General features: G+C 63.8%; 59 protein-coding genes, 1 tRNA gene and 1 riboswitch (1 of these 61 cut by a window edge). Of the genes, 39 read left to right on the forward strand and 21 right to left on the reverse strand.

Annotated features, from left to right (window positions below; translation table 11 throughout):
* Positions 1-85: 85 nt before the first annotated feature.
* From dgoD to HHA01_RS05110, 3 genes are read left to right on the forward strand one after another with little or no spacing between them, the layout of a single operon-like run.
* A complete protein-coding gene (gene dgoD / locus HHA01_RS05100) occupies positions 86-1,234 on the forward strand; it encodes a galactonate dehydratase (protein ID WP_141318398.1) in 1,149 nt (382 codons plus the stop codon).
* 18 nt (positions 1,235-1,252) lie between these two features.
* Positions 1,253-1,927 (forward strand): 2-dehydro-3-deoxy-6-phosphogalactonate aldolase, encoded by a 675-nt coding sequence (locus tag HHA01_RS05105; RefSeq protein ID WP_141318400.1) that lies wholly within the window; start codon positions 1,253-1,255, stop codon positions 1,925-1,927.
* Positions 1,924-2,829, forward strand: coding sequence for a 2-dehydro-3-deoxygalactonokinase (locus HHA01_RS05110; protein WP_141318402.1), 906 nt, complete (start codon positions 1,924-1,926; stop codon positions 2,827-2,829). Before HHA01_RS05105 ends, HHA01_RS05110 begins: the two co-directional genes overlap by 4 nt.
* 103 nt (positions 2,830-2,932) lie before the next feature.
* Here HHA01_RS05110 and HHA01_RS05115 read toward each other — a convergent pair whose 3' ends face one another.
* From HHA01_RS05115 to HHA01_RS05140, 6 genes are all read right to left on the reverse strand, one after another.
* Entirely contained in the window at positions 2,933-3,451 is a 519-nt protein-coding gene (locus tag HHA01_RS05115; protein ID WP_141318404.1) for a gluconokinase, read from the reverse strand.
* A gap of 104 nt (positions 3,452-3,555) precedes the next feature.
* The gene (locus HHA01_RS05120) at positions 3,556-4,398 is read right to left on the reverse strand and encodes a nitrilase-related carbon-nitrogen hydrolase (protein ID WP_141318406.1); all 843 of its coding nucleotides are present in this window, start codon (positions 4,396-4,398) and stop codon (positions 3,556-3,558) included.
* A gap of 106 nt (positions 4,399-4,504) precedes the next feature.
* Positions 4,505-5,386, reverse strand: coding sequence for a glycine betaine ABC transporter substrate-binding protein (locus HHA01_RS05125; RefSeq protein WP_141318408.1), 882 nt, complete (start codon positions 5,384-5,386; stop codon positions 4,505-4,507).
* Between the two features lie 73 nt (positions 5,387-5,459).
* Positions 5,460-6,191, reverse strand: a complete 732-nt coding sequence (locus HHA01_RS05130; protein WP_141318410.1) for an ABC transporter permease — start codon at positions 6,189-6,191, stop codon at positions 5,460-5,462.
* Between the two features lie 4 nt (positions 6,192-6,195).
* Positions 6,196-7,356 carry an ABC transporter ATP-binding protein gene (locus HHA01_RS05135; RefSeq protein WP_141318412.1) on the reverse strand — a complete coding sequence of 387 codons (1,161 nt, stop codon included), beginning with the start codon at positions 7,354-7,356 and terminating at the stop codon, positions 6,196-6,198.
* A 42-nt stretch (positions 7,357-7,398) separates the two neighbouring features.
* Positions 7,399-8,064 (reverse strand): ABC transporter permease, encoded by a 666-nt coding sequence (locus HHA01_RS05140; protein ID WP_141318414.1) that lies wholly within the window; start codon positions 8,062-8,064, stop codon positions 7,399-7,401.
* A gap of 345 nt (positions 8,065-8,409) precedes the next feature.
* Here HHA01_RS05140 and HHA01_RS05145 point away from each other — a divergent pair, with 345 nt between their 5' ends.
* From HHA01_RS05145 to HHA01_RS05175, 7 genes are all read left to right on the forward strand, one after another.
* Positions 8,410-8,871 carry an SUF system Fe-S cluster assembly regulator gene (locus tag HHA01_RS05145; RefSeq protein ID WP_141318416.1) on the forward strand — a complete coding sequence of 154 codons (462 nt, stop codon included), beginning with the start codon at positions 8,410-8,412 and terminating at the stop codon, positions 8,869-8,871.
* Positions 8,872-8,941: 70 nt separating this feature from the next.
* Positions 8,942-10,384, forward strand: a complete 1,443-nt coding sequence (sufB, locus tag HHA01_RS05150) for a Fe-S cluster assembly protein SufB (RefSeq protein WP_141318418.1) — start codon at positions 8,942-8,944, stop codon at positions 10,382-10,384.
* 239 nt (positions 10,385-10,623) lie between these two features.
* Positions 10,624-11,376 (forward strand): Fe-S cluster assembly ATPase SufC, encoded by a 753-nt coding sequence (gene sufC, locus HHA01_RS05155; RefSeq protein WP_141318420.1) that lies wholly within the window; start codon positions 10,624-10,626, stop codon positions 11,374-11,376.
* Entirely contained in the window at positions 11,373-12,719 is a 1,347-nt protein-coding gene (gene sufD, locus HHA01_RS05160) for a Fe-S cluster assembly protein SufD (protein WP_141318422.1), read from the forward strand. The genes sufC and sufD overlap by 4 nt, the downstream gene beginning before the upstream one ends.
* Before the next feature lie 2 nt (positions 12,720-12,721).
* Positions 12,722-13,963 carry an aminotransferase class V-fold PLP-dependent enzyme gene (locus tag HHA01_RS05165; RefSeq protein ID WP_141318424.1) on the forward strand — a complete coding sequence of 414 codons (1,242 nt, stop codon included), beginning with the start codon at positions 12,722-12,724 and terminating at the stop codon, positions 13,961-13,963.
* Positions 13,964-13,982: 19 nt separating this feature from the next.
* On the forward strand, positions 13,983-14,555 hold the full coding sequence (gene sufT, locus HHA01_RS05170) for a putative Fe-S cluster assembly protein SufT (protein ID WP_141318426.1): 573 nt from the start codon (positions 13,983-13,985) through the stop codon (positions 14,553-14,555).
* Positions 14,556-14,641: 86 nt separating this feature from the next.
* The gene (locus HHA01_RS05175) at positions 14,642-15,397 is read left to right on the forward strand and encodes a SanA/YdcF family protein (protein ID WP_141318428.1); all 756 of its coding nucleotides are present in this window, start codon (positions 14,642-14,644) and stop codon (positions 15,395-15,397) included.
* Here the strand turns inward: HHA01_RS05175 and HHA01_RS05180 are convergent.
* From HHA01_RS05180 to HHA01_RS05195, 4 genes are all read right to left on the reverse strand, one after another.
* Positions 15,318-15,764, reverse strand: a complete 447-nt coding sequence (locus HHA01_RS05180) for a hypothetical protein (protein WP_141318430.1) — start codon at positions 15,762-15,764, stop codon at positions 15,318-15,320. The genes HHA01_RS05175 and HHA01_RS05180 overlap by 80 nt on opposite strands.
* Before the next feature lie 88 nt (positions 15,765-15,852).
* Positions 15,853-16,761: a 30S ribosomal protein S6--L-glutamate ligase gene (gene rimK, locus HHA01_RS05185; RefSeq protein WP_141318432.1), complete on the reverse strand. Its 909-nt coding sequence runs from the start codon at positions 16,759-16,761 to the stop codon at positions 15,853-15,855.
* A gap of 42 nt (positions 16,762-16,803) precedes the next feature.
* Positions 16,804-17,241 (reverse strand): ATP-dependent zinc protease family protein, encoded by a 438-nt coding sequence (locus HHA01_RS05190; RefSeq protein ID WP_141318434.1) that lies wholly within the window; start codon positions 17,239-17,241, stop codon positions 16,804-16,806.
* 36 nt (positions 17,242-17,277) lie between these two features.
* Positions 17,278-18,303, reverse strand: coding sequence for a DUF3549 family protein (locus HHA01_RS05195; RefSeq protein ID WP_141318436.1), 1,026 nt, complete (start codon positions 18,301-18,303; stop codon positions 17,278-17,280).
* Between the two features lie 324 nt (positions 18,304-18,627).
* Here HHA01_RS05195 and HHA01_RS05200 point away from each other — a divergent pair, with 324 nt between their 5' ends.
* From HHA01_RS05200 to HHA01_RS05220, 5 genes are all read left to right on the forward strand, one after another.
* On the forward strand, positions 18,628-19,407 hold the full coding sequence (locus tag HHA01_RS05200; RefSeq protein WP_141318438.1) for an amino acid ABC transporter substrate-binding protein: 780 nt from the start codon (positions 18,628-18,630) through the stop codon (positions 19,405-19,407).
* Between the two features lie 18 nt (positions 19,408-19,425).
* Positions 19,426-20,100 carry an amino acid ABC transporter permease gene (locus HHA01_RS05205; RefSeq protein WP_141318440.1) on the forward strand — a complete coding sequence of 225 codons (675 nt, stop codon included), beginning with the start codon at positions 19,426-19,428 and terminating at the stop codon, positions 20,098-20,100.
* Positions 20,097-20,855 carry an amino acid ABC transporter ATP-binding protein gene (locus tag HHA01_RS05210; protein ID WP_141318442.1) on the forward strand — a complete coding sequence of 253 codons (759 nt, stop codon included), beginning with the start codon at positions 20,097-20,099 and terminating at the stop codon, positions 20,853-20,855. Before HHA01_RS05205 ends, HHA01_RS05210 begins: the two co-directional genes overlap by 4 nt.
* Before the next feature lie 66 nt (positions 20,856-20,921).
* Positions 20,922-21,254 (forward strand): YqcC family protein, encoded by a 333-nt coding sequence (locus tag HHA01_RS05215; protein ID WP_141318444.1) that lies wholly within the window; start codon positions 20,922-20,924, stop codon positions 21,252-21,254.
* Positions 21,251-21,760: a gamma-glutamylcyclotransferase family protein gene (locus tag HHA01_RS05220; protein WP_246053820.1), complete on the forward strand. Its 510-nt coding sequence runs from the start codon at positions 21,251-21,253 to the stop codon at positions 21,758-21,760. Before HHA01_RS05215 ends, HHA01_RS05220 begins: the two co-directional genes overlap by 4 nt.
* Positions 21,761-21,872: 112 nt before the next feature.
* Here HHA01_RS05220 and HHA01_RS05225 read toward each other — a convergent pair whose 3' ends face one another.
* Positions 21,873-22,466, reverse strand: coding sequence for an OmpW/AlkL family protein (locus HHA01_RS05225; RefSeq protein WP_141318446.1), 594 nt, complete (start codon positions 22,464-22,466; stop codon positions 21,873-21,875).
* A gap of 305 nt (positions 22,467-22,771) precedes the next feature.
* Between HHA01_RS05225 and HHA01_RS05230 the strand changes: the two genes are divergently transcribed.
* A complete protein-coding gene (locus HHA01_RS05230) occupies positions 22,772-23,032 on the forward strand; it encodes a hypothetical protein (protein ID WP_141318448.1) in 261 nt (86 codons plus the stop codon).
* A 74-nt stretch (positions 23,033-23,106) separates the two neighbouring features.
* Here the strand turns inward: HHA01_RS05230 and putP are convergent, their stop codons facing one another.
* The 8 genes from putP to HHA01_RS05265 form a co-directional block, all read right to left on the reverse strand.
* Positions 23,107-24,597 (reverse strand): sodium/proline symporter PutP, encoded by a 1,491-nt coding sequence (putP, locus tag HHA01_RS05235; RefSeq protein WP_141318450.1) that lies wholly within the window; start codon positions 24,595-24,597, stop codon positions 23,107-23,109.
* Between the two features lie 288 nt (positions 24,598-24,885).
* A complete protein-coding gene (nhaC, locus tag HHA01_RS05240; protein WP_307725342.1) occupies positions 24,886-26,253 on the reverse strand; it encodes a Na+/H+ antiporter NhaC in 1,368 nt (455 codons plus the stop codon).
* Positions 26,238-26,390, reverse strand: coding sequence for a hypothetical protein (locus tag HHA01_RS15040; protein ID WP_307725341.1), 153 nt, complete (start codon positions 26,388-26,390; stop codon positions 26,238-26,240). The genes nhaC and HHA01_RS15040 overlap by 16 nt, the downstream gene beginning before the upstream one ends.
* A 176-nt stretch (positions 26,391-26,566) precedes the next feature.
* Positions 26,567-29,758 carry a bifunctional proline dehydrogenase/L-glutamate gamma-semialdehyde dehydrogenase PutA gene (putA, locus tag HHA01_RS05245; protein WP_141318452.1) on the reverse strand — a complete coding sequence of 1,064 codons (3,192 nt, stop codon included), beginning with the start codon at positions 29,756-29,758 and terminating at the stop codon, positions 26,567-26,569.
* Positions 29,759-29,987: 229 nt separating this feature from the next.
* The gene (locus tag HHA01_RS05250; protein ID WP_141318454.1) at positions 29,988-30,785 is read right to left on the reverse strand and encodes an AraC family transcriptional regulator; all 798 of its coding nucleotides are present in this window, start codon (positions 30,783-30,785) and stop codon (positions 29,988-29,990) included.
* A gap of 71 nt (positions 30,786-30,856) precedes the next feature.
* A complete protein-coding gene (locus tag HHA01_RS05255) occupies positions 30,857-31,222 on the reverse strand; it encodes a hypothetical protein (RefSeq protein WP_141318456.1) in 366 nt (121 codons plus the stop codon).
* A 42-nt stretch (positions 31,223-31,264) separates the two neighbouring features.
* Positions 31,265-31,338: transfer RNA gene (locus HHA01_RS05260), tRNA-Gly, on the reverse strand.
* 351 nt (positions 31,339-31,689) lie between these two features.
* On the reverse strand, positions 31,690-32,097 hold the full coding sequence (locus tag HHA01_RS05265) for a CBS domain-containing protein (RefSeq protein ID WP_141318458.1): 408 nt from the start codon (positions 32,095-32,097) through the stop codon (positions 31,690-31,692).
* 248 nt (positions 32,098-32,345) lie between these two features.
* On the opposite strand from HHA01_RS05265, the gene HHA01_RS05270 reads away from it, so the two are divergent.
* From HHA01_RS05270 to HHA01_RS05305, 8 genes are all read left to right on the forward strand, one after another.
* A complete protein-coding gene (locus HHA01_RS05270) occupies positions 32,346-32,945 on the forward strand; it encodes a YqaE/Pmp3 family membrane protein (RefSeq protein WP_141318461.1) in 600 nt (199 codons plus the stop codon).
* A 76-nt stretch (positions 32,946-33,021) separates the two neighbouring features.
* A complete protein-coding gene (locus HHA01_RS05275; protein WP_141318463.1) occupies positions 33,022-33,888 on the forward strand; it encodes an EamA family transporter in 867 nt (288 codons plus the stop codon).
* A 96-nt stretch (positions 33,889-33,984) separates the two neighbouring features.
* Entirely contained in the window at positions 33,985-34,866 is an 882-nt protein-coding gene (locus tag HHA01_RS05280) for an NAD(+) kinase (RefSeq protein WP_141318465.1), read from the forward strand.
* 1 nt (position 34,867) lies between these two features.
* Complete coding sequence (locus HHA01_RS05285) at positions 34,868-35,872, forward strand: metallophosphoesterase (protein ID WP_141318467.1); 1,005 nt, start codon at positions 34,868-34,870, stop codon at positions 35,870-35,872.
* Positions 35,873-36,060: 188 nt separating this feature from the next.
* Complete coding sequence (locus tag HHA01_RS05290) at positions 36,061-36,924, forward strand: rhomboid family intramembrane serine protease (RefSeq protein WP_141318469.1); 864 nt, start codon at positions 36,061-36,063, stop codon at positions 36,922-36,924.
* A 26-nt stretch (positions 36,925-36,950) separates the two neighbouring features.
* Positions 36,951-37,235, forward strand: coding sequence for a YeaC family protein (locus tag HHA01_RS05295; RefSeq protein ID WP_141318471.1), 285 nt, complete (start codon positions 36,951-36,953; stop codon positions 37,233-37,235).
* 28 nt (positions 37,236-37,263) lie between these two features.
* Positions 37,264-38,097: a DUF2797 domain-containing protein gene (locus HHA01_RS05300; protein ID WP_141318536.1), complete on the forward strand. Its 834-nt coding sequence runs from the start codon at positions 37,264-37,266 to the stop codon at positions 38,095-38,097.
* A gap of 47 nt (positions 38,098-38,144) precedes the next feature.
* Entirely contained in the window at positions 38,145-38,834 is a 690-nt protein-coding gene (locus tag HHA01_RS05305) for a glutathione S-transferase family protein (RefSeq protein WP_141318473.1), read from the forward strand.
* Between the two features lie 6 nt (positions 38,835-38,840).
* Here the strand turns inward: HHA01_RS05305 and HHA01_RS05310 are convergent, their stop codons facing one another.
* A complete protein-coding gene (locus tag HHA01_RS05310; protein ID WP_141318475.1) occupies positions 38,841-39,917 on the reverse strand; it encodes a PA0069 family radical SAM protein in 1,077 nt (358 codons plus the stop codon).
* A 177-nt stretch (positions 39,918-40,094) separates the two neighbouring features.
* Here HHA01_RS05310 and HHA01_RS05315 point away from each other — a divergent pair, with 177 nt between their 5' ends.
* The 15 genes from HHA01_RS05315 to HHA01_RS05385 all read left to right on the forward strand — a co-directional run bounded on the left by HHA01_RS05315 (position 40,095) and on the right by HHA01_RS05385 (position 54,955).
* Positions 40,095-41,711 carry an OpgD/OpgG family glucan biosynthesis protein gene (locus tag HHA01_RS05315; protein ID WP_141318477.1) on the forward strand — a complete coding sequence of 539 codons (1,617 nt, stop codon included), beginning with the start codon at positions 40,095-40,097 and terminating at the stop codon, positions 41,709-41,711.
* 82 nt (positions 41,712-41,793) lie between these two features.
* Entirely contained in the window at positions 41,794-42,852 is a 1,059-nt protein-coding gene (gene cobT / locus HHA01_RS05320; protein ID WP_141318479.1) for a nicotinate-nucleotide--dimethylbenzimidazole phosphoribosyltransferase, read from the forward strand.
* Entirely contained in the window at positions 42,849-43,547 is a 699-nt protein-coding gene (locus HHA01_RS05325; protein ID WP_141318481.1) for an adenosylcobinamide amidohydrolase, read from the forward strand. The genes cobT and HHA01_RS05325 overlap by 4 nt, the downstream gene beginning before the upstream one ends.
* Positions 43,544-44,521 (forward strand): adenosylcobinamide-phosphate synthase CbiB, encoded by a 978-nt coding sequence (cbiB, locus tag HHA01_RS05330; RefSeq protein ID WP_141318483.1) that lies wholly within the window; start codon positions 43,544-43,546, stop codon positions 44,519-44,521. The genes HHA01_RS05325 and cbiB overlap by 4 nt, the downstream gene beginning before the upstream one ends.
* Entirely contained in the window at positions 44,518-45,609 is a 1,092-nt protein-coding gene (cobD, locus tag HHA01_RS05335; protein ID WP_141318485.1) for a threonine-phosphate decarboxylase CobD, read from the forward strand. Before cbiB ends, cobD begins: the two co-directional genes overlap by 4 nt.
* Positions 45,606-46,142 carry a bifunctional adenosylcobinamide kinase/adenosylcobinamide-phosphate guanylyltransferase gene (locus HHA01_RS05340; protein ID WP_141318487.1) on the forward strand — a complete coding sequence of 179 codons (537 nt, stop codon included), beginning with the start codon at positions 45,606-45,608 and terminating at the stop codon, positions 46,140-46,142. The genes cobD and HHA01_RS05340 overlap by 4 nt, the downstream gene beginning before the upstream one ends.
* Positions 46,139-46,897 carry an adenosylcobinamide-GDP ribazoletransferase gene (cobS, locus tag HHA01_RS05345; protein ID WP_141318489.1) on the forward strand — a complete coding sequence of 253 codons (759 nt, stop codon included), beginning with the start codon at positions 46,139-46,141 and terminating at the stop codon, positions 46,895-46,897. The genes HHA01_RS05340 and cobS overlap by 4 nt, the downstream gene beginning before the upstream one ends.
* On the forward strand, positions 46,849-47,499 hold the full coding sequence (locus HHA01_RS05350; RefSeq protein WP_141318491.1) for a histidine phosphatase family protein: 651 nt from the start codon (positions 46,849-46,851) through the stop codon (positions 47,497-47,499). The genes cobS and HHA01_RS05350 overlap by 49 nt, the downstream gene beginning before the upstream one ends.
* Positions 47,451-47,873, forward strand: a complete 423-nt coding sequence (locus HHA01_RS05355) for a bifunctional adenosylcobinamide kinase/adenosylcobinamide-phosphate guanylyltransferase (RefSeq protein ID WP_141318493.1) — start codon at positions 47,451-47,453, stop codon at positions 47,871-47,873. The genes HHA01_RS05350 and HHA01_RS05355 overlap by 49 nt, the downstream gene beginning before the upstream one ends.
* A gap of 50 nt (positions 47,874-47,923) precedes the next feature.
* Positions 47,924-48,172, forward strand: a riboswitch (cobalamin riboswitch).
* 125 nt (positions 48,173-48,297) lie between these two features.
* The gene (locus HHA01_RS05360) at positions 48,298-50,127 is read left to right on the forward strand and encodes a TonB-dependent receptor domain-containing protein (RefSeq protein WP_141318495.1); all 1,830 of its coding nucleotides are present in this window, start codon (positions 48,298-48,300) and stop codon (positions 50,125-50,127) included.
* Between the two features lie 69 nt (positions 50,128-50,196).
* Entirely contained in the window at positions 50,197-51,078 is an 882-nt protein-coding gene (locus HHA01_RS05365; protein WP_246053821.1) for a cobalamin-binding protein, read from the forward strand.
* A 52-nt stretch (positions 51,079-51,130) separates the two neighbouring features.
* Positions 51,131-52,063 carry a FecCD family ABC transporter permease gene (locus HHA01_RS05370; RefSeq protein ID WP_141318538.1) on the forward strand — a complete coding sequence of 311 codons (933 nt, stop codon included), beginning with the start codon at positions 51,131-51,133 and terminating at the stop codon, positions 52,061-52,063.
* Complete coding sequence (locus HHA01_RS05375) at positions 52,063-52,830, forward strand: ABC transporter ATP-binding protein (protein WP_141318499.1); 768 nt, start codon at positions 52,063-52,065, stop codon at positions 52,828-52,830. Before HHA01_RS05370 ends, HHA01_RS05375 begins: the two co-directional genes overlap by 1 nt.
* Before the next feature lie 31 nt (positions 52,831-52,861).
* Complete coding sequence (gene cobO, locus HHA01_RS05380; protein WP_141318501.1) at positions 52,862-53,476, forward strand: cob(I)yrinic acid a,c-diamide adenosyltransferase; 615 nt, start codon at positions 52,862-52,864, stop codon at positions 53,474-53,476.
* A 3-nt stretch (positions 53,477-53,479) separates the two neighbouring features.
* On the forward strand, positions 53,480-54,955 hold the full coding sequence (locus HHA01_RS05385) for a cobyric acid synthase (RefSeq protein ID WP_141318503.1): 1,476 nt from the start codon (positions 53,480-53,482) through the stop codon (positions 54,953-54,955).
* A gap of 11 nt (positions 54,956-54,966) precedes the next feature.
* Here the strand turns inward: HHA01_RS05385 and HHA01_RS05390 are convergent, their stop codons facing one another.
* Positions 54,967-55,507, reverse strand: partial view of a glycerophosphoryl diester phosphodiesterase gene (locus HHA01_RS05390; RefSeq protein WP_141318505.1) — the 3' portion only. Its footprint extends 194 nt past the window's final position; only the last 541 of its 735 coding nucleotides appear in the window; its start codon lies beyond the right edge, outside the window; the stop codon is at positions 54,967-54,969.

Here is a 55,507-nt window from a genome sequence, read left to right on the forward strand (position 1 = left end):
CCCAACCTGTCGATGTGGCTGGTGGGGTAGAAACACTGCCTAAATGTCGACGTGACAGACGTGATAATGGAATGGATAGCACTCTATGAAGATTACCCGACTCAAGACCTGGCAGGTGCCGCCGCGCTGGTTGTTCCTCAAGATCGAGACCGATGCCGGTGTCTATGGCTGGGGCGAGCCGGTGGTGGAAGGGCGCGCCGCCACCGTCGAGGCGGCGGTGCATGAGCTTTCCGACTACCTGGTCGGTGAAGACCCGCATCGCATCGAGCATCTATGGAACATGCTGTATCGCGCCGGCTTCTATCGCGGCGGGCCGATCCTGATGAGCGCCATCGCCGGTATCGATCAGGCGCTCTGGGACCTCAAGGGGCGTGATCTCGGCGTGCCCGTGCACCAGCTGCTGGGCGGGCGCGTACGTGACAGGATGCGCATGTACGCCTGGACCGGCGGCGATCGTCCCCAGGACGTTGGCGAGGGCGCCAGGGCGCTGGTTGATCAGGGCTTCACGGCCTTCAAGATGAACGGCACACCGGAAATGGCCATCGTCGATTCCCATCGCAAGGTCGACGAGGCGGTCGCGCGCGTGGCCGAGGCGCGGGATGCCGTGGGGCCGGACGTGGGCATCGGCATCGACTTTCATGGCCGGGTGCATCGGCCCATGGCCAAGGCGCTGCTGCGTGAGCTGGAGCCCTATCATCCGATGTTCGTCGAGGAGCCCGTGGCACCCGAGCACCTACCGTGCCTGGCGAATATCGCCGACGGGCTGGGCTATCCGCTGGCCACCGGTGAGCGGCTGCACACCCGCTTCGAGTTCCGTGACCTGCTGGCGCAGGGCATGATCGATGTGGTGCAGCCGGACCTCTCGCACTGTGGTGGCATCAGCGAGGGCATGAAGATCGCCAGCCTGGCGTCCTGTCATGATGTGGCTCTGGCGCCGCATTGTCCGCTCGGCCCCCTGACCCTGGCGGCTTCTCTGCATGTGGATGCGGTGAATCACAACGCCTTCATCCAGGAGCAGAGCATGGGCATCCACTACAACAAGGACAATGACGTCCTCGACTATCTGGTCGACAAGTCGGCCCTGGCGATCGAGGATGGTTTCTGTGCGATTCCCGAGGGGCCCGGTCTGGGCGTCGAGATCGATGAAGCCTTCGTCGAGGAGCGGGCAAGAGTCGGCCATCGCTGGCGCAACCCCGTCTGGACCCATGAAGATGGTTCCATTGCCGAATGGTGACGCAGAGGGCATGACGCCATGAACGAGAGTCAACGCAAGACCCTGGATGAGGCGCTGGAAACGCTGCCGCTGGTGGCCATCCTGCGCGGCATCACCCCGGAAGAAGTGGAAAGTGTCTGCGACGCCCTGGTCGATGCCGGCTTTCGCCTGATCGAGATTCCGCTCAATTCACCGCAGCCCTGGGAAAGCATCGAGCGGGCCGTGGCGCATTGTCCGGATTCGGTCCTGATCGGCGCCGGCACGGTGCTGGATGCGGCCGATGCCGAGCATCTGGCGCGGCTCGGGGCACCGCTGATGGTCACCCCCAACAGCGATCCCGAGGTGGTTCGCGCCGGGGCCGGGCAGGGGCTGGCGCCGCTGATCGGCTGCATGACGCCCAGCGAAGCCCTGGCCGCTGCACGTGCCGGGGCCCGGGCGCTCAAGCTGTTCCCGGCGGCGCGGCTGGGTACCGGTTACTTCAAGGATATCAACGCCATTCTGCCGCCGGAGCTGCCGGTGCTGGCGGTGGGCGGCGTCGAGCGTGGCAACATGGCCGAGTGGTATGCCGTCGGCGTGCGCGGTTTCGGCTTCGGCAGCAACCTCTACAAGCCGGGGCGGTCTGCCGATGACGTGGCGGCCGTTGCCACCGAGCTGGTCGCGGAGTGGCGGCGTCTTGAAGGGGCGGGGCACGTGAGCCGGGAGCCGGCGCCATGAGCGAGCGCTTGATCGCCATCGACTGGGGTACCAGCAACTTTCGGGCCTTTCTGGTCGACCGCAATAGCGGGGCCTGTCTGGATAGCCATCGCTCCGACGCCGGCTTACGCTCCCTGAGCAGTGCGGAGTTTCCGCATTATTGCCAGGCTCAGGTGGGCGGCTGGCGCGAGGGTGGGCGAGTGCCCGTCTACCTCGCCGGCATGGTCGGTTCGGCGCGGGGCTGGTGTGAGGCGCCTCAATTGCCGGTACCGGCTTCGGCCGCTGAACTGGCAGAGCAGGTCGTACCCGCGCCCGGTCTCGATAATGCGTGGATCGTGCCTGGACTCAAGGTCGTGCGCGAGGATCATGTCGACGTCATGCGGGGCGAGGAAATTCAGGCCTTTGGCGCGTTGGCATTGCAGGGTCGCGATTCCGGGCTCTGCTGTCTGCCGGGCACGCACAGCAAGTGGGTCGAGGTGAACGGGCATCAGCTGGTGGACTTCACCACCCTGATGACCGGTGAGCTGTTTCATGCCGTGCGTTTTCATACGCTGCCCGGTGAGCCTTCCCGAGAGCGTGCCGACTTCGATGACGCGGGCTTTCGACAGGGGCTTAGCACCGCCACGCACCCGGATGGTGTGCTGCATGCGTTATTCGAGGCGCGCAGTCGAACCCTCTACGCGGACCTGGCCGCGGATGCCATCAGTGGCTTCCTTTCCGGTGTCCTGGTCGGGAGTGAGGTGCTCTCCCAACGGCATCGCTGGCAGGCAACGACGGTCACCCTGGTCGGTTCGACGGCCTTGAATTCCCTCTACCGCATGGCGCTCGAGTGGGCCGGTGCCGAGGTCAGCGAGGTGTCCAGCGATGATGCCACTCTGGCGGGGCTTTGTGCGCTGGCGTCGCGTCATGACGATGCCGGCTGAAATCGGCGCCAGTCGGTTTGATGAGTCCGTGAAAATGACGGCATGCAGGTGAGAAAAAAGGCGACGCTCGGGGGTCGCCTTTTTGTGGCATTACGTCCGGGTTTCAGGCCGGATTGTGGTCGAGGTCGGCCAGGAAGGCCGTCACGATATCGTGCGGTGTATCGCGAATATCACCGCGAAAGGCTTCGTTCTCGTCGGGGACTTCCAGTGTGGCCAGCTGGTTGTCCAGCATGTGAGAGCCGTGGAAAAAATGCCCCCCGCGCTTGTCGAGACGCTGCAGCAGGGTGGCACGCTCGCCGTGCAGATAGAGGATATCCAGTCGTGGCGTGGCGGCGCGCAGCTTGTCACGGTAACGGCGTTTGAGTGCTGAGCAACCGATGACAAGTGTTTCGCCCCGCCTGTGATAGTCGGCATAGAGGCCGGCCAGTGTGGTCAGCCAGGTTTCCCGATCCTCGTCGGTCAGGGGTTGGCCCTGCGACATCTTTTCGATACTGGACAGGCTGTGATAATCATCACCATCCAGAAAGGTGGCACCGAGTGCCGCGGCTAGCTGGCGGCCTAGATGAGACTTTCCCGAACCGGAGACGCCCATCACGAGAATGCTTTTTGCCGTGTCATTCATGCGTCAATCGCTGTCTTGGCCACAATTAATTGATGCAATTTTAACACTTTTCAAGGCATGAAGGGGAGTGTGGAAGGCGAGATGTTCCGCGGTCTTTCCGGGCTTCATCGATAGCCTGCCATCAGGTCGCGCACCAGAGGGGTGTCGGCATCCCGATGCGTCGGCAGCTCGAAGCGTGCCTTGGCGATGGCGGTACGCGACAGGTGTGCCGCGACCAGGGTTTCCCGATCGTCGGCCGTGGCGAGCAGTTCGCCGCCCGGGCCGAGGATACGCGAGCCGCCCCAGAAGTGGCTGGCGCCTTCCGGGCCATAGCGGTTGGCCATGATCACCGGGGTGCCGTAGGTCATGGCATAGAAACGCACGTTCAGGGCCCAGTTCTGCTCGTTGGAGAAATCTTCGCTGACGATGCCCGAGGCCGAGTTGATGGGTGCGCAAAGTACGGTGGGGCGCGGCAGTAAGGCGGCATGAACCAATCCCGGGTTCCACAGATCGGCACAGATCAACTGGGTGGCTGACCAACCCGGGCGGATGTCGGCGTGGGTGAGGTCCGAGCCATGCGTGAACCACTTGCCTTCCTCCAGGCCACCATAGGTGGGCAGGTTGAGCTTGCGGTGCACGGCGACCAGTTCGCCATGCTGCATGATGGCCAGCGCGTTGTAGTACTCCCCCGGGCTGGCCTCTTCGACGAAGCCGGCCACCACCTGCATGTCGCCCACGGCATGGGCCAGCCGCTGCAATCGCGGGTCTTCCAGGGGCATGGCCACGCGCATCACATCGGCGCCGAGCCCATAACCGGTCAAGGAGAGTTCGGGAAACACCAGCAATTCGACGCCGCTGTGGCGGGCATCGTCGATGACGCTCAGGTGAGTCTCCAGGTTGATATCCACCGCACCGAGCTCGGCGTTGATCTGAGCGGCGGCAACATGAAGGTCGTCCTGGTAATGCATGCGAAGCTCCTGGCAGGGGAGAGGGTGGCTGATGATCCCAGCAGGGCCAAGCGCCGACAAGAGGTATGTGGCGACCCGGGGCCCCAAGGGCGGCCCCGGACGAGCGTTACAGGAGATCGTTTTCGGTCAGGAAGTCGGCGGCGACGTCTTCGATGGTTTCGCGGTCGACATCGACGCTGGCATTGAGACGTGCCATGGTTTCATCATCGAGCAGCGAGGAGAGCTTGTTCATCTGCGCGGCCAGCTTCGGGTGGGCATCCAGGGTTTCCTGGCGCACGACCGGCGTCAGGGCATAAGCCGGGAAGAAGTCCTGATCGTCTTTCAGCACCTGGAAGTCGAAGGCCGGAATACGCCCATCGGTGGCGAAAACCAGACCAACGTCCACCTGGCCGTCGCGCAGTGCCTGGTAGACCAGGCCGGAGTCCATGCGCTTGACGTCACCACGTCCCACGCGGAAGTCATAGGCCTTTTGCAGGGGGCGCCAGCCATCCTCACGGGCATAGAATTCGGCGTTCATGGCAAACGAGAGCTCTTCGCCGTCGTTGATGGCCGTGGCCAGCTTGGAGAGCGAGTCGATGCCGGTCTTCTCGACACTCTCTTCGCGCATGGCCAGAGCGTAGGTGTTGTTGGCCGCCGAGGGCTCAAGCCATACCAGCCCTTTCTCGCCATCCAGTTCCTTGACGCGCTGGTAGGTCTCCTCGGGTGAAAGCGATTCGGTGACGTCGTTGTAGTTGATCAGCGAGGTGCCGGTGTACTCCCAATAGAGATCGATCTGACCATTTTCCTGGGCCTGGCGCAGTACGGCGGAGCCCATGCCGGCGCGAGTTTCGACCTCATAGTCGAGGCCTTCCAGGTATTGGGTGGTCATACTGGCGAGAATCTGCTGCTCGGTGAAGTTCTTGCCGCCCACAACGATTTCCTGCGCCTGGGCGCTGGCCATGCTGCTTGCCAGGGCCAGGCCGGTGAGCGTTGTCATCAGTTTTTTCATGGGATTCTCCTCTTGGTGACGGTCTGGTTCGGCAATGTCCGCGAAACGCGATGGCCCGCGAACTTGCGGGCGATCAGGCGCGGGATGGATTGACCCCGCGCGGGACGATCAGGAAGGCGGTCAGGGCGATCAGGGCGTCGACCACGATAGCCAGCATCGCCGTGGGGATGGCGCCGGATAGCATCATGACTGGGTCGTACAAGGCGATACCGGTGAAGATCAGCTCGCCCAGTCCGCCGGCGCCGATCAAAAAGGCCAGGGGCACGGTGCCCACATTGATGGTCAGGGCGGTGCGGATACCGGCGAAGATGACGTAGAGCGCGTTGGGCAGCTCCACCTTGAGCAAGCGCTGGGTCGGCGACATGCCGATGCCGGCCGCGGCTTCCATCAGGGCCGGCGAGACGCCCTTCAAGCCGGCATAGGTGTTGCGCGCGATCGGCAGCAAGGTGGCCACGAACAGGCCGAAGACGGCGGGGACGACGCCAATGCCGAGAAAGCTCATCGACAGGGCCAGCACGGCCAGGGTCGGAATGGTGGTGCCGACGTTGAGCACCTGCATCAGGCTCTCGGCGGCCCTGGCCATGCTGGGGCGCGACAGCACCACACCGAGCGGGATGGCGACCAGGATGGCCAGGCCGCCGGACATGGCGGTCAACCACAGGTGTTGCACGGCGAGATACTGCACGTCCGGCAGGTAGAAGATGAAGTCGTCGATGACCCCGCTGGACTGACTCCAGACGCCGGCAAAGAAGATGGCGGCGAGCAGCAGCAGGCGCAGCACCCCTTTCAGACTCTGTATGGGCATCGGCTCACTCCTCGGTCGCGGCGTCGGACTGTCGTGCGTCGCTCGAGCTGGGGCGGAAACGCGAGCCCAGATAATGCGTCATGGCGCGCTGGGTGATCTGGCCGCAGACGCGTCCCTGGTCGTCCAGACAGGGCAACCAGGTGGTGTCCTGGGCGAACATCTGCGAGGCCACCTTGCGCAGGTCGTCGTCCAGCGAGACGGTGGCCGGCACCTTCTGAACGTGATCGCGGCAATAGCCGCGGGTGGTGCGCGCCAGGGCACGGGTGATCAGGCCCAGCGGCTGACGCTTGTCGTTGACCACCATTATGGCGTTCTGATAGCCGAAGTCGTCGATACGCGCCAGGGCCGTCTCCAGGGTATCGCCCGGCGAGACCGTGCCGATCTCGTCACTCACGACATCGCGCACCCGGACCAGGTTGAGGCGCTTGAGCGTCCGATCTTCGCCGAGGAAGGACTCGACGAAGGCATTGCGCGGCGCCGCCAGCAGGTCATCTGGGGTGGAGTACTGGACGAGCTTGCCTTCGCGGAAGACCGCGACCTTGTCGCCCATCTTGATGGCTTCGTCGATGTCGTGACTGACGAACATAATGGTCTTCTGCAGGGCCTCCTGCATCTTCAGGAACTCGTCCTGGATGACGGCGCGGTTGATCGGGTCGATGGCCCCGAAGGGTTCGTCCATGAGCATTACCGGCGGGTCCGCGGCCAGCGCACGGGCCACACCGATTCGCTGCTGCTGGCCGCCGGACAGCTCGCTGGGATAGCGCTTGAGGAAGGCATCAGGGTCCAGCGCGATCATATCCATGAGTTCGCGGGCCCGCTCACGATACTTCGTCTTGTCCCAACCCAGCAGCCTGGGCACCACCGAGATGTTTTCCTCGATGGTCATGTTGGGGAACAGGCCGATCTGCTGGATGACGTAGCCGATGTTGCGGCGCAGGGTCTGGGTATCCAGGTCCGTGGTGTCCTCGCCGTTGATGAAGACCCGGCCGGAAGACGGACGGATGATGCGGTTGATCATCTTCAGGGTCGTGGTCTTGCCGCAGCCCGAGGGGCCGAGCAGGATGCAGATCTCGCCGGCGGGAACCTCCATGCTGATGTTGTCGGCGGCGGTCACGGCCCCCTTGGGGGTGTCGAAAACCTTGGTCAGGTTATCCAGTTGAATCATGTACGCTTCCTTGAACGGTGAGCCGGTGGACGAGGGAGGCAGTCAGGCCGTTTCGGCGGCACGTTCCATGCCCAGCGGCGTCAGACGCTTCTGCAACGCCAGCAGCGCGTAATCGACGAGGATCGCCAGCAGGCTGACGGCGATGGCGCCGACGATCAGCTGGCGCGGGTCGGACTGCGAAATGCCGCGGCTGATAAAGGTACCCAGACCGCCGGCGCCGATGTAGGCGGCGATGGCCATCACGCCGATGTTGAGCACCACGGCAGTGCGCACCCCGGCCATGATGACCGGCACGGCCAGCGGGATTTCGACCATGCGCAGGCGCTGGTTCTGGCTCATGCCGATGCCGCGTGCGGCTTCGCGCAGGGCCGGGTCGACGTTGTTGATCGCCGTGTAGGTGTTACGAATGATCGGCAACTGGGAGTAGAGCAGCACGGCAATCACGGCCGGCAGGTAGCCGATGCCCTGACCGATGAGAGACAGCACCGGGATCATGATGCCGAACAGCGCGATGGAGGGGATGGTGACGATGATCGAGGCGGCATAGAGCACACTCTTTGCCAGCCGCTCGTTCTTGGTGATGGCAATCCCGATGGGCACCCCGGTCACGGTGGCGATGCCCACGGCCACACCGACCAGGGCGATATGCTCGAGCATTCGCGAGCCCAGCAGGTCGAGGTTATCCAGGGCGTATTGAATCAATTCCAAATGGAGTCTCCTTGCCGCGACGATCCTGAAACAAGCATAGCCGCTTGTTGGCCCGGGGAGCCGCTCGCCGGGCGCTTCATGAAGAGCTAGCTTAGCAAAGCGCTGTAGCGGTATGGATGACGATGCGCAATGACATGAATTGCCGGCTGTGATGCCAAACAAGGCGTCTAACGGGATGTCATTAAAAATGAGAATGATTGGCGTTCTTTCGTCATCGGCCGTGAACATGTCGAGAAACGCCCGATTTTGCGCGTGAAATGGTCGGCAAGACTTCACATCATATCGATACAGGACTAAAATGGTCCGCAATCGATCACCTGAAGGGCGAGTCCCGGGGAGCCAGGCGTGTTGAAGCTTTCCAGACTGACCGACTACGCGGCAGTAGTGATGGCCCAGATCGCTCGTCATCCCGAACAGCCGCATGCGGCAGCCGAGCTGGCCGAGGCGGTATCGCTGCCGCATCCCACGGTCAGCAAGACATTGAAGATGCTGGTACGTGCCGGACTGCTGGAGTCACGGCGCGGTGCTCAGGGAGGCTACTCGCTGGCGCGATCGGCGTCGCACATCTCCGCCAGTGATATCATCTCGGCCATCGAAGGCCCGGTGGCCATGACCGAGTGCAGTCAGGCGGAAGGTGACTGCGACCTGGTCTCGGTCTGCGGCGTATCGGACAACTGGCAGCGCGTCTCGCTGGCCGTACGGGCTCTGCTCGACAGCGTGACCCTGGCGCATCTGGCCGATACCACACCGATCAAGTTACCCGTTCAGCTACCCATTCAGAGCGTGAGCCTGGCCGCAGAGGCCTGAGGTCCGCGACTTCATTACCCGAGGCGAGCCGTGCTCGCCGACCCAATCAGCCCGGGGAGGGGACAACATCATGGCAAGTCAGGAAATGGAAGAGCTCGTCCGTCGCGAATACAAGGAAGGGTTCGTGACCGACATCGAGAGCGATACGCTACCGCCGGGCCTGGATGAGGACACCATCGCCTTTATCTCGAAGAAGAAGGGCGAGCCGCAGTGGATGCTGGATTGGCGCCTCCAGGCCTACCAGCAGTGGTTGAAGATGACGACGCCATCCTGGGCACACCTGGATTATCCGCCCATCGACTACCAGGCCATCTCCTATTACAGCGCGCCCAAGCGCGAAGAGGACAAGCCCCAGAGTCTCGACGAAGTCGATCCCAAGCTGCTCGAGACCTACGAAAAGCTGGGCATTCCGCTCCACGAGCGGGCTGCGTTGGCTGGCGTGGCCGTGGATGCGGTCTTCGACTCGGTGTCGGTGACCACCACCTTCAAGGAGAAGCTGCAAGAGGCAGGCGTGATCTTCTGCTCGATCTCCGAGGCGATCCAGGATTATCCCGAGCTGGTCCAGCAGTATCTGGGAAGCGTGGTGCCGCAGGGTGACAACTATTTCGCAGCGCTCAACTCGGCAGTGTTCACCGACGGCTCCTTCGTCTTCGTGCCGGAAGGCGTGACCTGCCCCATGGAGCTCTCGACCTATTTCCGCATCAACGCGGCCAACACCGGCCAGTTCGAGCGGACCCTGATCATCTGCGAGAGCCAGGCCGAGGTGTCGTATCTCGAGGGCTGCACGGCGCCGCAGCGCGACGAGAACCAGCTCCACGCCGCCGTGGTCGAGTTGGTGGCGCTGGATGATGCCAAGATCAAGTACTCCACGGTACAGAACTGGTATCCCGGCGATGAGGACGGCAATGGCGGGATTTACAACTTCGTCACCAAGCGTGGCGACTGCCGTGGCGAGCGTTCCCACATCAGCTGGACACAGGTCGAGACCGGTTCGGCGATCACCTGGAAGTATCCGTCCTGCATGCTGCGCGGCAAGGACAGCGTCGGCGAGTTCTACTCGGTGGCGGTGACCAATGGTCGTCAGCAGGCCGATACCGGCACCAAGATGATCCACATCGGCGAGGGCACGCGCTCCACCATCGTCTCCAAGGGGATCGCGGCGGGCCGCTCCGACCAGTCGTATCGCGGCCTGGTCAAGGTCGGGCCGCGGGCCAAGGGCGCGCGCAACTTCACCCAGTGCGACTCCCTGCTGATCGGCGATACCTGTGGTGCCCACACCTTCCCGTATCAGGAAATCGGCAACAGCACCGCCAAGGTGGAGCACGAGGCGACCACCTCCAAGATCGGCGAGGACCAGCTGTTCTACTGCCAGAGCCGCGGCATCGGCGAGGAAGATGCGGTCAACATGATCGTCAATGGCTTCTGCAAGGATGTCTTCCAGGAGCTGCCGATGGAGTTCGCCGTGGAGGCGGAGGCGTTGCTTAACGTGACTCTGGAAGGCGCTGTGGGTTGAGGCCTCTGGGTTGACGACGGCGTGATGAGCGCCGGGGACGAGCCGAAGCGAGGGTCATCCGCCATGGATGGCGGATGTAGCGCCCAGGGATGGGTTTACAGCGCCCTCGCGGCGACTCGTCGCCGGAACAGCTCATCATCCCCGCTAGAGAAAGGGGGCCTGCAAGAGGGCCCGAGAGGCGGAAACGAATTCATCTATGCGAGCCGCCGCGGCGGCTGATAGCTCAAAAGGTAGTCAAGATGCTCGAAGTCAAGGATCTGCACGTCACGGTCGAGGGTTCCGAGATCCTCAAGGGCCTGAACCTGACCATCGGTCCGGGAGAAGTCCATGCCCTGATGGGCCCCAACGGGGCCGGCAAGTCCACGTTGTCGGCGGTCATCGCCGGCAAGGATGGCTATGAGGTGACGAGCGGTTCGATCACCTTCGAAGGCCGGGATGTCCTGGAGATGGAAATCGAGGAGCGCGCCCAGGCGGGCCTGCTGCTGGGCTTCCAGTACCCGGTCGAGATTCCGGGCGTGAAGAATATCTATCTGCTCAAGGCGGCACTCAACGCCCAGCGCGCCGCGCGTGGTGAAGAAGAAATCGCGGCGCCGGACTTCATGAAACTGGTCAAGGAAAAGGTCAGCTTCATGAAGATGGATACCAGCTTCCTGCAGCGTGCCGTCAATGAAGGCTTCTCCGGTGGCGAGAAGAAGCGCAACGAGATTCTGCAGATGCTGGTGCTGCAGCCCAAGCTGGCCATGCTCGACGAAATCGACTCGGGGCTCGACATCGATGCCATGCGGGTCGTGGCCGATGGCGTCAACTCGCTGCGCGGTGACGACAAGGGCATCCTGCTGGTGACTCACTACCAGCGCCTGCTGGACTACATCGTTCCCGACCGGGTGCATGTGCTGGTCGAGGGCCGCATCGCCAAGAGCGGTGATGCCGATCTGGCACGTGAACTCGAATCCCGTGGTTATGACTGGGTCGTGGAGGACTCTGCGGCATGAGTGACGAACAGCGCTTTCTCGATCGCCTGGCCGAGCGCAACGCCCAGCGCGGCAACGAGCCGACCTGGGTCGCGGCGCGCCGTCAGGCCGGTGCAGCCCGCTTCGAGGCGCTCGGCTTTCCGCATCGTCGCGTCGAAGACTGGAAGTACACCAATGTGCGCGACATCGCGCGCACGGACTTCACCCTGGCCGGCGACGCCGAATTCTCGCCGGCCACGGCCGCGGCACTGACGCTGCCGGTGGATGCCCATCGCCTGACCTTCGTGGATGGCGTCTTCGCCCCGGCGCTCTCGGCCCTCGGCGACCTGCCCGAAGGCGTGCAGGTGCTGCCGCTGTCGCAGGCCCTGGCAGACAATCACGAAGCCGTGGGCGGCCCGCTGGGTCGTTTGACCGGCGTTGACTTCTCGGCCTTCGCCGCGCTCAATACGGCCTTCATGGAAGAAGGCGCCGTGGTACGCCTGGCGCCGCGTACCGTGGTCGACAAGCCGATCGTGCTGCAATTCCTGTCCCGCTCCGGCGAGCACCAGGTCATGAGTCATCCGCGCATTCTGGTCGAGGCCGCGAGCAGCAGCCAGGCCACGCTGATCGAACATCATGTCGGCGAAGCCGAGGCGGCGAACTTCACCAATCTGGTGGAAGAGGTCATCCTCGACCGCGGTGCCATCCTGACTCACTACAAGCTGCAGGAAGCGCCGATCAAGGACAGTCATATCGCCAGCATTCACGTCGAGCAGGCGCGTGACAGCCGCTATCTGTCGTTCAACCTCAATCTGGGCGGCGGTCTGGTGCGCAATGATCTGGTCACCGAGCTCAACGGCGAGGGTGCCGAGGCGGTCTTCAATGGCCTCTTCTACGGTCAGGGCCGTCAGCATGTCGATAACCATACCTGGGCCAACCACAATGCCCCGCGGACCTTCTCCCACGAGAACTACAAGGGCATTCTCGATGACCGCGCCCATGGCGTGTTCAACGGCAAGGTGGTGGTCAAGCGCGACAGCCAGCAGATCGAAGCGGACCAGAGCAACGCCAACCTGCTGCTGTCCGATCGTGCCGAAATCGATACCAAGCCCGAGCTCGAGATCTATGCCGATGACGTCAAGTGCGCGCACGGGGCGACCACCGGCCAGCTCGATGAAGAAGCGGTCTTTGCGCTGCGCACCCGCGGTATCGACGAGCAGACGGCGCGTGGCTTGTTGACCCTGGCGTTTGCCGGCGAGGTGATGGATCTGGTCGATCTGGATGCGGTATCCGAGCGAGTCGAGCTCGCCGTGGCCGGCAAGCTGCCGGAGCGCTTCAATCTGGCCGGCCTGGTGGAAACTGCCTCGGCGCTCAACGAGGAATAGTCATGGCTGACTTCAACGACCTCATGCTGGATGTCGCAAGGGTCCGTCGTGACTTCCCGATACTCGGACGCGAGGTGCATGGCAGGCCGCTGGTCTATCTCGACAATGCCGCGACCTGCCAGACACCACGTCAGGTCATCGATGTCTTCGATGATTACTATGGGCGTTACAACGCCAATATTCATCGCGGCCTGCATACCCTCGCCGACGAAGCGACCGAAGCGTTCGAGGGTACGCGCGAGAAGGTGCGTGCGCACCTGGGAGCCGCCGAGACGCGTGAAATCGTCTTCACACGCGGCACCACCGAGGCGATCAATCTGGTGGCCGGCAGCTGGGGGCGCGTCAACCTCCAGCAGGGTGACGAGGTGCTGATCTCGCGCCTCGAGCATCACTCCAATATCGTGCCCTGGCAGCTGCTGTCACGCGAGCTGGGGTTCACCATCCGGGTGATTCCGGTGGACGAGCGTGGGGTGCTGGATCAGTCAGCCTATCGTGATCTGCTGAGCGAGCGGACCCGGCTGGTCGCGGTCAACCACGTGTCCAATGCCCTGGGTACCGTCAATCCGGTGGCCGAGATGGCCACCCTGGCCCACCAGCATGGAGCCTTCATCCTGGTCGATGGCGCTCAGGCGGTGCCTCATCAGCACGTCGATGTTCAGGCGCTGGGCGTTGACTTCTATGCCTTCTCCGGTCACAAGGTCTATGGCCCGACCGGTGTCGGCGCACTCTATGGCCGCGCCGAGCTGCTCGAGGCCATGCCTCCCTGGCAGGGGGGCGGCGAGATGATCGATACGGTATCCTTCGAGTCACCGACCACCTTCGCCGACATCCCGCACAGGTTCGAGGCGGGGACACCGGCCATCGCCGAGGTCATTGCCCTGGGGCGGGCGCTGCAGTGGGTCGAAGGGATCGGGCTGGACCTGATCCAGGCCTGGGAAGCACGCCTGCTGCAGCATGCCACGGAAAGTGTCGCGTCGATCGAGGGGCTGCGCGTGCTGGGCACGTCGCCCGACAAGGCAGCGGTGCTGTCCTTCGTGGTGGATGGCGCTCATGCCCAGGATATCGGGCTGCTGGTCGACCAGATGGGCGTGGCGATACGCACCGGGCATCATTGTGCCCAGCCGTTGCTGGCGTCCCTGGGGGTCGAGGCCACCTGCCGCGCATCCTTCGCCGCCTACAACACGCCCGAGGAAGTCGACGTCTTCGTCGAGGCGCTGCAGCGCGTGGTCGGGATGCTGCGCTGAGCGAAAGCCGAGGAGACTCATGAGTGATATTGATGCACTGGCCGGTGTCACCAAGGGGCAGGTGCTGCCCCTGCAGCGTGATGTCGAGGCCATCGCCATTCCGTTCGGCAAGACCGAGACATTGCCCGAGGACAGCGAAGTCACGGTGATGCAGGCCAAGGGTGGCACGGTCAGTGTGGGCCTGGAAGGGCGCATGTATCTGATCGAGGGCAGTCAGCTCGATGCCCTGGGACTGGACGCAGTGCCGGCCCCGACGCTGCCGGAAGATGCCTCGGAAGAGGACATCGAGGCCTTCGTCTGGGAGCAGTTGCGGACCTGTTTCGATCCGGAAATTCCGGTCAACATCGTCGAGCTGGGCCTGGTCTACGGGTGCCGCATCGAGCGTCTGATCAGTGGCGAGCGGATGGTCACCATTCGCATGACGCTGACGGCACCGGGCTGCGGCATGGGCGATGTCATCGCCGCGGATGCGCGCAACAAGATCCTGGGCGCGCCCCAGATCGGCAAGGTACACACCGAAATCGTCTTCGACCCGCCCTGGAGTCGCGAGATGATGAGTGAGGAAGCCAGGCTCGAGCTGGGCATGTTCTGAACGTATACCGTCCAACTCGCGAGCCTGCTCCATGACACGGGTGCAGGGACACTGCGCCTGAGCCGCCTTCGGGATTGGGAAAATCGATGCTCTCGCTACCATGGAAAACCTTCCGAATCCTGCTGATGCTGCTTGGCGGAGGCACGCTGTTGGCTATCCTGCTGTTCATGGCCGCCAATGTCTGGGTGCTGGCCAGCACGAGCCGACGTATCGACGCTGGCCCTCAGCAGTGCCAGCCCCGACAAGTGGCGATTGTCTTCGGGACGTCTCACAGGACGCGCAGCGGAGCGCGGAACCCTCACTTTGAGGGACGCATGCAGACAGCGGCCCGCCTGATTCATGGCCTTAGAGCCGAGCATCTGCTGCTTTCAGGTGACAACAGCACGCGCTATTACAACGAGCCCATCACCATGTGGAAGGATCTGCTCGACCGTGGAGTGCCGGAGTCAGCCATGACGCTCGATTATGCCGGATTCAGCACGTTCGACACCTTGAGCCGGGCGCGCGATGTCTTCGCGGTGGACAGTGCCATGCTGGTTACCCAGGCATGGCACCTGCCTAGAGCATTGTTCATTGCCGATGCATTGGGCATCGATGCTCGAGGCTGCGCGGCCCCGACGCCGTCCTCCGATGGCACCTGGCGTCTCAGGGCAAGGGAGTGGCTGGCACGCGTGGCGACGCTGGGGGATCTGTATGTGTGGGGGCGCGAGCCGCACTTCCTGGGGCCCCAGGAACCTCTGCAGATCGACCCGCGACCCGATCTCAGCGTCGCTGTCCCTGCTTCTGAAGGCGATACAGCTCGCGAATCAGTGAACGACAGTTCCTCCAGCACTCCTCGATGACCGGTTCGATGGCCTCGGGCAGGGGATGCGTGAGCAGTGTCGAGAGAGCCTGCATGAGGACGCGCTCCTGCTCGAGGAGCTCGTTGATCAGCACCTGACTGTCATTGCCGACGAAACTCTTCAGGCGGCTCCATAGCCACATGTAGTCGTCGCGCTCGACGTCGGCGTCACGGGGGAGAAGGTCGAGGTGACGGCGCGCCAGCGTCTGCAGCTTGCGCATCAGCTTGCTGCGCTCCTCGAACTGGGGCTTCAAGGCGTCACGCAGACTGGGGCGCAGGCGCTCGAGGTTGTCCTGGAAATAATCGATGCTGTCGGCCAGTGCTTCCAGAGCACTGTCCATCGCCACCTGGCGATTATCAAGAAACATGCGCGTTCACCTCCTCCGGTGACGCAGATTGTGGGGGTGTCGAGTGACTTTTGCCACCCCCATGAACGATTAAATTGCCGCCCTCGTCTTAGCCTTTAGGCTTGGGCGGCGTCTTGCGCCTGGGTGTGGCGCTCTTCTCCATGTGCTCGATGATCAGGCTGGCGATATCCCGGCCGGTGGCGGTCTCGATGCCCTGCAGCCCCGGCGACGAGTTGACCTCCATGATGACGGGGCCATGGTTGGAGCGTAGCAGGTCGACCCCGGCCACCTGCAGACCCATGGCCTTGGCGGCTCGGGTGGCGGTGGAGCGTTCCTCCGGGGTGATGCGAATCACGCTGGCGCTGCCGCCCCGATGCAGATTGGAGCGAAACTCGCCATCGGCCGCCTGGCGCTTCATGGCGGCCACTACCTTGTCGCCGATGACCAGGCAACGGATGTCGGCCCCCTTGGCTTCCTTGATGTATTCCTGAACCATGATATTGGCTTTCATGCCCATGAAGGCCTGAATGACCGATTCGGCGGCCTGGTTGGTCTCGGCGAGGACCACACCGATGCCCTGGGTGCCCTCCAGCAACTTGATGACCAGCGGGGCGCCACGCACCATGGTGATCAAGTCCGGGATATCGTCAGGCGAGTGCGCAAAGCCCGTTACCGGCAGGCCGATGCCCTTGCGCGACAGCAGCTGCAGCGAACGTAGCTTGTCGCGGGAGCGGGTGATCGACACGCTGTCGTTGAGCACCTGAGTGCCCATCATCTCGAACTGGCGCAGCACGGCGCAGCCATAGAAGGTGACCGAGGAACCGATGCGTGGGATGACGGCATCGAAGGGTTCCAGCTCGGCGCCCTTGTAATGGATGGAAGGGTGATGCGAGGCGATGCTCATGTAGCAGCGCAGGGTGTCGACGACCCGGGTGCTGTGCCCCCGTGCCTCGGCTGCCTCCAACAGTCGGCGCGAAGAGTAGAGGTTGCGATTGCGTGACAGCAGCGCGATATGCATGGCGATTCTCCGTTGTGGGGAAGGGCCGAGAGAACCTTGGCCTCAGGGCTCACCGTGAAGGAAACCGGCGCCGGGGGCTACCAGTACGCGTCTTAACGCTCGGCGGCCGAGCAGCATGGGATGGCGCATGTCGCGACGGTCGGTCAGGGAGAGCTCGACCGGAAACTCGAGTTCACCCAATTGCATGGACGTACGCACCACGAAGCGCCATTCGGTCTGGCCATTGGAGCTGGTGACGCGTCGTCGGTCGTGCAGTGGCAGGCACTGCTCGTGAGCGGGGCTGGCCGGTCCGCCACCACGCGAAGTGAAGCGCACCCAGGGATGCCCGTCATGTTCGAAGGTTTCGATGTCCTCGGCATGCAGAGAGGACGTGCGCGCCCCCGTGTCGACCTTGGCGCATAGCGTCAGGCTCAGGGCGGGCAGGGTGACCATCTCGCGGCGACCGACGATGGCCTTGGCCTGGTAGGGCAACTCCTTCATGACGCTATCTCCTGTGGCTCCTGGAACGGGGCTGGCTTACCGGGGCAGGCTGGTCAGGCGCCGGCCGATGGGCGACGTCGGCTCGGCCTCGCGCAGTGTCATCAACACGGGCAAGCGTAGCCGGGGTATCAGGGCCAGATCGCGTGCCACGGCGGAAAAGTCGGCGCGCGGTTCGTTGGCCAGTCGGGTCAGAAAACGCGGGAGTCGTTCGGCATGCTCCAGGTGATGCCAACCCCGGCCCGCCATGGCCGCCAGCAGATCCGGGCCGCATGCCTGCTCGTCGGCGAGCAGGGTGTCGTACCAGTCACCGGTCCTTTCCTCGTCGGCACCACTGACGGCTCTGACACAGGCACAGAATGTCTCGATATCGCCATCGCTGGCGGCCTGCTCGCCGCGCTGGCGCAAGCGGTCGGCCAGCTCATCGAGGATGGCGACATGTTCCAGACAGTAGCACAGTGATACCAGCACCTCACTCGGCAGTCTAGCAATCGAGCGGGCCAGCTGGTGTTGGGTATCGGCGTCCATGCGCACCGCAAAGTCGGCAAGGCCTTGCAGGCCCAGTGCCTGCCAGTCGAGTGGCTGCTGGCTCGACAGGTAGGCCTCCACCGGCTCCAGGTGCTGGCTCGCCGGGCGCTCGAAATCATGGCTGGCGCGGGCATGCAGCATGGCCTGAAAGGTGGTCGAGGGCGTGAAGGCCAGGGGATTGTCCTTCATCAGGTTGTCGATCTCGCTGCTGTCCTCGCGCCCGAGCCCCTGAACGTTGCGCCCCAGTGTCTCCAGCAAGCGCTGCAGAAAGGCGTCACGGGCTGCCGGGTCCAGATGGCCCTGTTCATCGAGCGGCAGCGCCAAAAACCAGATGAGTGGATCCTGGAGGTCACCCAGCCGAAACACCATGGCCAGCCGTGCCTGGCTCTGCCAGGGGGCCGGCCAGGCCGCGCCGTCGTGCTCCAGGGCACGCAGGCTTTCCAGCTCGCAGGGCACGACGCGGCGGCCCAGGTGGTACAGCCGCACCTCGGCACCGGTGCGGACGAAAAAGTCGTGAAGGCTATCAATCGATTGCATGCGGTCTCCCTGCTCAGGACTCGTACCTTACAATGAGGGCGCCATCCTGTCAGCCGATGCCGGCGTGCGTCAGGGGTGGCTGATCATTGATTGACCAACGGCGTGGAGTGCCCGTCAGGTCTGGCCCGGGAGCATGTGTTCAAGGTTTATCCACAGCTGCATGCAGGACTTCTGTGTATTAACCGCCGGTGTCGTGCCTATGATGTTCATAAGTAGAAGCCATTGGCCATGGCACGAGACTTTGTCCAGCATCTGTGTCAAAATGGAATATAGAGAAAGGTTTTTATTCCTTATCGTGTTTTCAAGCCTCACAGGAGGATCGTCATGTTGCGCGCTCTCGCTCTCTTCAGAAAGGTGGCTCTGCCGGTACTCTCGGCGGGACTGCTGACCGCAGCCGGCGTGGCTCAGGCTCAGCAGGATGATACCCTGCGGGTCGGCATGTCCGGTCGTTATTTCCCCTTCACCTTCGTCGAGCAGGACACCCTCAAGGGGTTCGAGGTCGATGTCATGGAGGCGGTGGCCGATGAGATGGGCACCGAGGTGGTATTCGAGACGGCCAATTTTTCCGGCCTGTTCGGCATGCTCGAGTCGGGACGCATCGATACCATCGCCAACCAGATCACCATCACGGAAGAACGTCAGGCCAAGTATGCCTTTACCGAGCCCTATGTCTACGACGGTGCCCAGGTCGTAGTGAAGGAAGGCAATACGTCGATCTCGGGTGTCGAAGACCTGGCAGGCAAGAGCGTCGCCGTGAACCTGGGCTCGAATTTCGAGGCGTTGTTGCGCGAGCTTCCCTACGCCGACGAGATCGATATCCAGACCTATGAAAGCAACATCGAACAGGATACGGCGCTGGGGCGGGTCGATGCCTTCGTCATGGACCGCGTCAGTGCCAGCCAGGTGATCAAGGAAAAGCCGCTGCCTCTGCAACTGGCAGGCGAGACCTTTTCCAAGATCCGTAACGCTCTGCCGTTTCGCGATACCGAGCAGGGCCGTCAGCTGCGTGACGAAGTGGACAAGGCCCTTTCGACGCTGCGTGACAACGGTACCCTGGCCGAGATCTCCGAACGCTGGTTCGGCAACGACATCACGCAGCCTTGATCGAGTGATACTGGCGACATGAGTGTGCTCGATTTCGACTACATGCTGGGGCTGGTGCCCATTCTGCTCAGCTACCTGCCGCTGACGCTGGAAATGGCGGCCGCCGGCATGGTGCTGGCATTGGCCCTGGCGTGCGGCCTGGCGGTCATTCGCGTGCTGAAGATCCCGGGGCTGAATGCGGCGACCATGCTGTTCATCTCCTTCTTCCGCGGCACGCCACTCCTTGTCCAGCTCTTTCTGTTCTATTACGGGCTGCCCCAGCTGCTGCACTTCCTGACCCAGATCAACGGCATCACCGCGACCATCATGGGGCTGACGCTGCATTTCTCGGCGTATATGGCGGAGTCGATCCGTGCCGCCATCGTCGGTGTCGACCGCAGTCAGACCGAAGCGGCGTTGTCGATCGGCATGACCAATGGTCAGCTGATGCGGCGTATCGTCCTGCCCCAGGCCACTCGGGTGGCGGTACCGACCCTGATGAATTACTTCATCGACATGATCAAGGCCACCTCTTTGGCCTTCACCCTGGGCGTGACCGAGCTGATGGGGGCCACCCAGAAAGAAGCCGCCGGCAGCTTCCTGTACTTCGAGGCCTTCGTCACCGTGGCGGTCATCTATTGGATCGTCGTGGAGCTGCTGGCCTGGGGACAACGCCGCCTGGAAGCCCGGCTCAACAAGGCGTATAGCCGATGATTCAAATCGCCAACCTGACCAAGCGTTTCGCCGGTACGGCGGTGCTCGACGGCATTGACCTGGACATCGAACAGGGGGAAATCATCGTCGTGATCGGCCCGTCCGGCACGGGCAAGTCCACCCTGCTGCGCTGCCTGAATTTCCTCGAACATCCGGACGCTGGCCAACTGACACTGGGTGACCTGCAGGTCGATGTGACCCGGGCCAGCCGCCGGGACATCCTGGCGGCGCGCCGACGCACGGCTTTCGTGTTCCAGAACTATGCGCTGTTCGCCAACAAGACGGCGCTGGAAAACATTGCCGAAGGGCTGATCATCGTCAACCGCTGGCCCAAGGACAAGGCCCATGCCCGAGCTCGCGAGATCCTCGAGCGTATCGGCCTGGCCGACAAGGCCGATGCCTACCCGGCCTCGCTGTCCGGTGGCCAGCAGCAACGCGTGGGCATCGGCCGTGCCATGGCGGCTCAGGCCGAGGTGATTCTGTTCGATGAGCCGACGTCCTCGCTCGACCCCGAATGGGTGGAAGAAGTGCTCGGGTTGATGAAGCAACTGGCCGCGGAACGCCAGACCATGCTCGTGGTGACCCATGAAATGGGCTTCGCTCAGGACGTGGCCGATCGTGTCGTCTTCATGGAAGGCGGACGTATCGTTGAGCAGGGACCGCCGGCGCAGCTCTTTCAGTCCCCGCAGGATCCGCGCACGCGCGACTTCCTGCGCAAGGTGCTGGCCGCTCAGCCAGCACCACAGACGCTGTAAATTCGATTTGGTCCGTCCGGCCAGACGCGCGAAAATGGTCACACAGATCGACCGGAGCCAGATTCCATGACCGTACATGATGAACTTGCGCAAGCCTTGCGCGAACTCGAATCCGCCATGCGGGCGGCCGATATGTGGCGCATGGAAGCGCCCGAGCCGGCGGCCTACAACAGCGTCGAGCCATTCTGCATTGATACCATGAGCCTGCCGCAGTGGTTGCGCTTCGTCTTCATCGCGCGGCTCGAGACGCTGGTGGAGCAGCAGGGGGCCATGCCGTCGAAGAGTGACGTCGCCCCGGCGGTGGAAGCCTATCTGACCCAGGAGGGAGCACGGACCAGTGATCGCATCCTGGTCGGCAAGGCGATTGAACGCGTGGATAGCCTGGTCACCGAGAATTGAGCGCCCCGGCCTATTATTTCGCCTACGGCAGCAACATGAACCCGGCGCGCGTCGCGGCGCGCATCGGCGAGACACGCGTCGCCCTCGCAGGTGTCCTGAGGGATTATCGGCTGTGCTTCGACAAGGCGTCCAGGGTACCGGGTATCAGCCATGCCAATGTGGTGGCAAGCCAGGGGGCCTGGGTCGAAGGCGTGCTGATCGGCCTGACGCATCCCGAGCAGATCCAGGCCATGGACCCCTTCGAGGGCTATCCGCAGGAGTATCAGCGCCATCGGCTACCGGTTCACAGTGAGGAGGGTGTCATCGACGCCTGGGTCTATATCGCCAGGCCCGGTACCACCGGGGCAGGGCTGCAACCGGCACGCGAATACCTGGCTCATTTACTGCATGGGCGGGCCTTTCTGTCCAGTGAGTACCATGCCTGGCTGGCGGATTTTTCTTCAGTGACGGGGCTCGACGAAGAAACGCTAATGCAGCTGGGAGTGTCGCGCCACGATTCGGGCTGAGGTCGTTGTGTCGGCCTTCGCCGTAACGCAAAAAAACGCCGCCGGATCGAATCTGGCGGCGTTTTGCTGGGCTGGTCGCGAACGGCCCGCCCATGGCTCACGGGTTGAAGGCTCAGAAACGCAGGGTCAGGTTGCCGCCAACGGTGAGCGGGTCGAGCTCCAGGTTGCCGGCGCCCTGACCATTGACGCTGACATCGCTGTCCACATCGGCATACTGGGCGTAAGAACCGATCATGAGGTTGTCGGTGAGTGCAAAGTCGACACCCAGCTGGCCGGTGAAGCTGGTCGAATGATCCAGGTCCACGTTGGCCACGGATTCATTGGAAAAGTAGGTGTGATTCACGCCGATGCCGACATAGGGCTGCACGCGCGAGTCGGTACCACCCAGCGGGAAGTAGTTGGCCATCAGATTGATCGGCGTGCGCTCAAAGCTGCCACCGGTCATGTTGTGCTCGACCGCCTCGGAGCCATTGAGCTCGACCCCCAGGTGATCGGTGAACAAGTAGCCCGCACCATAGGTGATGCCTTGCTCGTTCTGGACACTGATGTCCTGGCCGGCGATCTGACCATTATCATCACTGACATCGGACTTGGCATAACCACCGCGCACATAGATATCGCCTGCCTGATAGGCCACTGCCGACTGAGCGGCAACAAGGCTGGCGGCAACAATCGCGGTAGCGGAAATCCATCGAGTCGCGTTCATGCGAAATTCTCCCCTGGTTGAGACTGAAATACAGCATGTCGGAGCTGTGTTTCGATGTAACTCCATTATAAAACAGTGTTCTCTAACGTCTTGTAGAAAATACCTATAAGCTTGATGGTTCTGGTTGACTGAACTTAATGGCAGTCGCGAAATTGACGCCAACTAGCGACACTCTTGCATCATCTTGGTCGATCGTGCACTCAGGGGTCGCTCATTTGCCGGAAATGGTCTTCACTGAACAGCAAGACTCGGGAGGCAAATAGATGGCAGTCTGGGTACGCTATTCACATGGAGGTGGGGCGCTCTTGTCACTCCTGTCAGCGGCGTTGCTGGCTGTATGGTGGCTATGGCGCCCGGAGTTGATGCTGGTTCTGCCTTTCAGCCTGCGTCTGCCCATCGTGGCGCTGGGGGTGTGGGCGCTGGGGGCGGCCTTCATTCGTCCCGTGGCGCAGGATATGGAGCTGTATCGCCTGCTGGTATTGATCAATACACCTTGGACGCATGCCGCTCTGTGGGGCTTCGCGATTGTCACGCTGGGGCTTGCCGTGTATCGCGGGCTCGGGTGAACACTATTCGAGCCGCTATGCAAAAGGGCTCCCGCAGGAGCCCTCTGGTGATACCGAATGGGTGAAGCAGGCCCTCAGCGCTCGATGGCCTTGTACTCGCCGGCGTCGCTGGTCACGCTGCTGACCAGAATGATGGCGATGAAGGCGGCGATGAAGCCGGGGATGATCTCGTAGACACCGGGGCCACCCAGGAAGGACGCATTCCAGCCCAGCGTGATCCAGATCATGACGGTAGCGGCACCCACCACCATGCCCGCAATGGCACCCGCACCATTGGTGCGTGGCCACATCAGCGACAGGATGATCAGCGGGCCGAAGGCGGCACCGAAGCCGGCCCAGGCGTTGCTGACCAGTGCCAGGACCTGAGAGTCGGGGTCGGAAGCGATGATGGTGGCCACCAGGCCTACCAGGACGACGCTCAACCGGCCGACCATGACGCACTCTTTCTCAGAGGCTTCCTTGCGCAGGAAGAGGCGATAGAAGTCCTCGGTCAGCGAGGAGGAGGACACCAGCAGCTGACTGGAGATCGTGCTCATCACTGCCGCCAGCAGTGCGGCAAAGAGGAAGCCGGTGACCAGCGGATGGAACAGCAGATCGGCCAGAATGATGAAGATGGTTTCCGGGTCTTCAATATTCATGCCGTTACGGACGGCGTAGGCGCGACCGAAGATGCCCAGCGAGACGGCGCCGATCAGCGAGATTAGCATCCAGCCCATGCCGATGTTACGCGCCGTGGGTACATCCTTGAGGTGACGGATGGCCATGAAACGCACGATGATGTGCGGCTGGCCGAAGTAGCCCAGCCCCCAGGTCACCGCCGACAGCCAGCCGATGAAGGTCAGCCCCTCCGTCCAGGTCAGCAGGGTGGGGTCGACGTCATTGAGCGTCTGAGAGGCCTGCGAGAAGCCGCCGCCACCTTCGCCGAACAGCACCACGGCCGGCATGATGATCAATGCCAGCATCATGATGCAGCCCTGCACGAAGTCCGTCATGCTGACCGCGAGGAAGCCACCCACTACGGTGTAGACCAGCACCACCCCCAGGGTGATGATGATGCCCGCGGCGTAGTCGCTCAGGCCACCGAAGTTGAAGATGCCGGCAAAGGCACTTTCGAACAGCTTGCCGCCCGCGACCAGGCCGGAGGCCGTATACACTGCGAAGAAGATGACAATGACGACGGCCGAGACGGTCCGCAGCGAGGTCGCGCGGGTCGGGAAACGGTTGGCCAGGAAGGACGGAATGGTGATGGCATTGCCATAATGCACCGTCTGCTCGCGCAGGCGCGGGGCGACCAGCGTCCAGTTGAAGAAGGCGCCCACCAGCAGGCCGATACCGATCCAGGCGGAGCCCAGGCCGGAGGCGAAGAGGGCGCCCGGCAGGCCCAGCAGCAGCCAGCCACTCATGTCCGACGCCCCGGCCGACAGGGCCGCGACCTTGGGGCTGAGCGAGCGGCCGCCCAGCATGTAATCCTCGGATGAGGAGGTGGATGTGCGCATGGCATAAACGCCGATGGCGATCATGAGCACAAAGTAACCAATTAGACTAATCCAGACACCAATAGCCATGATGAAGCGTCTCCAGTTTATTGACCCCGAACCATCTCGGGCAGGTTATTGTTTCGCACGCAGGCCTCGTGACCACTGGCGAGCATCGCGATAGAAGGGAGGTGGAGCCTGTATCGGGCAGGACTTGTGTTGACGACCATGTGGATTCCTTGCGTCTTGAACTTGTCATTAGAGAAAGCAAAGGTGGCTGTCGCAGTTACCATTGCCTTCTTTAATGGCACGAAAAGATTGCCAACAGCCCAGTAGAGCATATGTCCACTGGACTGTTGAAAGCAAAACTCCCCCTATTTACGCATAGCTGCCTTCGGTGGGACTGCCACTTTCCGGATCTATGCGATGTTCACCATCGGCATCCCACTTGGCTTTTTCGGCATCGGTCGCCTTGGGTGAGAACCATCCCATGTTGGCATAAAAGATACCGATGAAAGGTGCTGTCCAGCAGGCAAAAGCCAGCGGAATATACAGCAGGTTTTCGAAGTTGCCGTCGCCGATGTTCAAGGACAAGGCCGTGATGACGAAGGCACCCCCTGCATTCCAGGGCACCAGCGGAGAAACCAGAGTCCCGCCTTCTTCGATACCCCGCGACAGGTTAAGTGTCGAGTAACCCAAGCCACGATAGACCGGGGCATACATACGGCCAGGCAAGGCAACGGAAAGGTAGGGGTCACCGGCAACCGTATTGGTGGCGACCGAGGTCAGCACGGCAGACGTCTGGATGCTGGCGAATTTCTTGAAGCGCGAGATGATCTTGCTGATGACCGCTTCCAGGCAGCCGGTGCGTTCGAGTGCGCCGCCAAAGCCCAGCGCCAGCAGGACCAGCGAGATGGTCCACATCATCGACTGGATACCACCGCTGTTGAGCAGCGAATCAATTTCACTGACGCCGGTGTCGATGGAGTAGCCCGAGTTGCCGTAGGTGAAGATGTCATGCAGGCCGACGCCCTGAAAGAGCATGGCCATGACGCCCCCGGCAACCGCCCCCGCGAACAAGGACGGAATGGGTGGTTGCTTTGTGACTGCCAGACCGATGACCAGCACGGCAGGTAAAAGTAGCCAGGGAGAAATCCAGAACACTTCGTTGAGCGCTGTGGTAATGGCGTTGATGCTCTCGAAGGAGGTCTGGGTAGAGTCGATGACCGTAAAACCGGCGACCAGGTAGATGACCAGGGCGATCAGCATGGCGGGAATGGTAGTCGGCATCATGTTCTTGATGTGGTCGAACACATTGGTGCCGGTTACCGCCGGAGCCAGGTTGGTGGTATCGGAGAGCGGCGAAATCTTGTCACCGAAAAATGCTCCGGAGACCACCGCACCGGCCGTCCAGTAGGGCGGGATGCCAAAGCCTGCGCCAATGCCCATCAAGGCCAGGCCGATGGTGCCGACGGTACCCCAGGATGTGCCCAGTGACACGGAGACAACCGAGCACAGGATCATGGCGGCGGCCAGGAAGATTTCCGGCGAGAGTATGATCAACCCATAATAGATCAGTGTGGGTACCGTGCCGCTGGCGATCCAGACGCCGACAATGATACCGACGATGATCAGTACAGATACTGAAGGGAGCGACACATTGATGACGTGGAAAATACCCTTCTCGATATTCGGCCAGCCATGGCCAAGATAGATACCCAGGATGCTGGTCAGGGCAATGCCGATGGAGAGGGGATATGGGGGGTAAAGTCTCCGAAGTAGAAGAGCTGGACCGCCAGTACGGCCAGGGTTCCGAGAATAGGAATGAGTGCCAGGCCGAAGCTTGGTGCGCGGATCGAGTCGCTTTGCGTAGGGTCTTCCATGAAGGCCTCCAGTTGTGCTGATTATTACAAGACCGTTGTAGCGATGTACCCCCAGTTACCCGGAGGCGAAAACCCGGGAAACGCCGTGGCGCTCCCCCGGGTTGAGCGGGATCGGCATGCTGCTTGTTGTTGGGGTGAGCATGCCGAGCCCGGTAGCGGGCATTCAGGCGCTGACGTCAGTCGTCGCCCATGGCCAGCAGTGAGGCATTGCCGCCGAGTGCAGCGGTATTGATGGTCACCGACTTCTCGGTGGCGAAGCGCAACAGATAATGTGGGCCGCCCGCCTTGGGGCCGGTACCCGAGAAGCCCTGGCCGCCGAAGGGTTGCACACCGACCACGGCGCCGATGATGTCGCGATTGACATAGACATTACCGACGCGGATGCGACGCGCGATGTCCTCGGCGAAGGACTCGTTGCGGCTGTGCACACCGAAGGTCAGGCCATAGCCTCGCGCGTTGATCGAATCGATGACCTGGTCGATTTCCTGCGACCGATAGCGAACGATGTGCAGGATCGGCCCGAACTGCTCGCGTTCCAGGGCATCGATGCCATCGATCTGAAACGCCGTCGGCGCAATGAAGGTGCCCTCGGCGGTGCGGCTGTCCTCCAGCGTGGTCTGGGCAATCAGGCGGCCTTCGCCCTTGAGCTTGTCGATGTGGGCCTGCAGTGCTTCGCGGGCATCGTCATCGATGACGGGCCCGACATCAGTGCCCAGATCCCGCGGATCCCCCACACGCAGTTCATCCATCGCGCCCTTGAGGATCTCGATGACACGATCGGCCACGTCGTCCTGCAGATAGAGCACGCGCAGTGCCGAGCAGCGCTGCCCGGCGCTCTGGAAGGCCGAGTGAATGACATCATTGACGAGCTGTTCGGGCAGGGCGGTGGAGTCGACGATCATGGCGTTCATGCCGCCGGTCTCTGCTACCAGGGTAGGCAAGGGAGCATTGTCGCGCGCGGCCAGCGAGCGGTTTATCAGCTGGGCGGTGTCGGTGCCGCCGGTAAAGACCACGCCGGTGATGCGCGCGTCGCCGGTCAGCACGCTGCCCACGGTGGGGCCGTCGCCGGGCAGCAGCTGGACGACGTCCCGCGGCATGCCGGCCTGGTGCAGCAGCTCGACCACGCGGTGAGCGATGATCGAGGTCTGTTCCGCCGGCTTGGCCAGGACGGTGTTGCCGGCCACGGCGGTGGCGACCATCTGGCCGCAGAAAATAGCCACCGGGAAGTTCCATGGACTGATGGCCGCGAACACGCCCTTGCCACCCATGACCATCTGGTTGGATTCGCCGGTCGGGCCCGGCAGCGGCATGGGTCCGCCGAACAATTCTTCGGCCTTGGTGGCGTAGTAGCGGCAGAAATCCACCGCCTCTCGGATCTCGTCGACACCATCGGTGAGCAGCTTGCCACCCTCGCGGCAGCACAGGGTCATCAGCTCGGCCATGTGCTCTTCGAGCAGGTCGGCGAAGCGACGCAGGATATCGGCCCGCTCGTTGACCGGGGTGGATTCCCAGCGCGGGAAAGCCTTCCAGGCCGCGTCGACGGCGCGCTCGGCCTGTTCCTGGCTGGTCCACAGCACGCGCCCCAGCGTCTGGCTCCGGTCATGGGGGCAACTGACGTCGTGTACCAGGTCGTTGTCGGTGGCGACATCGAAGGCCAGCAGCGGACGCGCATCGTAGGTCCGCTCCATGAACTTCTGCATGCTTTGCAGCAGCGGGTCATGGTGGCTGCGGATATTGAGATTGACGCCACGCGAGTTGAGTCGCTTCTCGCCGTAGATGTCCCGCGGCAGCGGAATCTGCGGATTGACCAGGCTGTCGAACTGGCGCAGCGTCTCCACCGGATGCACGCACAGCGATTCCACCGGCACCTGCGGGTCGACCAGCTGGTGCACGAAGGAGGAGTTGGCGCCATTTTCCAGCAGGCGGCGGACCAGGTAGGGCAACAGGTCCTTGTGGGCGCCGACCGGGGCGTAGATGCGGCAGTAGGTGCCCTTGGGCGCACGCTTGAGCGCAGAGCTGTAGAGGGCCTCGCCCATACCGTGCAGACGCTGGAACTCGAAGTTTCGATCCGCCGCGTTGGCCAGCTCCAGGATGGTGCTGATGGTGTGGGCATTATGGGTCGCGAACTGCGGGAAGATCCGGTCGCGCGTCGACTCGGCCAGCAGGAAGCGTGCGCACACCAGGTAGGCCACATCGGTGGCAGCCTTGCGGGTATAGACGGGGTAGCCCTCGACCCCCAGCTGCTGGGATTCCTTGATTTCGGTATCCCAGTAAGCACCCTTGACCAGGCGCACCGGAATCACGTCGCCCTGGCTCTCGGCCAGGCGGTTGATGTAGTGAAGCACCGGCAGCGCGCGCTTGGCGTAGGCCTGGATCACCAGACCGAAGTGCCCCCAGCCGCGGCAGACATCGTGTTCGTAGACGGCGCGGAAGACCTCCAGCGACAGCTCGAGACGATCGACTTCCTCGGCATCAATGGTCACCGCGACATCGCGCTCGCGGGCCATGGTCACCAGCTCGAGCGTGCTGGCGACCAACTCCTCGAGCACCTGCTCGCGGCGCCCGAACTCGTAGCGGGGATGCAGGGCCGAGAGCTTGATGGATACCGAAGGTGACGGCGTCGAGGCGCCCAGCTGAGCGCTGGTCTTGCCGACCTGCTCGATGGCGCGCGCATAATCCTTGAAGTAGCGCTGGGCATCATCGCGGGTTCGGGCCGCTTCGCCGAGCATGTCGTAGGAGTAGGTATCGCCGTTGTCGAACTGGGGTCGGGAGCGCTTGAGGGCCTCGTCGATGTCGCGCCCTAGCACGAACTGCTTGCCCATGATCTTCATGGCTTCGACCATGGCACGTCGGATCACCGGCTCGCCCATGCGGTTGACCATCTTGTTGATGAAGCCGGAGGGTCGACCATCCTGCGGCTTGTCCATGGTCACTACGCGGCCGGTCATCAGCAGCCCCCAGGTGGAGGCATTGACCATCCAGGATTCACTGCGTCCCAGATACGACTTCCAGTCGGCAGGGCCCAGCTTGTCCTCGATCAGGGCATCGGCGGTGGCCTTGTCGGGAATGCGTAGCATGGCTTCCGCCAGGCACATCAGCATCAGGCCTTCATGGGTGTCCAGGCTGTATTGCTGCAGAAGCTCATCGATGGTGTCCACCGCCGTATCGGTCTCGCGGATCTCGCGAACCAGCTCCGCCGTCTTGTCGGCAATGCGTGCAAAGTCGCGCTCGTCGGTTTCGAGCGCCGTGATCAGCTCTTCGACAAAGCTCGCCTCATCGACCACGTAATGGTCGCTGACAGTGGCAAACAGTGTGTCGAGTTCCTGGCGCCAGGTGGCGTCATCCAGCATCTTGTTGGCATTCAGCATGAATCTTCCCCGGTCAAAGCCCGTCTTCACAGCGTGTTGTCTGTCCAGCCAGCATCAGGACGCCAGCGGACCAAGGGCATCCTGATGAGGGTAGGGGGCATTGGAATGGTCTGCTTGTCGAATTCACGGATGGATTTAACGATTCCGACGTAGTTGGTCACTCACTCATGGCAGCTTAGACCTTCGTCTAGCCTGTTGGGCATGCGGGTTGGGAGCCCGCCGAACCTCCTCAGGACGTGGCGCGAGTGGTCAGTGTCTGATCCGGTCGGCTGCGCACCCGGCTCGGCGGATGCCCGAAGGTGCGCCGGAAGGCACGCGAAAAGGCGCTCTGGGTGGCAAAACCGGTCAAGGCGGCGATTTCCGAGAGGGGCAGTCGGCTCTCGTGAAGCAGTCGCTCCGATGTATCGAGCCGGCGGCGCAGCACGTACTGCCAGGGCGAAAGCCCGGTCTGCTCGCGAAAGCGTGCGTTGAAATGAGCCTCGCTCAGGCAGGCCTCCGCGGCCAGGTCGGCAACGCGCAGGTTGGTGCCCAGGTGACGATCAATGAAGCGGTCCAGTGCGGCGAGATCGAGATGGCGGCCGCGGGCCGCGGGTTCCTGGGTCAGGCGGGCATGCAGCGAACCGAGCAGGGTGGTGGCCAGGCGTTCCTGTTGCAGGGCACTCAAACGGCCCTGTTGCGAGAGCTGGGCCAGTTCGCTCACCACGAATTCCAGGTAGCGTTCCAGCGGTGCATCGAGATCGAAGAAGCGGGGTGCATCGAACAGGCGAACCAGTTCGTGCTGGTGGCCGGTCAGCGAGAGGGCGTTGTCGGGCAGGTCGAGGATCAGCTGATGGTTGTCCCCGGTGCCGGCGTAGTAGTGCACATGATTGGCCGGCACGATGCAGCCGGACAGCGCCGAGATGGAGCCGCCCAGGCCTTCGATCTCGAATTCTGCCTGACCCCGCAGGCCGATGACGATCTGGTGAAAGTCATGGGCATGATGGTGAACGGCAGTATCGAGAGGGATCTGACGGATCGCGCTGGTCATGGCGAACCTCCGGCGAGACGATTCCGAGCATGCTTCGGGCATGGTAACGGATTCAGCCGGGATTCACATGTTCAGCCTTCGCCACGCTTGAGCCGGGTTCGGGCGGCCAGGTGCTGGCGCAGGGCATGCAGCTCGGCATGGCCTTCCTCGTCGAGAAGCGGCTTGCCGCGTGCCACCCGGCCATGCCAGCCATGCTCATCCATCAGCAGGCGAGCCCGGCGACGCACATTTTCCATGTATTCGTCGTGGCGGATGGGGTAATCGATGAGGGCGTTCCACTCTGTCTCGCCGACCCGGTTGTCCAGCGCCTTGTCGAAGAGATCCAGCAAGTGCTCCGGCTCGGTGCGGTAACGCGGGGTACGCGTCGTCAGCAGGACCAGGGCGACACCGCCGAAGATCAGCATGCAGACGGCGAAGACGGTAAGAAACAATGCCATGGGGCGCTCGAGGGCCGGCAGGCGGCGCGACGAAATGAGAGATGGAGCGGGTGAAGGGAATCGAACCCTCGTCGTAAGCTTGGGAAGCTTCTGCTCTGCCATTGAGCTACACCCGCAGCTTTCCCCAGTATATCCAGTGGGTTAATGATTACAAGCCTGGCCGTCAGGCCAGCGGGCCGGGCGGGGTTGCCGCCGGAAGAGAAAAAAATTGTGACCTCGTCGAACTTTCTCGCTCAGCGCTGTCACAAAAGGCACAGACATCATCATTGCGGTACGCGATGGCAGTCGCTAGCAATGCTGTTCTGGCTTGCAGAATCGATCCTTGTCGCCCCAATGCACTCATATGCATTCGGGGCGTTTTTTTGTGCGCCCGCGTGGCGCCGCCTATCCGTATCATATGGGCGAGACCGGCACCCCGCGGTGCCGGTCTCGAGTCGTTGGCCACTTGCGCTCGCCACGTTATGGCGTCAGCGGTGACGCATGCGCAGCAGGGCGTTGAGCACATCTCGACGCGTCACGATGCCCACCAGCCTTGATTGCTCGGTGACCGGGTAGACCTTGGGCTTGGCACCCAGCATTTCCTGAGCGAGGTCGGTGATGCTCTTGTTGGGCGTTACCGTCAGCACTTCATTGCGCATCAATTCCTGGACCAGAGGCGGCTCATCATTGAGGTAGGCGCTTTCCAGCACCTTGCCGAGGACATCCTGCTCGGAAATGAAGCCGATCAGGTGGTCATGTGCATCGACCACGGGCGCACCGGGCAGACGATGCAGGGACAGACCCTTGGCCAGGTTGGAGACAGAGGTCTTGCCGGAGACCCGATAGCAGTCGCGGGACATGATCTCGCGGACGATGGTTGGGGCCTTGTTGGGCATGGCGGTTCTCCTTGTGCCGGCGATGGTGAGCCTTCCCGAGTGGCCTGCCGGGACGGCAGGTGTCGTGCAGCCGGACGCGTCCGGCTGTCCATCGGGTTGTCTCAGTTTCATCATAGCGCGACTGGTGGCGAATGCGATGCGCGCATGTGGATGGAACCGCTATCGGGCCCTTCCACTCCAATATGTCACAATGGTGCCAATAAATCCGTCCCTTGGGCGGCCTGTCAAATCTTGTGGAGGTAGCCATCATGGATGCCCGTGAATACCTGGCCCGCAAGGGCCTGGATGGAGAGCGTGACAAGGAGCGTCCCAACACGCTGGAAGAGAAGGCGTGGTCGCGTGCCCGGGAGTCCGGTGATCATCGTCCCAGATCCGGCACACCGCATGATTGGGAAGACTGGGAACGCTACCACCAGACCCTGGCCGAGGGTGCCGAAGCCATCGAGCAGAAAATCGATCATGAGGCCCATCAGGCCGAAGCGCCGGAGCAGAGTGCCTTTTTGAGCGGGGCGTCCGAGGAGGCTTCCAGCGCCGTGGGGCACTTTACGCCGGCCGACGCCGAACCGGCGCAAGCGACTGCCGCCGGCAGGGAATTGCCGGCGGATGCGGCATCCGACGCGGCGCGTGTCCAGGCGGAGTCCCATGCCGGGGCCCGGGCGCCGGCCGAGGCCACGCCAAGCCGGCCGGAGCCCTTTGCCGCCATCATGCTGCTGGCGGTCCTGCTGCCCCCGCTGGCCCTGGCCCTGGCCGGTGCCGCGCCCCGGCGCATCCTGCTGTCACTGGTGCTGATGGTGCTGGGTTGGGTGCCCGGGGCCGTGTATGCGGTCATCTGGTTGCTGCGGCGCTGAGGCGCGATCCCCGCTTTGCTGTGATGCCGAAGTGCGTATAATTCCGTCAACCCTACCAGCAAACAGGAGTTGACCATTGGGCTATCTCGTCGGTGTCACGGTGTTGTGGGCCTTTTCCTTTTCCTTGATCGGCGTCTACCTGGCCGGGCAGGTGGACAGTTATTTTGCCGTGATGCTGCGCATTGCCCTGGCGGCCCTGGTCTTTCTGCCGGTCTTGCGGCCCAGCCTGCTGAGAGGACGGCAAAGGCTGGCACTGATGGCGCTCGGAGCCGTGCAACTAGGCGTGATGTATATCTTCTTCTATCAGTCCTTCGTACTGCTCTCGGTTCCTGAGGTGTTGCTGTTCACCGTTCTCACCCCGCTGTATATCGCCCTGCTCGATGATGCGCTCTTCAGGCGCTTCACGCCGTTTCATCTGCTGACGGCGGCACTCGCCGTGCTGGGCGCCGCGGTGATTCGCTTCAAGGGCCTGACCGATGACTACTGGGTCGGCTTTCTGGTGGTCCAGGGCGCGAACATCTGCTTCGCCCTGGGACAGGTTGGCTATCGACGCCTGTCGGCCAGCCTGCCGGATGAGCTGCCACGCCTGTCGGTGTTCGGCTGGTTCTATCTGGGGGCCCTGGCGGTGGCGCTGCCGGCGTTCCTGGTACTGGGAGACGCCTCGGCGCTGCCCACAACCGGTGTGCAATGGGGTGTCCTGGCCTGGTTGGGGTTGGTGGCCTCCGGCGTCGGCTACTTCCTGTGGAATCTCGGCGCCGTGCGGGTCGATGCCGGCGCCCTGGCCATCATGAACAATGCCCTGGTGCCGGCGGGGCTGCTGGTCAATCTCGTGATCTGGAATCGCGACGCCGATCTGCTGCGCCTGGCGCTGGGCGGGGGCATCATCGTCTCCTCCCTGGTGTTCAATGACTGGTGGCAGCGGCGCACGCCGGCCACGGCCTGACGTCGGCCCTGTAGCGGGGCCACGGCGGGGCGCCAGGGTTTGCCCCCTGGCCGCTGGCTGGCCATAATGGTCCGTCGCGAAGCGAGGGACCCGCGCATGCAAGCCTTTCAAAACATTGGTCTTATCGGCCGCTTGGGGAGTGCCCGGGTGGTCGAGACCCTGAAGCGCCTGAGCCGCTTTCTCGACGCTGCCGGCTATCACGTCATCATCGAGGACCGCACGGCGACCGTGCTGCTCGATCATGGTCATGCCGAAGCCAGCCGACGCCTGCTCGGCGAGTTGTGTGACCTGGTGATCGTGGTAGGCGGCGATGGCAGCCTGTTGGGCGCGGCGCGCACCCTCTGTCACAGCGGCACATTGGTGCTCGGCGTGAACCGGGGGCGACTGGGGTTTCTCACCGACATCTCGCCGGATGAGCTCGAGGACAGGGTGACGGAAGTGCTCGACGGCCATTACGAGGTCGAGGAACGCTTCCTGCTGGATGCCGAGCTGTATCGAGAAGGGGAGCCCGTGGGCAATGGGGATGCACTCAACGAAATCGTGCTGCACCCCGGCAAGGCGGTGCGCATGATCGAGTTCGAGCTGTTCATCGACGATCACTTCGTCCACAGCCAGCGCAGCGATGGCTTGATCATCGCCACGCCCACCGGCTCGACGGCCTACGCGCTCTCCGGTGGTGGTCCGATCCTTCACCCACGGCTGGAAGCCATCTCGCTGGTGCCGATGTTCCCGCATACCCTGTCGAGCCGCCCCATCGTCATTGGCGCCGATAGTGAAATCCGCGTGCACATCGGCGAAACCAACCAGACCTATCCGCACATCAGCTGTGATGGGCAGACGCGCGCGGTGGCCAAGCCCGATGATGTGCTGGTGATACGGCGCAAGCCGCAGCGGGTGCAACTGGTACATCCGCCGGGCCACAATTTCTACGAGATCCTGCGCAGCAAGCTGGGCTGGAGCAATCGGCTGGGAGACTGAGGTGAACGAGGCACCCGCCGCGCAAGGCTATGACCTGATCGGTGACGTCCATGGCTGTGGCGCCACCCTGGCGGCGCTGCTCGAACGCCTGGGGTATCATCAGGAAGACGGCGTCTATCGCCATTCGGATCGCAAGGTCATCTTTCTCGGCGATCTGATCGATCGTGGCCCGCGCATCCGCCTGGCCGTGTCGATTGCCCGCCGCATGGTCGAGGCCGGGGAAGCGCACATGGTGCTGGGCAATCATGAAGTCAACGCCCTGGCCTATTGCCATCGCGCGCCCGCGACATCCGGGCATCAGTGGCTGCGCCCGCATACACCACGTCACAATCGCATCGTCCAGGCAACCCTGACCCAGTACCGGGATCATCCCCGCGAGTGGCAGCAGACACTGGACTGGTTCCTGGAGATTCCGCTGTGCCTGGAGTTCGCGGGCCTGCGTGTCGTGCATGCCTGCTGGGACCAGGCACTGGTCGACCGGCTGCGCGCCAGACGCGCGGATGCCTGTATCGATCTCGACTTTCTCGCCGCGTCGATGCGTTCCGGCACCGACGAAGCCCGGATCCTGGACCGCCTGACGCGTGGCAATCATCTTGTCCTGCCTGAGGGCATGGACATTCACTCCGAGGACGGCGCCATACGCCGTACGGCTCGTGCGCATTTCTGGGCCCGACACCCGCGCACCTGGGGAGACGTGATCTTCCAGCCGGATAGCCTGCCGGCGTCGCTGGAGGCACGCGAGCTGAGCGAGGACGAACTGGCGCGGCTCAGTCACTATGCCGTGGATCAGCCACCGCTGTTCGTCGGTCACTACTGGTGCGAGGGAGTGCCGGCACTGCCGGCGCCGAATATTGCCTGTCTGGACTATAGTGCCGTCAAGTTCGGCCGGCTGGTGGCCTATCGCTGGAGCGGCGAGGCGACGCTGAGTGCCGACAACTTCGTGTGGGTCGATGTGCCCCAGGACGAATACGCCCGGGCGATGCCCTGGGAGATCGATTTCGACTGACACATTATGTTACATAAATGGCCGGCCGGTTGGGGAACTCATGGCGCCCTGGGGCGTCTGAAGAAGTGTTCCCTTGAATGATCCCTTGCTTTGTCCGGCGGCCCCCTCCGCCGGATTTTTTCGTGTCCGGCAGTCTGATGCGGCCGCTGGGCGGCCGGTCGTCCCGGTGACAGCCTGACGGAGGTCCCATGTATCGGGTAATACTGCTGCCCCTTGATGCCGATTTGAGCGCCCTGCGGCAAGCGCTCTGGGCGCACCGTATCGGTCACCGCATCACCGAGGAGCGCGAGGGGCAGGTGCTGTGGCTGGTCGATCCCGCCCAGCAGGAAGCCATGCTGACCCTGCTCAATCGATGGCAAAGGGGCGAGTCCCTGATGCCCGAGGAAGGGGCAGTTCCCCGCGGCGCACGCGGGCCCAGTGTGTCTCACGGCAAGGCGCTGCTGCGTCAGCTGCCGGTGACGACGCTGACACTGGCGTTGTGCGTCCTGGTGTTTGCCGCTCTGGGGCTGCTGGGTGATGCCGCGATTACCGCACTGGCGATCGTGCCGGTGGGCATCGTCGGCGGACAGCCGGTCCCCGAAAGCCTCGGCGCCGGGCTTGCCTCCGGCCAGATCTGGCGGCTCGTCTCGCCGGTGCTGCTGCATTTCGGCTGGATGCACCTGATCTTCAACATGCTCTGGCTGTGGGTGTTCGGCCGGCAGGTCGAGGCACTGCACGGTAGCCGGCGCATGCTGCTGGTGCTGGTGCTGGCGGCCCTGGGCGGCAACCTCGCGCAATATGCCACGGGTACGGTGTTGTTCGGCGGCATGTCCGGTGTCGACTTTGCCCTGCTGGGCTATGTCTGGCTGATGTCGCGTCGATCGCCGGGCAGCGGCTTCTTCGTGCCGCAGATGCTGGTCGTGCTCATGCTGGGCTGGATGGTCTTCACCATGACGGACATGGCCGGGCTGATCGGCTTCGGCAACATTGCCAATGAAGCCCACCTGGGCGGCCTGGTCGTGGGCCTGCTGTTGGGCTGGTATTATTCTCGACACGCCAGGCGCCAGTTCTGAGCACAGGATTCAACGGGAGACTCGCGATGAGCGACATGACCTTCGAACGCATGATTCAGCAGATGACGCCCACCATCTACGAAAGCCTCAAGCAGGCGGTGGCTCTGCGCAAGTGGCCGGACGGGCGCTTTCTCACCGCCGAGCAGACCGAGCTCTGCCTGGAGGCGGTGATGCGCTATGAAGCCGAGAACAACGTGCCCGCCGAGCAGCGTGTCGGCTATCTGGAGCGTCGCACCTGTGGCGCCGACAGCAGCGGCAGCGATGTGTCGCCGGAGCAGGCCGGCCTGGGCCAGGACGTGAGTCGTGGCTGAACCCCTGGCACGTGGTTGCCTGAGCAAGATGACCGTCGAGCCGGGACCACCGGCGCGCTATACCTTGATCGCCGGCGCGGACCGGGTGCCACTGGCGGACTGGCTCGGCGCCACCCTGCGGCTCGACTGGACCGGTGCCATTGCCTGCACCCACTGCGGTCGTGCCACTCGCAAGAGCTTCGGCCAGGGGCATTGCTATCCCTGCTTCAAGAAGCTGGCGCGCTGCGACACCTGCATCATGAAACCCGAGCTCTGCCACTACTTTCAGGGCACCTGCCGTGAGCCGGAGTGGGGCGAGGCGCACTGTTTCCAGCCGCATGTGGTCTATCTGGCCAATGCCTCCGGCCTGAAGGTCGGCATCACGCGCCGCACCCAGATCCCGACGCGCTGGCTCGATCAGGGCGCCACCCAGGCCCTGCCGATTCTCGAAGTGGCCTCGCGTCAGCAGTCGGGGCTGGTCGAAGTCCTGTTCAAGGAAGTCGTTTCAGACCGCACCAACTGGCGCACCATGCTCAAGGGCGAGGCGCCGGTGCTGGATCTGGCCGCCGAGCGCGATCGCTTGCTGGCCCGGCTCGGCGATGGCCTGGATGAGCTGCGCCAGCGTTTTGGCGAGGAGGCCATTCAAGAGCTCGATGCCGAGGCGTACCGCTTCGACTATCCGGTGCTCGAGTTCCCGGGCAAGGTGACCTCGCACAACTTCGACAAGCAGGCCGAAGTGTGCGGCCGCCTGCTGGGGATCAAGGGCCAGTATCTGATCTTCGATACCGGCGTCATCAACCTGCGCAAGTTTACCGGCTATGAGGTCGAGCTCCGCGCTGTCGACCCGTCACTGGCCGGGCCCGCCACGCCCGGGCTGTTCTGACCCGCATGCCGGGGCGGCCCCGATTTGCTTTTGAGAGAGGTGCTTCGATGATGCGACTGCATATCGCCAACAAGAACTACTCCTCCTGGTCGCTGCGCCCCTGGGTGCTCATGCGTCAGCTGGGCATTGCCTTCGAGGAAGTGCTCACGCCCTTCGACACCGGGTCGAGCTGGGCGAGCTTTCGGGCCTTTTCGCCCACCGGCAAGGTGCCCTGTCTGGAGAACGAGGAACTGGCGGTCTGGGAATCCCTGGCGATCGTCGAATATCTGGCCGAACAGCATGCCGGCGTATGGCCGCAGGACGCCGCGGCCCGCGCCTGGGCTCGTTCGGCCAGCGCCGAGATGCATGCCGGCTTCAATGCGTTACGTGACGAGTGCCCCATGAACTGTGGTGTGACGCTGCGACTCGCGTCTCCTTCGTCCGCGCTGGAAGCTGACCTCGTGCGGCTGGACGAGCTGTGGCAGGAAGGTATATCCCGCTTTGGCGGGCCATTCCTCGCGGGTTCTGACTTTACCGCCGTGGATGCCTTCTTTGCCCCCGTGGCATTCCGGGCGCGCAGCTTCGATCTCGAACTCAGCAACGCCTCGCGTCGCTATGTCGAGCAACTGCTGGCGCTGCCGGCCATGCGGCAATGGGACGCCGACGCCGTGGCCGAACCCTGGCGCGAGCCGGATCACGAGGAGGACCTGCTGGCGAGTGGCACTCTGCTGGAGGACAGGCGCGTCGGTTCGTCCTGAATGGCGTCAGGGCGCAAACAGGTCCCCCTGTGCGCCCGGTGGTCGAAATGCCGAGGTATCCAGACTGATGTCACCCTCGAAGCCGAGCTGGTAGTAGCACTTGGCGAAGCGCTGGGCGAGCAGTTCGGCGAAGACACCCTGGCCGCGCATGCGGTGGCCGAAGCGTGAGTCGTAGGTCTGGCCGTCGCGACATTGGCGCATCAGGCTCATGACCCTGGCGGCCCGCTCCGGGTAGTGGGTCTGTAGCCAGTCCTCGAACAGGGGTGCCACCTCCCGCGGCAGGCGCAGCAGCATCCAGGACGCACTGCTGGCGCCGGCCGCGTGGGCGGCCTTCAGCAAGGCTTCCAGTTCGTGATCGGTCAGGCCGGGAATCACCGGCGATATCAGGGTGCCCACTGGCACGCCGGCCGCGCTGAGCCGGCGGATGACTCTCAGCCGTGCCTCGGGCGAAGCGGTTCTGGGTTCCAGGGTGCGTTTCAGGTCGGAGTCCAGGCTGGTCAGGCTGATCATCACGCGCACCAGCCGGTGTTCGGCCAGCTCGGCCAGCAGGTCGAGGTCACGCAATATCAGGGCCCCCTTGGTCACCAGGGTGACAGGATGGCGATGCTTGAGCAGCACCTCCAGCAGCCGGCGGGTGGTCCGACGCTCGGCTTCCAGCGGCTGATAGGCATCGGTATTGCCGGACAGGTTGATCGGGCGGCAGACATAGCCCGGTCGGGCCAGCTCTTCCTCCAGGCGCTCCACCAGCCCCTCGCGGGCGATCAACCGGGTCTCGAAGTCGAGACCGGGGGAGAGGTCCCAGTAGGCGTGACTGGGTCGGGCATAGCAGTAGACGCAGCCATGCTCGCAGCCCCGGTAGGGGTTCAGGGAACGGTCGAAGGGCAGGTCCGGCGAGCGGTTCCAGGACAGCGCGCTGCGTGACGACTCGGTGGTGACCTCGGTGGCCAGACGCTCGGGCACCGCGTCCTGCCACCAGCCATCGTCGACCGCCTCGCTGACAGTCGGCGCGAAGCGGTTGGGTGGAGCGAAGGTAGCGCCCCGCCCGCGATAGCGCTCGGAGTGAGGGGGGCCGGATGGTCTCATGACGGCACTCTTCTGGCTGGCTTTTGCTGTCTTTATATACAGTATATGGCCTATGGCATGTCAGCAAGTGGGGAACTCTCCCCATGTTCCGAGACTCCATAGGGACAGTCACTCGACCGGAGCGACACGAACTCCGGCGCCATGCTGATCAGGGATGCCATGCGATAAGGAACCAACATGCAGCGACGCGATTTCTTGAAGGTGACCGGGACCCTCGGGGGTAGCGGACTGCTGCCCATGTCGACGCTGCTGGCGGCAACGCAAGAGGCGCCGCAAGCCGGTGAGGGCAAGCCATTTGACTTCGCCTGGCTCAAGGGGCTGGCTCGTCATTTGTCGCAGCAGTCGCCTCGCCAGCATACCGTCACGCTCCCCGAGCCCATCCGTGATCTTGGCTGGGATACCTACAAGGCGATTCAATATCGTCCGGCTCGTGCCCTGTGGAAGGACATTGCCGGTGCGGATTTCCGTGCCCAACTGTTTCATCTGGGACTGCATTACAAGACACCGGTCAAGATTCATGAAGTGATCGATGGTCAGGCCTACGAGCTCGACTATGACCCCAACCGCTTCGACTTTGGCGATTCCGGTATCGCAGGGCAGCAACTGCCGGAGGATCTTGGTTATGCCGGTTTTCGCCTGCACCACCGCGATGACTGGCAGCGGGATATCGCGTCCTTTCTCGGCGCCAGTTATTTCCGCGCGGTGAGCGACTCCATGCAATACGGACTCTCGGCCCGTGGTCTGGCCATCGATACCGCCATGGCCGGCCAGGAAGAAGAATTTCCGGATTTCACGCAGTTCTGGCTGGAGCGTCCCAGCGGTGAGGGTGAGAAGTCGCATGTTACCGTCCATGCTCTGCTCGAGTCGGCCAGTGTCACCGGGGCTTATCGCTTCATCATCCACGAAGTGGAGGAAGGTGTCGTCATGGACGTCGACCTGGCCCTCTATCCGCGTCGGTCCATCGAGCGGCTGGGTGTCGCGCCACTGACCAGCATGTACATGATCGGCGAGAACGATCGCGACGCGAACTGGGATTGGCGGCCGGAAATTCATGATTCCGACGGACTGTCGATCCAGGCGGCCAACGGCGAGTGGCTCTGGCGTCCACTCGTCAATCCGCCACAACTGCGCTTCAATGCCTTCGGCGACCGAGCACCGCAGGGCTTCGGCCTGCTGCAGCGCGACCGTGACTTCGATCATTATCAGGATGACGGTGTCTACTATGATCGCCGCCCCAGCCTGTGGGTCGAGCCGAAAGGCGACTGGGGGCAGGGCACCGTGCAACTGGTGGAACTGCCCACCCTCGATGAAACTTTCGATAACATCGTCGCCTTCTGGAATCCGCAAAAGCCGGCCGAACCCGGTGAAGAGCTGTTGTTCGGCTATCGCCTTCACTGGTGCAATACGGTGCCTACTCAACCACCCCTGGCACGCTGTGTGGCGACCCGTACCGGCCTCGGCGGGGTGGTCGGCCAGCGTCGGAAATATTTCAGCTGGCGTTTCGTGGTCGACTTCGCCGGTGGCCCACTGCCGCTCGACGAGGGCGTCGAGGTGGAGCCGGTCATCGATGCCTCGGCCGGTCGGGTCGAGATCGCGTCGGCGCGCCCGCTGGACGCTATTGAGGGTTATCGGGCGCGGTTCGATGTGGTGCCGCCGGATGAGGGCACCGAGCCCATCAACTTGCGCCTCTATCTGAAACGCGGTGACCAGCCACTGACCGAGACCTGGGTCTATCAATGGACGCCGCCTCCCGTCGAGGAGCGCAAGCTGCGCAACCCGGGGCATCTCGAGTAACAGACCGTGGCGAGTCCAGAGCGAAGTCGCTGACGACTGCTGTTAGCATGATGGCTTTTGCCTGCCATGTCGGAGCCGTGCCATGCCTCATCGCCTGCCGCCGATACCCGCTCTCGATGAAGCTTGTGCCGAGCGGGTCGCGGGGTATATCGACACCTTGACCAAACCGCCCGGCAGCCTGGGGCGCGTGGAGCGCCTGGCGATCGAGCTGGCGGCGATGACTGGTGACGACTTTCCCGTCGTGGCCCCACCCGCTGTGGTGGTATTTGCCGCCGATCATGGCGTGGCGGCGGAGGGCGTGTCGGCGTTTCCCCAGACAGTGACGGCCCAGATGGTGGCCAATTTCGTCGCCGGTGGTGCGGCCATCAATGTCTTCGCCCGGCAGATGTTGGCACGTCTCGAGGTGGTCGATGTGGGGATGGCGACTTCGCTGTCTGCCGAAGGCGTGGTCATTGACCGGGTGCGGCCAGGCACCGCCAACCTGGCGCTTGAAGATGCCATGACGCGTGACGAGGCCTGGGCCGCGATCCGGGTGGGCCGTCGGGCCGCCGAGCGAGCGGCGTCGAACGGCTGCCGTTGCCTGATCGCCGGCGAGATGGGGATCGCCAACACAACGCCCAGTACCGCCATGCTGGCGGCGCTGACCGGCATCGATGTCGGCGAACTGGTCGGACCGGGAACCGGGGTGGCGGGACCGGCATTGGCGCACAAGCAGGCCGTCATCGAGGCGGCCATGGTCGACCGCCTGTTTGATGCCGAGGATCCGGTCGATGTGCTGGCGACACTCGGTGGCCTGGAGATCGCGGCCATGGCCGGTGCCTATCTCGAAGCCGCCTCACGACGCATGCCGGTGATCGTCGATGGCTTTATCGCCACGGTGGCCGCGTTGGCGGCCTGTCGCATGCTGCCTGAGCTGCGCCCCTTCCTGATCTTTGGCCATCGCTCCCACGAGCCTGGACACGCTCACGCCCTGGCAGCTCTCGATGCCGAGCCATTGCTGGCCATGGAGCTGTGCCTGGGCGAGGGCACCGGCGCGGCACTGGCCTTTCCGCTGCTGCAGGCCGCGACAGCCATGCTGTCGCGGATGGCGACCTTCGACACGGCTGGCATCGATGACCGCGAAGGCGCGGAACCGATATGACGACGGCGAACCTGAACGCTAGGTCATTGATGTTTGGCGAAGGTCTGACCCTGAAGGCCGGAGCGAATTGCCTGCACATTCATTCGCCCGTGGCATTGCGAACCCTCAGCAGTGCACTCATCGGCGGCGGTTTCGGCTGGCGCCGGGACTTCTGCAACTTTCATGTCGACAAGCACTACGCCTGCGAGACCCCCGGCGAGGAACTCGAGGGCTGGCTCGCCAAGCGTAACCTCGATCCGGGCCAGGCCCTGGCGATGATGACGGCCGTGCCGCTGGATCGGTTCGCCGTGGCGGAAGCCGATGCCGGCTCAACGCGTGTACTGGCCGTCACCACAGCCGGCGTGGGCAATGCCGTGGATATCACCGCGCCGGTGGAGGGCGATGCACGCCTGGTCGCCGGCACCATCAATCTGCTGATTTTCATCGATGGGCATCTCACCGATGGCGCCCTGGTCAATGTCGTGCTATCGGCCACCGAGGCCAAGGTGCACGCCTTGACAGCATGCGGTGTCCAGGATGCCGAATACGGCACGCCCGCGACCGGCACCTCTACGGACTGCCTGGCCATTGCGGCCACCCAGCGAGGCATGTCAACTGGCTATGCCGGGTCCGGGACTCGACTGGGGCGCGCGATCGGCGACACTGTGTTCCGTAGTATCTGCGACTCGCTGGGCGCCGGCGGGGAGTCCTCATGATGCTGGAGCCGCTGACGGTTGAGCTGCTGGCCATGGTCGTACTGGCGCTGTGTCTGGACCTGCTGCTGGGCGATCCCTCCTGGCTGCCGCACCCGGTGGTGGGAATGGGTCGCTGCATCGCCCGGCTCGAGCGGGCCTGGAACCAGGGCTCGGCCGAGACACGTCGACGTCGCGGTATCTGGCTGGCCGTGGTGGTGGTCGGCGGTACCTGGACGCTGGCCTGGTGTCTGCTGACGGTACTGGCCTGGATATCACCGAGCCTGGCATTGGCCGCCGAGCTGGCCCTGCTGGCCACCGCCTTCGCCACCCGTGGGCTGTCCGAGGCGGCGCGGGCGGTGGCCGACCCATTGCGCCGCGGTGATCTACCGGCGGCACGTCATGCGCTGAGTCGAATCGTCGGACGCGATACCGACACACTTGGCGAGTCAGGCTTGTCGCGGGGTGCGGTGGAGAGTGTCGCCGAGAACACCGTGGACGGTATTACCGCGCCGCTATGCTGGGCTCTGCTCGGCGGCGCGCCGTTGGCGCTCGCCTACAAGGCGGTCAACACGCTGGACTCCATGGTCGGTTATCGTCATCCGCGTTACGAGGCCTTCGGCTGGGCCTCGGCGCGTCTCGATGACCTCGTCAACTGGGTGCCGGCGCGGCTGACCGTTATGGCCATGTGGTTGTCGGCGTGGGTGATCGGTGGCCGTACCCATGGGGCCATGGCGGCGACGTGGCACGCAGCGCCCAGACACCCGAGCCCCAATGCCGGCTGGCCGGAGGCCATGGTGGCCCACCTGTTGGGCGTGCAGCTCGGCGGACTCAACCATTACGCGGGGCGTCTGTCGAAACGCGCGACCCTCGGTCGCCCGCTGGAACCCCTGGCCGTGGGGCATATCGAGCGTGCCATCCACTACATGCACGGCGGCTGGCTGGGTGTGCTGGTGCTGATGGCGCCCCTGGTGGTACTGCGCGAGTGGCTGACATGACGTTGGATCATCTGTCGGATTGGCCGAGCCATGGCAATCGTGTCGCGCCGCTGCTGGCGCGTTTCGGGCTGCCCGCCGACCATGCGGTGATCGATTTCAGTGCCAACCTCAACCCCTTGGGACCACCGCCCTGGCTGGGGGACTGGCTGGCCGGGGCCAGCGAGATGCTGGCCCGCTATCCGGACCCGGACGATGATCGATCCCGGCAGGCCATTGCCGCTGACGATGACGTTCCCCCCGAGTGCGTTCTGGTGACCAATGGTGGCATCGAGGCCATCTACCTTGCCGCCGCCTTGCATGCCGGGGGCCGTGCCCTGGTGGTCGAACCCACCTTCAGCGAATATGCCCGGGCTTGCCATCATCATGGCCTCGTTGTCGAGCGGCTGGCACTGCCTGAGTCGGCGTTCCAGCTAGATGTGGATGCCGTCGAGAGCGCCATGGGCAGCGTCGATATCGTGTTCCTGTGTCGGCCCAATAACCCGACAGGGACATTGCTGCCGCGTACCGATGTCGAACGCCTGCTGGCGCGGGCCGGCGAGGCCGGCAGCCTGCTGGTGATCGACGAGGCCTTTGTCGACTTCACCGAGGACGATGAGCGGCTCACGTCACTCCTGGCGTCGTCACCTCAGCTCCTGCTTCTGCGCTCATTGACCAAGCGCTATGACGTACCGGGGCTGCGGCTCGGTTATCTGCTGGGCGCCCCCGAACTCGTCGTGCGCCTCGCTGCGTTGCAAATGCCGTGGAGCGTCAATGCCCTGGCGCGGAGCCTGGTGGCGCCTCTGCTCGCCGATAAAGACTACCTCGATCGAACACGGGAGTGGCTGGCGGCCGAGCGCGGCCTGCCCGAGGCGGTACGCGCGCTCGGCTATCGAGTACCGGCCACTCAGGCCAACTTTCTGCTGATGTGGGGTGGAGGGGACGCCGAGGATGCCGAGGCGCTGTTTGGTTTTTTGCTCGAGCGAGGCCTGCTGGCGCGTCATACCCACAATTTTCCCGGCCTCGACGGCGCCTGGTTACGCCTGGCGCTACGCAACGCGTCCGCTAACGCCCGGCTGCTCGAGGCCCTGTCGGCATGGAAACGGCCATGATCGTCTTCGTTTCCGGTGGCGCGCGTTCCGGCAAGAGCGGGGTGGCCGAGAGACTTGTCCGCCAGTACCAGGCAGCCCGGGGCGGCGAGCGCTACTACCTGGCCACGGCCAGCGCTGCCGATGAGGAAATGGCCACCCGCATCGCGCGTCACCGAGACGAGCGGGGGGAGGAGTGGCTCACCCTGGAATCCTCGGTGGATATTGACGCGACGCTGGCGACGATCCCGCACGGCAGCTCGATACTGCTGGACTGCCTGACGCTCTGGGCCAGCCGTGCGATGTTCGAGTCCGGTCTCGAGGCTCCCGAAGGCAGGGCGTTGCTGTCGCGATGTCTCGCGGTGGCCCGCCAACGAGGGATCATCCTGGTCGTGGTCTCCAATGATCTCAATGAGGATCTGCCGCCGCGTGACCCGCTGGTCTGGGGCTACCTGGCCTTGCTGCAGTCACTGCATCGTGACCTGGTGGCCGAGGCGGATCGCGTGATCGAAGTCGTGGCGGGGCAGATCATCGACTGGCAAGGAGAAGAGGCATGAAGAATGCGGTCTTTGGTCTGCTGCTGGCCCTGCAGTTTCTGACCCGGCTACCGGTGCCGCTGACCTGCCCCTGGACACCGGCCACTCGACGCTGGGCGGCGCGCGCCTATCCGCTGGTGGGCGCCCTGATCGGGGCGACTCTAGCCGTCGTCGGCTCGCTGCTCGAGGGGCTCGTGCCGTTGCCACTGCTGGCGCTGGCATTGCTCAGCCTGTGGGTCGCGCTGACTGGAGGGCTGCATCTCGACGGCCTGATGGATCTGGCCGACGCGCTTGGCAGTAATGCCTCCCTGGAGAAACGCTGGGCGATCATGAAGGATCCTCAGGTGGGCAGCTTCGGGATGTTGGCGCTGGTCTTCCAACTGGCCTGGAAGGCGACACTGCTGTGGGCCCTGCTGGCCGCCGGGGAAAGCCCCTGGTGGCTGGTGCCGGTGTCCGCGCTGGGCCGGCTGGGGGCGGTCGGCTTGCTGGTGATGGTGCCCGCCGCGCGTCCCGAAGGACTGGCCTACGCCTGGCAGCAGAGTCTCGATTGGCGTGATCTCGCCCTGGCCTCCCTGCTGCCCCTGACAGGGCTCGTTGTATTGCCCGGACTGCTCTGGCTGTTGGTCGGCATGGCGGTCTTTTTCATCATCCATGGCCTGGCGGTGCGTCGGGCCTTCGGTGGTATCAACGGTGATATCGTCGGTGCCGCCATCGAAGGAGGGGAAGTATGGCTGTTAGGGATCACCTGGAGCTGGTGGTCGTTCGTCACGGGCTGACGAGCTGGAACCGAGAGCGTCGCTACCAGGGGCATCGTGACATTCCGCTGCTGATGCCGGAGGCCGAGCCGGACCTTGAACGATTGCGTGAGGCGCTGGCCGGCGTCGCCTTCGACGCCGTGTACTGCAGTGACCTGACACGCTGTCGCCAGACGCTGACGCATGTGCTGGCAGATAACGCTCTGGAACTGCAGCGGGCGTCGCCCCGCTTTGATGCCAGGCTACGCGAGCTGCACTTCGGCGATTACGAGGGCCAGACCTGGGCCACGCTCAAGGATGACATCGGCTATCGGGCCTGGATCGACAGCCGGGGGCAACTGGCGACGCCGGGTGGCGAATCCGCCGATGACCTCTGGGCACGGCTGTCGGCATGGCTGGAGGAGGTGCGGGACGAGGCGCAGAGTGACGGTCAGCGTCGTGTGCTGGCGGTCAGTCATGGCGGTGTCATCCGTGAATTGCGTCGTCGCCTGGAGGGCGCGGATTTCTGGGGGGATGTGGTCGGACAGGCTCAGGGGCGTTGTTTCACGTTAACAATCGAGGAGAACGGTTGGTCATGCAGCTCTTCATCGGTGGTGCCTGCGCCGGCAAGCGCGACCTGGTAACCGCGCGTTTTCCAAACGCCATCTGGTACCGGGTCGACGATGCCGGGCTCGGCGGATGGCAGTCCGTTTGGGGCAGGCGTTCATCCCTGGTGATCACCGGTTGGCCGGGGTGGCTGGAGCATGCCTTGATCGCTGAACCCGACGATGACCGGTTGCGAGCGCGACTGGTCATGGCGCTTGATGCGCTGGTCGACGCGGAGCGTGACTCACGCCTCGAAGCGGTGTTGATTCTACCGGAGATGGGCCGTGGCATCGTGCCCATGGCAACGGCGGACCGCCGTCTGCGTGACCTGGCCGGCTGGCTGGCCCAGGACGCCGCTGCCCGCGCCGAGGCCGTCTGGTATGTGCGTCACGGCTTGGCGCGTCGGTTGTGAAAGGGCGAGGAATGATCAAGGTTGCGTTGACGTCTCGGCGACCGGTTGCTAGCTTACGCGCACTCTCAGGTGTCCAGGCCCCGTACTGATGGGGCCGGATGAAACGGGAAGTCGGTGACGCCCACGCTGTCATCCAGTGAGCCAGCCCGACGCTGCCCCCGCAACGGTGATCGAGTCAAGAACCACCACTATCGTCAACGATAGGCCACTGTGTCCGAATGGCATGGGAAGGCGGTGGTTCGAGGCGTCAACACGCCTCGCTCGTCAGCCCGGAGACCGGCCTGTGAGCGCATGCCAGGGCGCGGTGGGCGAACCTTGGGCAGGGCCCTCGCCGATCGCATGACGACGTCCCTACCCGAGCCCCGTGTCCGGCTTTTTGAGGGCTCATCGCCGCACGGGTGCGTGCGGTTCCGGGACAATGATCATGATAACTTCTTACTCCTTCCGCTGGGGCCTGGCCACCTTGTGCCTGGGTTCCTCTCCGTTGCTGCAGGCGGATACCACCACGGTCGATCCGTCGAGCAACAAGACAGCACGGCTCGACCCCGTCGTCATTTCCGCCACCCTGGCGCCGCGTACTGCCAGCCAGTCACTGGCCTCGGTCACGGTCATTGACGAGGAGACCCTGCGTCGTCAGGACCCGGTGGATATCACCGACGTGCTCAAGGCCCAACCGGGTGTGGATATTTCATCCAACGGTAGCTATGGCAAGAGCAGTAGCGTTTACTTGCGCGGTACGGGCAGTGAATCCACGCTGATGATGATCGACGGTATCCGCCTGCGCTCGGCGACCGTCGGCAGCCCGGCCTGGCAGTATCTCGACCCGCGCATGTTCGAGCGGATCGAGGTCGTGCGCGGCCCGCGTGGCAGCCTCTATGGCGCCGATGCCGTGGGGGGTGTCGTGCAGCTGTTTACCCCGCAAGGCGAGATCGGTGAGGCCGAGCCCAGCGTGACGCTGGGCGGCGGCTCCGATGGTACGCGTCGCGTCTCGGCCAGCCTGACCGGTGGTGCCGATGGCACCCGCTATGCGGTGTCGGCCAGTCACTTCGGCACCGAGGGTGCCGAAGTCATCGAAGGAGAAGGTGACAAGGGCTACGACAACACCACGGGCTTCGTGCGTCTCTCGCATGCCTTCGATGGCGGTGGCGAAGTCGGTCTGCTGGCACTGCGCTCGCGGGGCAACAGCGAATATGTAGGGGGCGAGACGGATTTCGTGCAGCAGGTGGCCGGTGTCTACGGCGAGCTGCCGGTCACCGACCATTGGCGTAGTCGGCTGACGTTCAGCGAAGCGCGTGACGAAAGCGACAGCTACGAAAGCTTCGGCGCATCTTCCTTCAATACGCGCACTCGCACCGCGCGTTGGGAAAACACCCTGACCGTGGGGCCCCACGAATGGATCACCGGCGCCGAGTTCAGTCGCGACGAGGTGACCGGCACCACCGATTATGCCGAGGACAGCCGCGACAACGCCGCCGTCTTCAGTCAGGCGTTGCTGGATTTCTCGCCGGTCTCCGTACAGGCAGGCCTGCGCTTCGATGACAGCGATGGCTTCGGCGAGGAAGTCACCGGCAGCCTGGCGCTGGGCTACGAGCTGGATGAGCATCACACTCTGCGTGCCAGTTATGGCACCGCCTTTCGCGCGCCGACCTTCAACGAGCTTTACTACCCTGGCTATGGCAACCCGGACCTCGACGCCGAGAGCTCCGAGAGTGTCGAGCTCGGCATGCGTGGTCAGTATGGTCAGGGCTTCTGGGACCTGGCGCTTTACCAGACCGATATCGATGACATGATCGGCAGTGCCGTCTTCGATGGGGTCAGCGCGCCCTACAATGTCGACGAGGCCCGTATTCGTGGCGTGGAAGTGTCGACAGGCGTCGACCTTCAAGCCTGGAGCCTGCGTACCGCTCTGACCTATACCGATCCCGAGGATCGTGGCACGGGGAATCGCCTGGTGCGTCGTGCTTCCCAGAGCCTGCGTTTCGATGCGGATCGTGAGCTCGGTGACTGGAGCCTGGGGGGCTCGGTGATTGCCCAGAACCACCGCTACAACGATGCGGGAAACACAGAACGCCTCGCGGGTTACGGCATCGTCAATCTGCGCGCGGGCTGGGAGTTTGCCCCGGGGTGGACGAGCAAGCTGACGCTGGAGAATGTCTTCGATCGCCAATACGCCACGGCGCGTGATTACATGGGTCGTGATTATATCGACGCCGGACGCGCGGCCTTTCTCAGCGTCAGTTTCGGTGCCGAGTGAGTCGCGTCATGTCAAAGCGAGTCGATGCGCATGGCCGCAGAGTGTCCTGATGATGACCGAGGAGGCGGGGTGCGCCAGATACTGACATGGCTGGGCATCGTCTGGCTGACCACGGCGGGCCCGGCGCAGGCATCGTCATGCGTCACCGACGACGCGGGGCGCGAGGTCTGCCTGGACGCTCCGGCGCAGCGCATTGTGGCGCTTTCGCCGGGAGTGACCGAATTGCTCTACGCCGCCGGCGCCGGTGAGCGGTTAGTGGGCGCGGTCAGTTTCAGTGACTATCCGGATGCCGCGAAGCAGTTGCCGAGGGTGGGAAGTTATGATCGGCTCGACCTCGAGGCGTTGCTGGCGCTATCGCCCGATCTGGTGGTGGCCTGGTCGGGGGGTAACCCGGAAGAACAGGTCGAACGTCTGGCGACGCTGGATGTGCCGGTCTTTTTTTCCGATGCCGATAATTTTGCCACTATCGCCTCCAACCTGGAGCGGCTGGGCACGCTGGCGAATACCGAGCCGACGGCGCAGCAGGCAGCGGGTCAACTGAAGTCCGATGTGGCGGCGTTGCGTAGCCGCTACGCGGATGCCAGACCGGTGAGTGTCTTTTATCAGGTCTGGGAGTCGCCGTTGATGACCATCAATGGTGAGCACTGGATCAGCCAGGCACTGGACCTGTGCGGCGGCGTGAATATCTTCGCCGAGCAGTCGGCGCTGGTGCCGCGCATCGGCGTCGAGGCCGTGCTCGGGAGGGACCCGGAGGCCATCATCACCGGCGGCATGGGCAAGGCCGACTCTGCCTGGCTGGATGCCTGGCGCGAATTTCCTGGCATGACGGCGGTGCGGCAGGGCAACCTGTTCTTCATCAACCCGGACCTGGTGCAGCGTGCGACACCGCGGCTGGTGGAAGGCACACGGGATATCTGTCGTCATCTGGAGGTCGTGCGTGAACGGCGCTGAAGATCAGGTGGTGGGGCGGGCAAGACTGGCGTCTCCGCTGGCCTGGTTGCTGATGATGGCGCTGGTGTCACAGGTACTGGCGCTGGCGCTGGGCAGTGTCGACATTTCCCTGGGTGCCCTGGTGGCGGTTCTCGGCGGTGATGGCGAAGCCCTGCATCGGACCCTGGTGCTGGAGCTGCGACTGCCGCGCTCATTGGCCGCCTTCGGTACCGGCGCCTTGCTGGCGCTGGCCGGCGCCTTGATGCAGGTGCTTTTACGCAACCCTCTGGCCGATCCCTATGTTCTCGGGCTCTCCGGTGGCGCCTCGGTGGCGGCCCTGCTGGCCATGCTGGCGGGCCTCGGCACGACGCTGGTCGCCGGCTCGGCCTTTGCCGGCGCGCTTGCCTCGACCCTGATCGTGTTCGGCCTGGCCCACGGCACCGGCAGTTGGACGCCGACGCGCATGCTGCTCACCGGCGTGGTGATGGCGGCTGGCTGGGGGGCGTTGATCAGCTTTCTGCTGGCGGTTAGTCCGGTCGAACAGCTGCCCGGCATGCTCTACTGGTTGATGGGCGACCTGGCCTATGCCGGTTCGCCCTGGCTGGTGCTGGGTGTCGCGGCCGCCAGCTTGCTGGTCATGCTGCCGCTGGGGCGTACCCTCAATGTGCTGGCCCGCGGCGGTCTGCAGGCGGCCGTGCTCGGTGTCAACGTGCGCCGCATGGAGTGGCTGCTGTATCTGCTGGCCAGCCTGTTGACCGCCGTGGCGGTGACCACGGCCGGCAGCATCGGCTTCGTCGGCCTGATGGTGCCGCATATGCTGCGCCTCAAGCTCGGCAACGACCAACGCCTCATCCTGCCGGCCAGCCTGTTGGCCGGTGGTACCCTGCTGACCCTGGCGGACACCCTGGCGCGTACCATGGTGGCGCCTCAGCAACTGCCCGTGGGGGTCATTACCGCCCTGCTGGGGGTGCCCAGCTTCCTCTATCTGCTCTACCGGAGCCGTTGATGGCGAGCCTCGAGACCCATGAGCTGCTCATCGATGTGCCGGGCCGCGCCGCCGGCCGTTGCCTCGACCTGCAGATGAAGCCGGGAGAGCGGTGGGGCGTGCTGGGGCCCAATGGCGCCGGCAAGACGACCTTGCTGCATACACTGGCAGGTTTGCGGCCGGCACGCGCCGGCGAGGTATGGCTCGACCAGCGGGCGCTCGCGCGCTGGCGACGCCGCGAGTTGGCGCGATGGCTGGGCGTGGTCTTTCAGGAGCATCACGACGACTTCCCCGCCACGGTCATGGAAACCGCCATGATCGGCCGGCATCCCTATCTCTCCCCCTGGCAGCGCGAAAGCGGGGAGGATCTGGCTATCGCTCGGGAGGCCCTGCGTCGCTTTGACCTTGATCACCTCGCCTCACGCCTGGTGTCGACGCTTTCCGGCGGTGAGCGCCAACGCGTCAGCCTGGCCACGGTGCTGACCCAGGCACCCCGCTGGTGGCTGGTCGATGAACCGACCAATCATCTCGACCTGCATCACCAGGTGGCGATCATGAGCCTGCTCGAGGAGCAGGCCAGCGCCGGGTGCGGCGTGGTGATGTGCCTGCATGACCTCAACCTGGCGGCGCGCTGGTGCAGCCACCTGTTGCTGCTGTATCCCGATGGCGAGGCCTGCTGGGGTCCTGTCGAAGAGATGCTGGAGCTCACCGCGCTCGAGCGGCTCTATGACCAGCCACTGACCCGAGTCGAAGTGGAAGGAGCACCAGTCTTCGTGCCGCGTCGTTGATGATTTATCCGCAACAGAAGAGGGAGGCCCCATGAGCCGTCGACCCGATGTCGATTCAGAACGCCATGCGCAGCGTATGGCCCACAAGCAACGCATCATGAACGAACGCATTGCCGCTGCGGACAAGGAGCAGGGTGTCTTGCTGGTGCTCACCGGCCCGGGCAAGGGCAAGAGCAGTTCTGGCTTCGGCATGATGGCTCGGGCGCTGGGCCATGGCATGCAGGTGGGCGTGGTGCAGTTCATCAAGGGCGCCTTCAGTACCGGAGAAGAGGCGTTCTTCCGCAACTTGCCGGGCGTGGACTACCACGTCATGGGCGAGGGCTATACCTGGGATACACAGGATCGCGAACGTGACGTGGATGCCGCCGCAGCGGCCTGGGAAGAGGCGCGACGCATGCTGGTCGACCCAGAGTATGCGTTGGTGCTGCTCGACGAGCTCAATATTGCCCTGCACCAGGGTTATCTGGAGCTGGATCAGGTGCTCGATGACCTACAGGCGCGTCCGGCCATGCAGCATGTCGTGGTCACCGGCCGTTACGCACCCGAGGCGTTGATCGAGATGGCCGATACCGTGACCGAGATGAAGGTCGTCAAGCACGCCTTCAAGGAGCAGGGGGTCAAGGCGCAGAAGGGCGTGGAACTCTAACCGATGGCAACCCTGATGATCCAGGGCACTACCTCGGATGCCGGCAAGAGCACCTTGGTGGCGGGACTCTGCCGACTGCTTGCCCGGCGAGGCGTGTCGGTGGCGCCCTTCAAGCCCCAGAACATGGCGCTGAACAGCGCCGTGACGCCGGAGGGTGGCGAGATCGGACGCTCCACGGCATTACAGGCGGTGGCTTGCAGCATCGCCCCCCATGCCGACATGAATCCGGTATTGCTCAAACCGGAGACCGACCGCGGCGCCCAGGTGATTCTCGATGGTCGGGTGTACGGCCACATGGAAGCGCTGGACTATCACGCCTTCAAGCGCCAGGCCCGCGAGACGGTGCTGGCGGCCTGGGAACGACTGACGGGCCGCTACGACCTGGTGATCGCCGAAGGCGCTGGCAGCCCCGCCGAGATCAACCTGCGCCATGACGATATCGCCAATATGGGCTTTGCCGAGGCGGTGGGTTGCCCGGTGTGGCTGGTGGCCGATATCGACCGCGGCGGTGTCTTCGCTCAGTTGGTGGGGACGCTCGAGCTACTGAGTGAATCCGAACGGGCGCGTACCCGAGGCATCATCATCAATCGCTTTCGCGGCGACATCTCGCTGCTCGATCCGGGGCTCGACTGGCTGACCGAGCGCACCGGCAAGCCAGTGCTGGGCGTGCTGCCGCATCTGAATGGTCTGCTGCTGGATGCCGAGGACGGGCTTGGCCTCACCGCGAGCGCTGCCGAAACGCCGGGGCTCAGGGTTGTGGTACCGGCGCTGCCACGGATCAGCAATCACACCGACCTGGATGCGTTACGCCTGCACTCGCGAATCGAGCTGATCCTGGTCGGGCCGGGGCGGCCGATTCCGCCAGCCGACGTCATCCTGCTGCCCGGCAGCAAGAGTACCGTCAGCGATCTGGCCTGGCTGCGCCGCGAAGGTTGGGAAGCGGTCATCCGGCGGCATCTTCGCTATGGGGGGCGGGTACTCGGCATTTGCGGCGGTTTCCAGATGCTCGGCGAAGTGATCGACGATCCGGAGGGTCTCGAGGGGGAAGCCGGCAGTGTGCCGGGTCTGGGTCTGCTGTCGATGCGCACCCGGATGGTGGGCGGCAAGCAGCTGCGCAATGTGCGAGGTACTCTCCTGGACACCCCGGCCGGTGAAGACGTGGCGGTGAGCGGCTACGAGATTCACAACGGCGTCAGCCAAGGGCCGGCACTAGCTCGGCCGTTGCTCGACCTCGATGGTCGGCTGGATGGTGCGGTGAGCGAGGACGGTCGGGTCCTGGGCACGTATCTGCATGGGCTCTTTGACGAGGCCGCAGCGGCCGATGCCATTCTGGCGCGCTTGGGGCTCGAGGGTGAGGCCGTCGGGGTGAATCTGGCTGCGCATCGCGAGACACAGCTCGACCGGTTGGCCGATGCCCTCGAGGCTAGCCTGGACCCGTCCGCCATCGCTGACCTGACCGACGCGCGACATCAGACGTGACAGATATTCCGTCAGGCATGGGCCTCGAAACGCGTCGGGTCGTCGCTGATCACGCCGCTGACGCCCCATTGCCAGCGTGACGCGAAGGCGAGGGGGTCGTTGGCGGTGTAGCACAGCAAGGGGTAGCCCGCCCGGGTGATCTCGCCAGCCCGGGCGGCCCGCAGGCGCCGCCAGTCGGTGTGCACCGTGTAAGCGTCGATGGCCTCGCAGCGACTGGCCCAGTCTCTCGGTACACGCTCGAGCAATAAACCGAGTGGCAGGCAGTCGGGGCGCGCATGGCGGCGTGCGTGGTCCAGGGCTCTGGCGTCAAAGGAAGAGACAATCAAGCGTGCGACGGGCTGGGCTTCGAGAAGGACTGGCAGGACACCTTCGACCAGTGCCTTGGGGTCGCGGCCGCGATTGACCTTGAGCTCCAGATTGAGGCCCATGTCGAGCTCATCGAGCAGTTCCAGCATCTGCACCAGGCTGGCCATGGGCTCGCCGGCGAAGGCCTCGCCGAACCAGCCGCCGGCATCCAGCCGCTTGGCCTCGGCGAGCGTCAGATCACCGAGG

It is taken from the genome of Halomonas halmophila, assembly GCF_006540005.1.
Lineage (GTDB): Bacteria > Pseudomonadota > Gammaproteobacteria > Pseudomonadales > Halomonadaceae > Halomonas > Halomonas halmophila.

Coding starts and splice junctions, on each gene's coding strand:
- dgoD (WP_141318398.1), top strand. CDS start 86: ATGAAGATTACCCGACTCAAGACCTGGCAGGTGCCGCCGCGCTGGTTG.
- HHA01_RS05105 (WP_141318400.1), top strand. CDS start 1,253: ATGAACGAGAGTCAACGCAAGACCCTGGATGAGGCGCTGGAAACGCTG.
- HHA01_RS05110 (WP_141318402.1), top strand. CDS start 1,924: ATGAGCGAGCGCTTGATCGCCATCGACTGGGGTACCAGCAACTTTCGG.
- HHA01_RS05115 (WP_141318404.1), bottom strand. CDS start 3,451: ATGAATGACACGGCAAAAAGCATTCTCGTGATGGGCGTCTCCGGTTCG.
- HHA01_RS05120 (WP_141318406.1), bottom strand. CDS start 4,398: ATGCATTACCAGGACGACCTTCATGTTGCCGCCGCTCAGATCAACGCC.
- HHA01_RS05125 (WP_141318408.1), bottom strand. CDS start 5,386: ATGAAAAAACTGATGACAACGCTCACCGGCCTGGCCCTGGCAAGCAGC.
- HHA01_RS05130 (WP_141318410.1), bottom strand. CDS start 6,191: ATGCCCATACAGAGTCTGAAAGGGGTGCTGCGCCTGCTGCTGCTCGCC.
- HHA01_RS05135 (WP_141318412.1), bottom strand. CDS start 7,356: ATGATTCAACTGGATAACCTGACCAAGGTTTTCGACACCCCCAAGGGG.
- sufB (WP_141318418.1), top strand. CDS start 8,942: ATGGCAAGTCAGGAAATGGAAGAGCTCGTCCGTCGCGAATACAAGGAA.
- sufC (WP_141318420.1), top strand. CDS start 10,624: ATGCTCGAAGTCAAGGATCTGCACGTCACGGTCGAGGGTTCCGAGATC.
- sufD (WP_141318422.1), top strand. CDS start 11,373: ATGAGTGACGAACAGCGCTTTCTCGATCGCCTGGCCGAGCGCAACGCC.
- HHA01_RS05165 (WP_141318424.1), top strand. CDS start 12,722: ATGGCTGACTTCAACGACCTCATGCTGGATGTCGCAAGGGTCCGTCGT.
- sufT (WP_141318426.1), top strand. CDS start 13,983: ATGAGTGATATTGATGCACTGGCCGGTGTCACCAAGGGGCAGGTGCTG.
- HHA01_RS05175 (WP_141318428.1), top strand. CDS start 14,642: ATGCTCTCGCTACCATGGAAAACCTTCCGAATCCTGCTGATGCTGCTT.
- HHA01_RS05180 (WP_141318430.1), bottom strand. CDS start 15,764: ATGTTTCTTGATAATCGCCAGGTGGCGATGGACAGTGCTCTGGAAGCA.
- rimK (WP_141318432.1), bottom strand. CDS start 16,761: ATGCATATCGCGCTGCTGTCACGCAATCGCAACCTCTACTCTTCGCGC.
- HHA01_RS05190 (WP_141318434.1), bottom strand. CDS start 17,241: ATGAAGGAGTTGCCCTACCAGGCCAAGGCCATCGTCGGTCGCCGCGAG.
- HHA01_RS05195 (WP_141318436.1), bottom strand. CDS start 18,303: ATGCAATCGATTGATAGCCTTCACGACTTTTTCGTCCGCACCGGTGCC.
- HHA01_RS05200 (WP_141318438.1), top strand. CDS start 18,628: ATGTTGCGCGCTCTCGCTCTCTTCAGAAAGGTGGCTCTGCCGGTACTC.
- HHA01_RS05205 (WP_141318440.1), top strand. CDS start 19,426: ATGAGTGTGCTCGATTTCGACTACATGCTGGGGCTGGTGCCCATTCTG.
- HHA01_RS05210 (WP_141318442.1), top strand. CDS start 20,097: ATGATTCAAATCGCCAACCTGACCAAGCGTTTCGCCGGTACGGCGGTG.
- HHA01_RS05215 (WP_141318444.1), top strand. CDS start 20,922: ATGACCGTACATGATGAACTTGCGCAAGCCTTGCGCGAACTCGAATCC.
- HHA01_RS05225 (WP_141318446.1), bottom strand. CDS start 22,466: ATGAACGCGACTCGATGGATTTCCGCTACCGCGATTGTTGCCGCCAGC.
- putP (WP_141318450.1), bottom strand. CDS start 24,597: ATGGCTATTGGTGTCTGGATTAGTCTAATTGGTTACTTTGTGCTCATG.
- HHA01_RS15040 (WP_307725341.1), bottom strand. CDS start 26,390: ATGGAAGACCCTACGCAAAGCGACTCGATCCGCGCACCAAGCTTCGGC.
- putA (WP_141318452.1), bottom strand. CDS start 29,758: ATGCTGAATGCCAACAAGATGCTGGATGACGCCACCTGGCGCCAGGAA.
- HHA01_RS05250 (WP_141318454.1), bottom strand. CDS start 30,785: ATGACCAGCGCGATCCGTCAGATCCCTCTCGATACTGCCGTTCACCAT.
- HHA01_RS05255 (WP_141318456.1), bottom strand. CDS start 31,222: ATGGCATTGTTTCTTACCGTCTTCGCCGTCTGCATGCTGATCTTCGGC.
- HHA01_RS05265 (WP_141318458.1), bottom strand. CDS start 32,097: ATGCCCAACAAGGCCCCAACCATCGTCCGCGAGATCATGTCCCGCGAC.
- HHA01_RS05270 (WP_141318461.1), top strand. CDS start 32,346: ATGGATGCCCGTGAATACCTGGCCCGCAAGGGCCTGGATGGAGAGCGT.
- HHA01_RS05280 (WP_141318465.1), top strand. CDS start 33,985: ATGCAAGCCTTTCAAAACATTGGTCTTATCGGCCGCTTGGGGAGTGCC.
- HHA01_RS05290 (WP_141318469.1), top strand. CDS start 36,061: ATGTATCGGGTAATACTGCTGCCCCTTGATGCCGATTTGAGCGCCCTG.
- HHA01_RS05295 (WP_141318471.1), top strand. CDS start 36,951: ATGAGCGACATGACCTTCGAACGCATGATTCAGCAGATGACGCCCACC.
- HHA01_RS05300 (WP_141318536.1), top strand. CDS start 37,264: ATGACCGTCGAGCCGGGACCACCGGCGCGCTATACCTTGATCGCCGGC.
- HHA01_RS05305 (WP_141318473.1), top strand. CDS start 38,145: ATGATGCGACTGCATATCGCCAACAAGAACTACTCCTCCTGGTCGCTG.
- HHA01_RS05310 (WP_141318475.1), bottom strand. CDS start 39,917: ATGAGACCATCCGGCCCCCCTCACTCCGAGCGCTATCGCGGGCGGGGC.
- HHA01_RS05315 (WP_141318477.1), top strand. CDS start 40,095: ATGCAGCGACGCGATTTCTTGAAGGTGACCGGGACCCTCGGGGGTAGC.
- cobT (WP_141318479.1), top strand. CDS start 41,794: ATGCCTCATCGCCTGCCGCCGATACCCGCTCTCGATGAAGCTTGTGCC.
- HHA01_RS05325 (WP_141318481.1), top strand. CDS start 42,849: ATGACGACGGCGAACCTGAACGCTAGGTCATTGATGTTTGGCGAAGGT.
- cbiB (WP_141318483.1), top strand. CDS start 43,544: ATGATGCTGGAGCCGCTGACGGTTGAGCTGCTGGCCATGGTCGTACTG.
- cobD (WP_141318485.1), top strand. CDS start 44,518: ATGACGTTGGATCATCTGTCGGATTGGCCGAGCCATGGCAATCGTGTC.
- HHA01_RS05340 (WP_141318487.1), top strand. CDS start 45,606: ATGATCGTCTTCGTTTCCGGTGGCGCGCGTTCCGGCAAGAGCGGGGTG.
- cobS (WP_141318489.1), top strand. CDS start 46,139: ATGAAGAATGCGGTCTTTGGTCTGCTGCTGGCCCTGCAGTTTCTGACC.
- HHA01_RS05350 (WP_141318491.1), top strand. CDS start 46,849: ATGGCTGTTAGGGATCACCTGGAGCTGGTGGTCGTTCGTCACGGGCTG.
- HHA01_RS05355 (WP_141318493.1), top strand. CDS start 47,451: ATGCAGCTCTTCATCGGTGGTGCCTGCGCCGGCAAGCGCGACCTGGTA.
- HHA01_RS05360 (WP_141318495.1), top strand. CDS start 48,298: ATGATAACTTCTTACTCCTTCCGCTGGGGCCTGGCCACCTTGTGCCTG.
- HHA01_RS05370 (WP_141318538.1), top strand. CDS start 51,131: ATGATGGCGCTGGTGTCACAGGTACTGGCGCTGGCGCTGGGCAGTGTC.
- HHA01_RS05375 (WP_141318499.1), top strand. CDS start 52,063: ATGGCGAGCCTCGAGACCCATGAGCTGCTCATCGATGTGCCGGGCCGC.
- cobO (WP_141318501.1), top strand. CDS start 52,862: ATGAGCCGTCGACCCGATGTCGATTCAGAACGCCATGCGCAGCGTATG.
- HHA01_RS05385 (WP_141318503.1), top strand. CDS start 53,480: ATGGCAACCCTGATGATCCAGGGCACTACCTCGGATGCCGGCAAGAGC.